We start from the raw sequence: 57,671 nt of genomic DNA, 5'->3' as shown, positions 1-57,671 counted from the left end.
TAACTTTAATGATCGTCGCGACTTGGTACTGGCCTTAATGGAAGATGCACTAAACCGCCTGGAAGCGAGAGCCAACAATTATGCCCAATTTGAAGATGGCTTTATTCGGCTGATACAAGACCATATTTATAATATCCCCTATCTCACAGCGCTCATGGAGTATTGGCGGGTCATCGACCGAGCAGATCCTGTGATGATCGAGATCTACCAGCGACGCGATGCGATATTGCAGCCACTGATTGATCAGTCGATTGCCAATGGTACCTGCCGCACTGACTTCAAAACTGCAGACTATTCCATGGTGACGTCCATCTTAAGATCCGCTTTACAAGGCCATACCGAAGCAGATCAAGAGAAACTGGCCAAACGTGCGGTTGAATTTTTACTCCATGGTATTTGTGGATAATACTTATGGCAGACCAACCACGTTTACTTGAACCTGCACCCGACTGGACAGCGGAGGAAAAACCAACGCTGCCCGGCTCCCCTGCAGCGATTGCTCATCCGACCTACAAGCGATATTTATATTTTTTTATTGGGTTGTTTGTTGCTATATCCGGTAGCTTAAGTAATGGTTTCATCACCGCAAATTTACCACTTTTACAAGGTGAATATGGCCTCACACCTGCCGAAGCCGCATGGATTCCTGCGGCTTATGTCATGGCCAATGTCAGTTCCAACCTGATTTTATTTAAAGCACGGCAGCAATACGGCCTCCGGCTTTTTTCAGAAATCGGCTTGGTGCTGTTTATTGGCGTGATGCTGCTACATCTGTTTGTACATACCTATGAAATGGCGATTTTTGCTCGTGTTATTAGTGGCTTATTGGCTGCTCCGCTAAGTTCGCTGGGTATGTATTACATAATGCAAGCATTTCGGCGGGCGCATTTTGGTCGTGCCATTTATATGGCACTGGGCTTTCAACAGCTCGGTATTCCGTTAGCATGGATCATGTCACCGTATCTGGTCGATGTGAACGACTGGCACACTTTCTATACTTTTGAACTCGGCTTAGCACTGTGCTGCCTCGCAATGGTGGTGTCACTCAAACTACCCCGCAGCCTCAGAATTGCAGTGTTCGAATATCAAGATTTATTTACTTTTGCGTTACTGGCTACCGGTTTCGCTTTGCTATGTATTGTGCTGACTCAAGGGCCTATTCAGTGGTGGTTTGAGGCTGACTGGCTAGCTTACTTGCTCATTGCTGCGTTTATTCTGATTGTCGTCGGTTTGACCTATGAACATTTTCGCGTTAACCCGCTGATTGTGACCCGTTGGCTTGGTACTTCCTCCACTGTGCGGTTTATTATCGGGGCATTTGCCATTCGCTTTTTAATGTCCGAACAAAGCTATGCTGCGGTGAATTTTCTGAAAACTATGGGTATGGGGCCAGATCAGTTTGTCTCATTTTATGTGGTGGTGTTAGTCGGGATTGTTTCAGGCACGGTATTCAGCGCCCTGACTTTTTCCAAAGAAAAAATGGTTTTTCATCTGCTCGGTGCCGTCATTCTTGTTCTATGTGCTTGTGCTTTGGACTATCACCTTACGAGTGATGTACGTCCACATGACTTTTATCGCAGTCAGTTTTTAGTCGGCTTTGCTAGTGGTATGTTTATTGGGCCATTGTTGCTAACCGGTATTATTAGTGCCTTACAAAAAGGGCCATCACATATGGTCACGTTTATTGTGTTGTTCTCCGCAACACAAACCTTTGGCGGATTGGTTGGTTCATCGTTCTTTTCTACCTATCAACAAATGCGTACCCAAACCTATCAAGCGCAAATTTACAATGATTTATCTCAAACTACGCCACAGGTGGATCAACGTATACAAGTGCTCACGCAAAGTGCACATCAGTATTCACTCGATCCTACTCTTGATCATCAGCAAGCCATGCGTACTTTAAATCAAAGCATAGGCCGTGAAGCACAAGTTCGCGCTTATAACGATGTGATCTTTTTAAATGGTATTTTTGCTGTCTTACTACTGTTTTGGGGATTATTTGTCATTGCGATCAATAAATATAAAACACGACGACAATTGAGCAATAGCAGTTAGCTAGAAATGAAATATTAACCATTACATAAATGAAGAAATTTGAAAATATTGAGAACAACATGAGCGAACAACAGCAAACACCCGATATGAATGAAGTCAAAAATGCTGCGGTAAATCCTGAAAATACTGTGCCGACACCAGCACCATCAAGTAAATTGATTTCAACAGGTAAACGTACCTTAATTTTAATGTTAATTGTGCTTTTGATTGGTATTGCGCTGATACTTTGGGCATGGAAGCTCGGGCCATTTCACAGCAACATTCAATCGACTGAAAATAGCTATGTGAAAGGTAAAACCACCGTGCTGTCGTCTCAGATTAATGGCTATGTTAAAGATGTATTAGTGACAGACTTCGATCATGTCAAAAAAGGTCAAGCCTTAATGCATATTGATGCCACCACATATGATCAAAAAGTAACGCAAGCAGAATCAGGCGTTGAACAAGCTGAAAACTCTTTGGCCAATCAAAGCCAAGCGATTGAACAACGTAAAGCAGATGTGAGTGCAGCAGAAGCCAAAGTAGATCAAGCTCAGGCAGCCTATGAGCTTGCTGTTGCACAGATGAACCGATACCAACAACTCGGTAACAGCGGTGCAGCTTCTAAAACAGAACAAGACAAAGCTGCTGCCGATGCAAAAAACAGCTTAGCCTTATTACATCAAGCTCAAGCCAATGTACTCGTTGCAAATCAAGCTCTAAAAACGGCACAAGTCGCAGCAACAGGACTTAAAGCGCAAGTAAATAGTGCTAAATCGCAGTTTGATCAAGCCGTCACCACGAAAGATTACAGCATTATTGTGGCGCCGATGGATGGACAACTGGGTGAAGTGAGTCCACGGATTGGCCAATATGTTGCTGCGGGTTCACAATTAATGTATTTAATTCCACAACAACGCTGGGTGACTGCCAATTTTAAAGAAACCCAAATTGCGGATATGCGTATTGGACAAAAAGCATGGTTCACCGTAGATGGTATGAAACATCAGAAATTTTACGGCAAAGTTGAGCAAATCTCCCCTGCTGCTGGCTCAGAATTTAGTGTATTAAAAGCGGATAATGCCACAGGCAACTTCACGAAAGTGGTGCAACGCATTGCAGTCAAAATTGCAATTGATCCCAACCAAGCCGGCCTAGAAAATTTAAGACCCGGCATGTCGGTCGTCACTTCGGTCGATGTCGCCAATTAAACAAAGAAATTTAAAAATGTTGGCTCAAATTGGAAGCGGATAAACAAGTAAATATGATTTCATTGTATTTAAAACTGATGTAAAACTTTGCGATTTTATTTATAGCCTGATTGTATGCAGTTTCTGACAAGCTCTATGTTTTGGTAACTTATATGAGGCTAGAGCACGCTATAATCGCTTTTCACACCACATTTGCTTTTATTAACAAGTTAAGGGATTGTCATTTCAATGTTTGAATCTATTGCCCAAGCCATTCCAACAGATACGATTGTTTATGGTGGCGTGGTCATTCAGATTAAACGCCTAGACTTAGTTCATCCACAGATCTCAGGCAACAAATTTTTCAAGCTGAAATATAATTTTATTGAAGCGCAAGAATTGGGCTTGAGCAAAATCTTAACCTTTGGTGGCGCTTATTCCAATCATATTGCTGCAACTGCCTTTGCAGCCCATCAGTGTGGTTTTGACAGCATGGGCATTATTCGTGGCGAAGAATTAGCTAACCAGCCTTTAAATCCCACCTTAGCAACGGCACAGCACTTTGGTATGCAATTGCAATTTGTCTCACGCCAGGCCTATCGAGAAAAAACCAATTCGGCATTTTTAACCCAATTACAACAAGATTACCCTGCGCATTATCTAATTCCTGAAGGCGGCACCAATGCACTTGCAATACAAGGTTGCCAAGAAATTTTAACGGCTTCAGATTTAACCGATTATGATTTGATTTGCTGCGCTGTCGGCACAGGTGGCACCATTACAGGCTTAATTGAATCCAGTGCTAAACATCAACATGTTTTAGGGTTTTCTGCATTGAAAGGCGATTTTCTACAGCGTGACGTAGCTCAGCTCACTTCAAAAACCAACTGGAACATTATTGATGACTATTGCTGTGGAGGTTATGCCAAAACCAATGCGGCACTTTTAGATTTTATTCAGCATTTTGAGCAGCAATACAATATTCCCTTAGAACAGATTTATACCGGAAAAATGCTCATGGGCATCTTCGACATGATTGATCAAGGTCGAATCCAACCACAACAAAAATTGTTGGTCATACATAGCGGTGGATTACAGGGAAAATTGAAAGGTTCAACCTAAACGTGGAAAAGAGTATAATCCTGCGTCCTTTCTCCCACGCAGGAATATGCCATGTCCCAAAATCAATATGATGTCCTCATCTTAGGTGCAGGTGCATCCGGTTTAATGACGGCATATAAAGCAGCGCAACGTGGCCGCAGAGTTTTAGTGGTAGAGAAAGCCAATAAAGTCGGTAAGAAAATTTTGATGTCGGGTGGTGGTAAATGTAACTTCACCAACCTCTATGTCGAACCTGAAAACTATATTTCGCATAATCCACATTTTGTGATTTCTGCTTTGTCGCGCTACACCAATTGGGACTTCATTGGCATGGTCTGCGAGTACGGGATTGAGTATGAAGAGCGCAAACACGGTCAGCTGTTTACCCAAAATGGTGCAAAAGAAATTTTAGCCATGCTATTGGCAGAATGTGACAAAACAGGCTTGGTCGACATTAAAACCAGTTGTGAAGTGAAAACTGTCAATGCCATTGAAGATCATGGCTTTCAGGTCGCAACCACACTGGGTTATTTTGAAGCTGAATCTGTGGTGATCGCAAGTGGTGGTTTATCTATTCCAACCCTAGGTGGTTCAGGCATTGGCTATGAAATTGCCAAACAATTTGGCCATTCGGTTTATCCAACACGTGCTGGTCTTGTACCGTTTACCTTCTCCGATGGTTTCAAAGAAGTGACCACACGCCTCAGTGGTAATGCGGTTGAAGCGACGCTATCAAATGAATTAAACAGTTTTACTGAGGCCTTGCTGTTTACCCATCGTGGTTTAAGTGGCCCAAGTTCATTGCAATTGTCAAATTATTGGGATGTCGGCCAGCGCTTCAATATTAACTTCCTCCCTGCCCTCGATGTATTGGCATTTTTGAAGGCTAAAAAAATCAGTCAACCCAAAGTGTTATTACGCACCTTATTCAATGAACATTTACCAAAAAGCGTGGTAGTTGAATTACAAAACCTGATTTGGGCAGAACAAGCTGAACTTGCGATTGGTAATATCAGTGACGAAAAGCTTGAATATATTGCTGGTCGTTTAGAAAACTTTGAAGTAAAACCTTCGGGCACTGAAGGGTATCGTACGGCGGAAGTGACATTAGGTGGTGTCGATACAACTGAAGTTTCATCAAAAACCATGGAAAGTAAAAAGCAAAAAGGCCTGTACTTTATTGGTGAGGTTTTAGATGTGACCGGACATTTAGGTGGTTTCAACTTCCAGTGGGCCTGGGCATCGGCACATGCCGCTTCGGAATATGTATAAATTTGAAATATAAAAAGGGCTGAATTATTCAGCCCTTTTGTTATGAAATCAACCGAAATGGTTTATTCCAAATAATCAGTTTTAAACAATGAAACTGAACTTGAAGATAGACGTTCAATCGTCTCATCCATTTTTTCCACTGCTTCTGAAATGTGTTGTGGTTGTGAATGTACACTGTTTTTAAAAGTTAAAATAATTTGATTAAACATCGAAAATACCCCCATTTTTTTCATTCCTTTGCGCTAAGCATAAAAGCTATATATGACAACCTTATGAATCCTAAGCTTTTATATTTTAAGTAATATTCCATATATCACTATTACTAAAAATACCAAATTATGAACAATTTTCAACCATTATTTTTCATCATCTTTCAAGTGATGACTAACACTTTTATCTGATGGTGCAGTCTTATTCTCTGTTTGCGCGGTATTGGTGCGTTTTGGCTTGGCAAAAATAAAGCGTCGAGCACTTGCCAAGAATCCAACTGTTATGCCTGCAATGATCACTGGGGCTAAGAATTTATTTGGAGCTTTCGCCATAATCATGTCCTTTCTTAAATCAAAATCGACCACAAAAGCGTGGCCGATTTTATATGAAATAAACAGGTTAATTTGGGTCATCCGGTTTTGGAGGAGTTGATGGCGCTTGCACATCGACATCCTTCTCGGCTTCACCAGTAGAACCAAATGGATTGTTTTGTGGTTTTTGCACAGGATTTACATCCAACTGATCAGGTGTTGCCGTTTCTTTTTCACTAACACCTGGTGCTGCATGTTGAATATTTGGATATCCATCATTTTGATTCACCTCCTGTGTGCCCACAGTTGCTGCTGAAGGTGCTGCTTGAGCAGTGGATGATGGGGCCACAGATGAATTAAATGTCGTTTTTGCCTTTGCTTGCGCTTGAACCGGATTTGGCTCATTGGCTTCACGTTTCGCTTTATCCATTAAGTCTGAAAGTAAGCGTTCTGCTGGGTTTCGACCACCTAAACCAAAGGCCAAGGCAAATGCTACTGCGACTGCCCCAAGGGTTAAACCGAAGGCTAAATTCACGATCGAATCGGCAATACCCATGGCACGTAAACCCATGGCAACCACTAAGCCCATGATAAGGACACGGACAAGATTACCTAACCAACGTGAACTGTTGTATTCGCCACGTTGCACCACGTTCGCCACAATATTTGCCAGCCAGAAACCGATCACCAATATGACTGCTCCTAACAAAATACTGGCACCAAACTGGATAAACATAGCAATCAAGCCACTAATTTGCTCAAAGCCTAAACGGTTTGCCGCTTCGGATACCGCAAACAACATGGTAAAAAATACAATCAGATAGCCAACAATATCGGATAACTTGGTTGTACCGAGAAAGCGCTGCACATCTAGTTTTGCAGGAACATTATCCACACCTGTACCTGCGATCACGTCTACCACCAAACGCGCAACAAAACGTGAAACCACATAAGCCAAAATTAAAATTAAGCCCGCTGCAATAATGTTTGGAATAGCGAACATGATTTCATGCAGCATCGCTGTTGCAGGCTGTGAAATTGCCTGTATACCAAGGGCTTCGAATGCAACGATTAATGCCGTAATAATAATGATGGCAAAAACAAAGTTACCTAACACTTGCGCAAGATTGGCGCTTTTAAACATGCCAATTTTTTCGGCCTGTTGTTGCAAACTCAAACTATTAATCAAACCTTCAACGATGCCACGTACAATCTTCGCCAAGATATAGCCAATGAAGACAATCACGCCCGCAATGAAGATATTCGGTAAGTATGAAACAACTTCTGTCACCATATTTTGAATTGGGAACAGTAAGCCATTCAGTCCGAGTATCGAAAGTACAATCGGGAGGAATAACAATAAGATGAGCCAGTAGATTATTTCGCTGATATTTTGACTGATTGGACTCACGCCGACATCCGCACTGAGCTTTTCATCCAATTGTGTTTTGTTCAGTAGTTTCTGTGAACCGACTTTGACCAAGTTGGCCACAATCCAGCCAATAAAACCTACGGCAACTGCTGCGAGTAATTGAGGAATGAACAGTAAGAATTGTTGAATCATATTACTAAATGGGCCGCTGACACTGGTCAGATTCAACACATTTAGTGCACCTATGACGGCGATGACCAAAATAATCCAGAACACCACTCTGGAGACGATATTTTCAATATTGGAGCGGTGACCCGTTGCACTCGAAAGCTTTTGATTGGTTCCCAGTTTTTGCAGGACTTTTTTCACCCCTGCTGCAACCAGTAACGCAATAATCCAACCAACCAGCAAAATTGCCACTGCACTGAGTATGGGATGAAACTGCTCCCAATAATACATGGCATTAAAACGACCATGACCGGTAAAATCATTCATTCTTTCGCCCTCATTGTTATTACGTCGTGTGTTGTTATATACGTGTTATTTGCGATTAATCATTGTTGTCTCAAATCGCAAGAATTTGATCTGTATGAAAAGATCAATCTACTTTTCCACCTTAGGTTTTGCTTGTTTTTTATTCAACACTTGTATGCACAACTCCAACAAATGCTCACAATTGAATGCAAAAAAGCCCTAGATAAAACTAGAGCTTTCTTTTGTTACAAATACCGTTGTTAATGATCAGTTGCAGTTGCGGTATTTGAGTCATTGGCAACCGCTTCATCCCCTGGTGCACCAGATGTCGTATCATTTGCAGTGGCTGTTTGTGCATTTGGCGCTGGATGATTCGGCGGTGCATCCGAAGCCGATGGCTTCATGTCTGCAAACATATAAAACAGTAATGCAATTAAAAAGATACCCACTAAAATCAGCATGTACACTGGAATACGTTTTTTTTGAGTGTTTTCTTCTGAACTGGTGGTATGGGGCGGTTTATTAAAGTCATGTGTCATGTTCGCCTCACTATTTTTGTCCTTTGTTGATTTTTTATACTATCAAGACTTTTTAACCGATTGTGTGAAGAACATTTGCATTAAGTGAAAACATGTAACTTGGACTGTAATTAAGCTCATAACTCATGATTAAAATATGCCCCAACATGGCATTCGACTAAATCGCTGCCTTTGCCGATTCAAATGAGCTATAATCATGCACCTTATTTTCACCTGTTATCAAATCTATGGCGTACCATCAACAAGGTGTAACGCTTGATCTTGACACTGACGTCACTCATCAATGTTCCCTTCATTACACTCGTGATCAGCATCTTATTGGCATTATTGAATTTAGTAAGCCAAGTTATGTACTGAAATGGGGAGATTTAGAGTATTTCCGTCGCCGTACGGAAGAGCTTTCTGTTATGCCATTTCCTGAATGCATCAATGCTATGGTCATTGATATTCGGAATATTGCCGCATTTTTAGATAATGAAGTTCCGATTATTCCATGGCGTTTACTTGAAGAAGAATGTCCTATTCGTTTGGTTGTACCCCAAGATCGTCTTGAACACTATGCTGGCTTATTTGAACCTACTTGGCTAACCTCAGATGTAGATACAGCTATACAAGAAATCCGTGAATTTATGGACATGTTTGTGCATTAATTTGGATATTCAACTAAAGTCGAATGCTAAAACCTCCACTTGGAGGTTTTTTTATTGCTAAATAATTAAACAATATTTTTTGATAAAGAAATATTTACTATAAATTTTCAACCGCTTATAAATTAAATATAGCCCACTCAGCCGCATAAGGGGTAAATTGAATTGGTAACAATTCAGTAATACATAATGCTTGAGCCATGCTCAATTTATCCCCTAAGATGTAGAAAATGATCTGTTTTTATTGTGGCAGCATTCTTAAAAACAACGCAATAAAATCAAAAGATTAATAAGATCATAAAAAGTGGATATTAAATCAGGGTACAAGGAGTTTTAACAATGACGTCAAAAAAACATTTAGCAACTTTATTCTGTGCAAGTGCGCTAACTTTAGGTATCACTGCCTGTAGCGATAACAAAGCACCTGCAACAGACAAAGCGGCTGGAAGCGAAGCTGCAGTTTCAGACTCTGGTACTTTAGATAAAATCAAAAAATCCGGCACAATTGTATTGGGATATCGCGACTCGTCTATTCCGTTTTCCTATATTTCAGATAACCCAAATCAACCTGTCGGTTATGCACATGACCTTCAACTTAAAGTGGTTGAAGCGGTCAAAAAGCAACTCAACTTGCCTGACTTAAAAGTACGCTATAACCTCGTAACCAGCCAAAATCGTATTCCTTTGGTGTCGAATGGTACAGTCGATCTTGAATGTGGATCGACAACCAACAATAAAGAACGCCAACAGCAAGTTGCATTTTCTACAGGTTTCTTTGAAGTCGGCTCTCGTCTCCTCACCGCAAAAGACTCTGGCATTAAAGATTTTGCCGACCTAAAAGGTAAAAAATTAGTAACTACGGCTGGCACGACATCTGAACGTTATATCCGCCAACATGAAAAAGAGCTGGGTATTGGTGAAGTTATCTCCGCTAAAGACCATGCCGAATCATTCTTAATGCTACAAAATGGTCGTGCAGCAGCATTTATGATGGATGATATTTTGCTTGCAGGTGAAAAATCTAAAGCCAAAGATCCAAACAAATGGGAAATTGTGGGCACAGCGCCAATTCATGAAATTTATGGCTGTATGATGCGTAAAGGTGATGCAGGCTTCAAACAAGTGGTAGACGATGCAATCAAAGCAACATATAGCTCTGGTGCAATCAACGAAATGTATAAAAAATGGTTCCAGTCACCAATTCCACCAAAAAATATTAACTTAAACTTTGAAATGTCAGACCAATTAAAAGCACTGATCAGCAATCCGCATGACCGTGACGAATAATTAACCCTTAACTTTCAAAATATAGCTTAAGCCAAAAGGAGTTTGGCTTAGGCTCAATTCAGGGGGGTCTATGAATTATAGTTGGAATTGGGGTGTGCTTTTCCAGTCAACTGGCGTCGGTGATTCCACCTACATTGGCTGGATTTTAATTGGTTTGGGATGGTTGTTTGTCATTGCCTTAGTGGCATGGACAATCGCAATGATACTCGGCAGTATCCTCGGCATTATGCGTACCTTACCTAGCCCTGTGGCGCGAGGCATTGGTACTGCTTATGTGACTATTTTCCGTAATGTACCATTATTAATTCAGTTATTTATTTGGTTCTACGTGGTTCCAAATTTTCTACCGACACCCATCAAAAACTGGTGGATGAATGATCTTGGTGCAAATACTACCGCACTAATCTCAGCCAGTGTCGGCTTAGGTTTATTTACTGCAGCACGAGTCTGTGAACAGGTGCGTACAGGGATTGAAGCAATTCCACGCGGTCAAACCAATGCGGGTTATGCCATGGGTTTTAGTACGACACAGCTTTACCGCTACGTTATTTTACCGCAATCTTTTCGCACGATTTTGCCACCGCTCAGCTCTGAGTTAACCAACTGCGTTAAAAATACCTCTGTTGCATCTTTAGTGGGTGTTGCAGAAATTATTTCGCAGATGAAAACAATTAGTGAATACACGCAAAACACCATCGAAATTTATACCTATGTCACCATTATTTTCATCGTAATCAATATCTGTTTGATTGGTTTCATGAACTTGCTGGAAAAACGCTTACGTGTTCCTGGCCTAATTGCAGGAGATAAATAATGGATTGGCTTACTTCTTTTATACAAGACTTGCAATTGTCTGGCCCTGCACTTTGGCATGGTTTAAGTATTACTCTGAAAGTGGTTATTTCTGCCACAATTGGTGGAGTTTTGATTGGCACACTGTTAGCTTTAATGCGCTTATCATCAATTAAAGTGTTCAACATCTTTGCCAAAGGCTACGTTAACTTATTTCGCTCAATCCCTTTACTGTTGGTATTGATGTGGTTCTATTTTGCCGTACCATTTATCTATACAGGGATTACCGGCAATTACCTAACGATTGATACCGCATTGGTTTCCAGTATTGTGGCATTTATGCTATTTGAGGCCGCATATTTCTCTGAAATTGTCCGTGCTGGGATTCAATCAATTCCAAAAGGTCAAACCTCTGCGGCCTATGCCCTTGGCATGAGCTATAGCCAGTCCATGCGCCTGATTATTTTGCCGCAAGCCTTTCGCAAAATGACTCCATTGCTGTTACAGCAAACCATCATCCTCTTTCAAGATTCAACCATGGTGTATGCCATTGGATTACTCGACTTTTTCCGCACCAACTATGTCCGCGGTGACTTAATGTCATTACTCACGCAATATATTATTTTTGCAGGACTGGTGTATTTCACCATCAGTATGATTGCGACTTATGCAGTTAAAAAATTACAACGGAGGTTAAGTGTATGACCGATGCAAAAACAATGATCGACCTCCAAAATGTCAGTAAATGGTATAAAGATTTTCAAGTATTGACCGATTGCACCACGCAAATTAAACAAGGCGAAGTGGTTGTGGTTTGTGGACCTTCCGGCTCAGGTAAATCAACGTTAATTAAAACCGTGAATGGACTAGAACCCTTCCAATCCGGTCAAATACTAGTGGATGGCATTTCCATAAATGATGCAAAGACCGATTTAAATAAATTACGTAGCCGCGTCGGCATGGTGTTTCAGCACTTTGAATTATTCCCCCATTTGAGTATTACTGAAAACTTAACCATTGCCCAAGTCAAAGTATTAGGACGCTCAGAAGCAGAAGCCAAACAAAAAGGTTTAGCGTATTTGGAACGTGTTGGACTCAGTGCACACGCCAACAAATACCCTGCTCAGCTTTCAGGTGGTCAGCAACAACGTGTCGCCATTGCTCGCGCACTAAGTATGGACCCGATTGCCATGCTCTTTGATGAACCAACCTCTGCGCTCGATCCTGAGATGATTAATGAGGTATTGGATGTAATGGTTGGTTTAGCCAAAGAAGGTATGACCATGATGTGTGTGACGCATGAAATGGGTTTTGCCCGTCAGGTAGCGGATCGTGTAATCTTTATGGATCAAGGAAAAATTGTAGAAGACTGTACCAAAGACGAGTTCTTTAATACACCTCGTGGTGAACGTGCACAGCAATTCCTGAATAAAATTTTGCATTAAGTTACAGCGATGTTCGCGTCATACTACGTAACAAAAAAGCTCATCTAAGGATGAGCTTTTTTATATAGAACAGTGATAAAAAATGCAGCAAATTTACCAGTAGTTTTCTACTGCAATATTCCCCTCACCGCGGCGGTTCATGGTTAGCCCACGTGCTTTGAGTGCGGCTTTGGTGTCATCCACCATTTGTGGATTACCACAGAGCATGACATGAGTCGTATCAATATTAAATTCTAGCCCAGCAGCTTTTTCTAATTCACCATTTTCAATGAGCACCGGCAAACGGTCATGCAAAGCGGCATTTGGATCACGTGTAATAATTGGAATAAATTTAAATCCCTTATGCCCTTCACCAAAAGTTTCGGCAATTTCTTGAATTCGCTCGACATAAGCCAATTCTGATTCAGTACGTACACTGTAAACCAAATTGATCTTTTCGTATTTTGACCAAGTTTCAAAGTCCTGCAACATCGATAAAAATGGAGCAAGTCCAGTTCCTGTACCTAATAACCACAAGTCCTTTGGCAATGGCAGCTGATAACGTGCCAATGTTAAGAAACCATAAGGAATCTTTTCCAAATACAATTCGTCGCCAACTTGTAAATGTTGTAAGTTCGAAGTAAATGCACCATCTGGCACCACAATCGAAAAGAATTCTAAAGTCTCATCAAACGGAGATGACACCACCGAATAAGCCCGAACCACCAATTCATCGCCAACTTTTAACCCAATTCGTGCAAACTGCCCAGCAGTAAATTTAAAATGTGCGGGACGCGTCATGGTAAAACTGAACAAAGTATTGGTCCAACGGTGTACAGATAAAACCTTTTCTAAGCTAAATTTTTCAATTGACATGATTTGAACGTGGCGTGACAGACTATGCTCATGTTAGCATGACAGTATAATTTATTAATATTTTTTAAATGTTAAGGTCCAATTCATGCGCATGACTTTACGCCAGTTGGCTGTTTTTGTAGCAGTCGCTCAAGAAGGTACCGTTACTAAAGCTAGTGATGCTGTCAAACTTACTCAAAGTGCAGCAAGTATGGCTTTGGCCGACCTCGAAGATGGTCTAGGTGCTCCGCTGTTTGACCGTCTGGGTAAACGCCTACAATTGAATGACTTGGGTCGATTCTTGCTCCCTCAAGCTTTAGAAATTCTTGGACGCTGTGAAGCATTCGAACAAGCAGCCAAAGGTGAATTGCAAAGTATTGATTTACGTCTAGGTGCGACCTTAACCATTAGTGACTACCTAATGCCAGACTTGATGGCGAATTTCTTACAAATTCAGCCGCAAGCACATTTACAGCTTCAAGTGGGTAATACACGCCAAATGATTGAAGCGGTGAATCAATTTCAATTGGATTTGGCATTAATTGAAGGTTCATGCCATCTGCCACAGCTTCAATGCATTCACTGGCGTGATGATGAACTTGCTGTCTGTTGTTCACCTGAACATCCATTAGCAAAACTGGATCGTGCTTTAACCTCAGATGACTTTAATCATGTTGAATGGATCTTACGTGAAGAAGGTTCAGGTACTCGTGAAGTCTTTGACAATGCAATCTTAAAAGATTTACCAGATGCCAATATTCGTCTGACCCTAGGTCATAACGAGGCGATTTTAAAAATTGTCGCAGGCGGTCTTGGTATGTCGTGCATTTCTAAACTTGCAATTGAACCTTTACGCGAAAAAGGTCAATTGGTTGTGCTAAACACGCCATTCTGGCAGCTGGCACGTCCCCTGTTTATGCTTGTGCATCGTCAAAAGTATCAAGGGCCTGGACTAAAAGCCTTTATGCAATTCTGTGAAAAATAAAAAAAGCGCCTTAAGGCGCTTTTTTTATCTATTTTTAAATTGGCGTTCACATGGTTCGCCATCATTATTGCCGTCCATTTTCGTATTTGGACAATTATTATTAAAGAACACTGCTTCTTCGTATGAACGCATCTGACTGCAATGTGTACGTCCGTCACAACTGAACTTGGCTGGCGCTGCTTGTTGTACTGCTTGAGTCGATTTAGGTGTGACATCTACCACATCACGACGTAATTCACTCTTGCCTGTTCCATGCAAATTATGCAGACCTTGCTCACTCAGTACTTGGTCGGGTAAATCGCCCTGCGCTTTACGCTGTTCTTCTACAATCTGCTGTTGTTGCTGCATCAATTGCTGTGCGTGTAATTGCTTTTGTTCTTTATAGCTTTGATATTTGCCATAAACCATTACAACGAGCACAACTATAACAATCACTCCCACTAATCTGATGATTTTACTCAGTGGACTTACTGAAGCAACTTCATAACGCGGTGAGGCTGAAATAGGCTCACGTGAATGATCTTCTACAATTGTTGATTGCAAATTTTGTTCTGTAGCTTGTTGTTGCTTTAAATCCAAACGAACTATATTGACTGCTTTAAAATTGCCTTGATCTTCAGAAATAAGGTATTTCACTTTTTCACCGAGCTTTAATTCAATATGGCGGCTTGGTATGTCCGTTACGTGGAAAAACAAATCTTTCACTTGTTCGTTTTGTTGAATAAAGCCAAAGCCACGATCAGCATTATAGCTTTTGATTTTCCCCTCTAAAAACATATGGCTATCCAATTTTTATAATGATTATATATTAATAAAAAAGAGGCGAAGCCGCCTCTTTTTTATCTATTTAAGCTGAACGCAAAGTTCACAAAAGCTTACTTGCGGAGATTACTCAGTAAAGCAGAAGTAATAGATGTGTTGTTCGCTACAATTTTTGATTTTTTAGCACGTGTAGATTTATCTTCAGCACGTTCAATATTAATCGCTTTGTAACGGTCACCATTTTCAATGACATTAAATTGAACACGTTCGTTACGCTTTGGTTCACCTTCCGCCCCAGGAAAATCGGAAATATGAAAGAACACTTCCCCTTCTGCTGAAGCAATAAAACCGTACCCTTTTTCAGAATTGTACTGTTTAATTTTTCCTTGATATAACTCTGACTTCATGCGCTTAGCCTAATATCTAAATATGATTGCTACATTATATAAAAAAGAGGCTATTAAAGCCTCTTTTTGATTTCAGTTTAAAATTAATCTTTCTGAACTGAACCGAAAATTTTATCACCAGCATCGCCTAAACCAGGAACGATGTAACCATTTTCATTTAAGCCGTGGTCAACGGATGCAGTAAAGATGGTAACGTCTGGATGCGCCTCTTCTACACGTTTAATACCTTCTGGTGCAGCAACAAGAACCATCACACGGATATCTTTACAACCACTTGCTTTTAGAACATCAATTGCAGCAACTAAAGAAGAACCCGTTGCTAGCATTGGATCGATAATCATGGCTAAACGGTTTTGAACGTCTGGTACTAATTTTTTATAGTAGGTACGTGCTTCCAAAGTTTCTTCATCACGCTCTAAACCTAATACTGATACTTTTGCACTAGGAATAAGGTTAAGAAAACCATCTAACATACCAATACCAGCACGTAGAATTGGCACAACTGTTATTTTTTTGCCCGCAATACGGTCTACAGTTACTTTACCATTCCAGCCATCAATTTCATGATCAACCATAGGTAAATCTTTAGTTGCTTCGTAAGTCAAAAGCATGGTGACTTCTTGAGCAAGCTCACGGAAGTTTTTAGTACTAATGTCTGCACGACGAAGTAAGCCGAGTTTATGTCGGATTAACGGATGACGGATTTCATGGATAGCCACGGGAGAACACCTAAAAGGTTAAGATAAAATTTCATCTATTATAAAGCTATTTAACAAATGTTAAAAATAAAAAAACCCCCATTGCTGGAGGCTTTTTTGTAATAACTGAATTAATTGCTTAATTCATTAGTTAAAACCGCTTTGAATCAAGCTCATGATGAACTGTTGAAGCTCAGGTGAGATTGCAAAATATGCCACTTGAGATACTGCAATAATTGGATCTGGATATACACCGATCAACAATACTAATGCAGCTGCACCAAGCACCATGATACCACCCACTTTTTGGCCCCAATGATCGACAGCATCGATACGTGGGTTTTCTGGTGGTGTCATGTACATTACAACCATTACACGTAGGTAGTAGTACAAACCAATACCAGAACCAAGGATTACCATTGCCGCTAAGAACCATGAACCACCAGCTACCGCTGTTTTGATGACAAGGAACTTACCAATGAAGCCAGCAGTTAAAGGAATACCTGCAAGAGACAACATCATTACAGTCAGTGTTGCAGTCAATACTGGACGACGCCAGAACAAACCACGATACTCAGCAAGGCTACCTGCTTCATCTTTGTTGTTGTAAGGGCTAGACATTAATGTCACGACACCGAACGCACCGATTGTGGTTAATACATAAGTAATAACATATACGTTTACGCTGCTGAATGTCGCAAAGCCTTGTACTTGAACAAAGTCAGTATTACGAGCACTGATAATCGCCACAAGTAAGTAACCGAAGTGAGCAATTGAAGAGTATGCAAGGATACGTTTCAAGTTCACTTGACGCACTGCAAGTAAGTTACCCGCAAGGATAGACAATACTGCAATGATCGTTACGATTGTGATGAAGCTGTCTGAAAGGATTAAGCCAGAAGCCAAGAAGTAACGAACGAATAGACCGATCATTGCCACTTTAGCAACAGTTGCAAGGAATGTTGCGACTGGCGCTGGCGCACCTGCATACACGTCTGGAGTCCATTTATGGAATGGCGCAAGAGACAATTTGAATGCAACAGCAAATACGATTAATGCAAGACCTAATACCACGCCAGGTTGGCTGAAGTTGGTAAACATTTTACCTGGTTCAGCAACGAATGACATTGTACCTGTGTAGGCATAAACATATGCCATACCCATTAACAGCATTGCAGATGCAGTTGCTGAAAGTACTAGGTATTTAACGCCCGCTTCAAGTGATTGAGAACGTTGATGTGTATATGCCAATAGGCCGTATACAGGAATCGACATTAACTCAAGGCTGATGAAGAATGATGCATAGTGTGAACTTGCCACCATCAACATCGCACCAGTCACTGAACATAACATCAAGATGTATAGTTCTTCACGGTTGTCTTCATACTTTTCAATATAAGCATGTGACAAAGTACAGCAAGCAAGTGCTGCAACTAAAATCACAAACTGATACAACATCGTAAACGGATCTACAATGAATAAGTTCATTACGTTTGCAGGTGCATACTGCCCTGCAACCAGAACAAAAATAATGTAAAAGGCTGCAAGGTTCAGACCGATAACGGAAGTCGTTGCAACTAAATTGTGGTTACGCTTGATTGCAATTAGCAACATCACGACGATCGCAGTTAAAGCCACGATCATCACAGGAGCTAATGGCATAAGCTCAGAAAATGACATTGTGAAGTCCATGGCTTATTGCATCTCCACATTTTCAGGTTGTACAGCAATTTGCTGCACAACATCAACGACTTCTTGAACTGGAATATAACTGTTCGCAATCCACGCCATGCTTGAATTTGAAATATCAAGGAAGCTTTGTGGGAATAGACCAAGCCATACAAGACCAAGAGCACAGATTAAAAGAATCACAACTTCACGCGCATTTAAGTCTTTCAACGGATTTGCGTAATGCTGTTTTTGTTCTTCATTTGGCGTACCAAACAATGCTTTGTGAATCAGGATTAAACCGTAAAGACCAGCAAATACTAAGCTTACTGCAGCAAGAATTGTGTACACAGGGAACTTCGCGTATGAACCCATCAAGATCAGGAATTCACCGATAAAGTTACCAAGACCTGGAATACCTACAAGTGCAGCAACAAAGAACATTAAGAAGAATGATAAGTATTGGAACTGACCACGGATACCGCCCATTAAACGCATGTCACGTGTATGCAGACGTTCGTAAACTTGACCACACATAATGAACAATGCAGCAGAAGATAGACCGTGTGCAAGCATCATAATCATCAAGCCTTGGAATGTCAGGATGTTACCTGCATACAAAGCAAGAAGTACGAAGCCCATGTGCGAAATAGATGTGTACGCAAGCAGACGTTTCATGTCTGTTTGTTGGAATGCACACCAAGCACCGTAGAAAATACCAATTAGACCAAGAATGATCGCGATGTCAGCAAACTGAGCAGATGCTACTGGGAAGAATGGGATTACGAAACGTAAAAGACCATAAGCCGCAGTTTTAATCAAGATACCTGCAAGGTCAACAGAACCCGCTGTCGGTGCTTGAGCATGTGCATCTGGTAACCAGCCGTGTAATGGGAAAACTGGAAGTTTTACCGCAAAACCAATGAACATACAGATCATGAATGCATAAGCAATTGCTGGAGCTTGAGCTTCAATCGTATGCGCAACACTCATTAAGAAGTCATAGTTAAAGCTGATTTGACCATGAATTTGGTAGCCGACTACAACTAGACCCAAGATACCGATCAACATGATGAGACCAGCAACTTGTGTATAGATGAAAAATTTAGTCGCAGCGTAAACACGTGATTTACCGTCTGCCCCTTTATGACCCCATAACGCAATCAAGAAGTAGATTGGTACAAGCATCATCTCCCAGAAGAAGAAGAACAGGAACATGTCAATCGCAAGGAATACACCGATTACACCACCCAAAGACCATAAAAGGTTTAAGTGGAAGAAACCAACGTTCTTTTGAATCTCACCCCATGAACAACCTACTGCAAGTACACCTAGTAATGCAGTTAAGCCAACCATAAGCAGTGAAAGACCATCCACAGCTAAGTGAATGTTAATACCTAAAGTGGTAATCCACGGTAGGTTAAATTGAGCAGCCCACTGTGGAGCTTGTGTACCCAACTCGTAGTTATAAGTACCGTTTTGCCATAAAACAATGGTTAACACCAAAGTTAAAAGCATACCGATTAACGCGATATAACGTGGCAAGTGCTTGTCGAGTTTATCGACAAGCCAGCATACAAAACCTGCAATGAACGGAATAAGGATCAGAGCGGGTAGAATTAAATTGTTTGGAGTTTCCATTTTATTTCCCCACGACCTGAATCACGACCAGGATCAATAGTAATGCAAACGTACCGAATGCCATACTAGATGCGTATTCACGCAATGAACCTGTTTGACGTGAACTTGTAAAGCTATTACCGCCTTTAACAAGTGCAGGCAATACAAGCCATAAGCCGTCAATTGGATCACGACCAAAGATTTTAGCCAGTAGCAAATAAGGCTTAACGAAAACAATGTTGTACAAAGCATCGAAACCAAGTGCATTACGGCAGATATTTGCAAGCCCTGCACCCAGTGAAGTTTTAGCAAATGCTTTCACTGCGCTATAAGCAAAGGCAAACAACACCACACCAACAACCAAGCCTGCAAGTGCAATACCTACAGCTGTATATTCAGCGCTGTGCATACCATGCTCAAGTGCTTCTGGAACATTAAACGCTGGAATTTGCGCAGCATTTAGAATGTTTGTTACTGGTGCTTTTAATACATAAGCTAAACCAGTTGAAAGCACTGCAAGAATTGCCAATGGGCCCCAGTACGTGATGCCTTTAATTTCATGGTAAGGCGTGTTTTCTTTACCAAAGAATACAACCCAGATTAAACGGAATGTATAGATTGAAGTTAAGAATGCACCAGCTACACCAGTCCAGTACAAGCAATCATAAACTGCAACAGCTTGACCTTTCACCCATACTGCACCAAGAATCGCATCTTTTGAGAAGAAGCCGATTGTGATGAATGGGATCGCTGCCAATGCACCGCCACCAATTGCGAAACAAGCAAACAAGAATTTGTTTTTGTGGAAAAGACCACCCATCTTGAAGATGTTTTGTTCGTGATGGAATGCAAGAATCACCGCACCAGAAGACAAGAATAATAATGCCTTGAAGAATGCGTGAGTGAGCATGTGGAATAAACCAGCTTGGTAAGCTTCAGCACCTACAGCCATGAACATATAACCCAACTGACTCATTGTAGAGTAAGCAAGAATACGTTTGATGTCTGTTTGAACCAATGCTGCAAAACCAGCAACCAATAATGTCACCGCACCAGTAATCGAGATGAACATCATTACTTCAGGTGCTTGTTCAAACACAGAGAACATACGGCAGCATAGATAAACACCAGCTGTTACCATTGTCGCTGCGTGGATCAATGCAGATACTGGTGTAGGACCAGCCATCGCATCTGCCAACCATGTCTGTAATGGGATTTGTGCAGATTTACCTGCAGCGCCCAAGAACAACATTAAAGCAGTCCAAATCGTTAACGATGAACTTTCAACCATCACTGTTGGTGCAGCAGCAACTACTTCAGCAATGTTTAAAGTACCGAACTGTTGGTAGATTAAGAACAAAGCGATTAGTAAGAATACGTCACCCACACGTGTAACAGTGAATGCCTTAATTGCAGCAAAACCGTTCGCAGGTGTTTGGTAGTAGTAACCAATCAATAGGTAAGAACATAGACCTACGCCTTCCCAACCCAAGAATAACAACGCTAAGTTGTCACCCAATACAAGCAATAACATGCTTGCAACGAATAGGTTGAAGTAAGAGAAGAAACGTGCAAAGTCCTCTTCACCACGCATATACCACGTTGCAAAGATGTGAATTAGGAAACCAACACCAGTGATCATACCCATCATTAACAATGATAAGCCATCAAGGTGAAGCGTAAAGCCTGGTGCTAAATCACCTGCACTGAACCATGTCCAAAGGTGTTGAGTTGTCGCAACTGAACCATTGTTGACAAAGTCGATACCTGCAATCAATGCAAATAAAGCTGAAAGACCAACCGAACCTGCACCAATAATCGCTGCAACAGATTCAGGAAGGTTTTTACGCCCTGCCGCTAAAAGGATGAAACCGATTAGCGGAAATAATACTGTTAAATATAAATAGCTCATCCGCGCATCTCACTAGCAGCATCCACATCCAAGTGATGGAAGCGATGATAGAACTGAAGGACGATCGCAAGACCAATACACGCTTCGGCTGCAGCAAGCGTTAAGATCAAGATAAACATCACCTGACCGTCTGGCTGTGCCCAAGCACTACCTGCCAAAACGAACGCCAATGCAGCAGCGTTCATCATGATCTCGAGGCTCATTAAAATAAATAATAGGTTGCGTCGAACCATCACACCGTAAAAACCAAGTGCGAAAAGGATGGTTGCAACGATCAAACCATGTTCTAAAGGGATGTTGCCCATTATTGTTTGTCCTCTTCTGCACCTGGCTCACGTTTGCCAAGATGGAATGCAGCGACAAGCGCGCCAAGCAATAACATCGCAGCAACTTCAACCAGTAATAAGTACTGAGTAAAGAGTGTTGTACCAACTTGTTTTGGACCTACAACTTCAGCACCCATTAGAGCGCCAGCAGTTGTGTAGTCTGACTTCAGCATCCAAACAAGGATTAAACCCATAAGGAAGCTCATCAACGCAGGATAAGCCCACGCAGATGAAGTCAGCCATTTGCTTTCCTGTTCAACAGTATCCTGCCCAAGGTTTAGCATCATCACTACGAATACGAACAGCACCATAATTGCGCCGGCGTAAACAATAATTTCAAGTGCACCAGCGAATGGCGCACCTACGATCATGAAGATACCCGCTACCGCAAGTAAAGAGATGATCAAGCTTAATAAAGCATGTACAGGGTTCGTGTTGGTTACAACACGAACGGTAGAGACGATGGCCACAAGTGCCATCAAATAAAATGGCCACATCATGGTAATAGACTCCGTACATCAACTGGCGTGCTTTCGCGCTGCGCCTGACCTTTATCTTTACCAGCAACAGCCATACCTGTTACACGGTAAAAGTTGTATTCTGGGTATTTACCAGGACCAGAAATGAGTAAGTTTTCTTTCTCATATACCAAGTCTTGACGAACATATTCACCTAACTCAAAGTCAGGTGTCATTTGAATCGCAGTTGTTGGACATGCTTCTTCACACATACCGCAGAAAATACAACGAGAGAAGTTAATACGGAAAAACTCCGGATACCAACGACCATCTTCTTTTTCAGCTTTTTGTAGTGAAATACAGCCTACTGGACATGCAACCGCACAAAGGTTACATGCAACACAGCGTTCTTCGCCATCAGGGTCACGCGTTAATACAATACGACCACGGAAACGCGGTGGTACGATATCTTCGCCTTTAACCTCTGGATATAAAATGGTGTCACGTTTACGCGTCACGTGTGAGAAAACCATCCACAGTGAACGTACAATTGACCCAAATCCAGCTAGAAATTTAAACATTTTATTCTCCCTGCTGTCTTAGGCCTGATTCATCAGAATCACAGCACCAGTTACCAGAAGGTTAACCAACGCCAATGGCAAGCAAATTTTCCAACCAAAGTTCATCACTTGGTCATAACGTGGACGCATTAAAGAACCACGAGCCAAGACAAACATCATTACAAAGAATGCTGTTTTAATAATGAACCAGAACGCTGCTGGAACGAATGGAATTTCTAAGTTGAATGGCGCTAACCAACCACCGAAGAATAAGGTTACGATAAGCGCAGAGATCAGTACTACGTTGACGTATTCCGCAACGAAGAACATACCCCATTTCATACCACCGTATTCGACATGGTAACCTTCCGCCAATTCTTGTTCTGCTTCAGGTTGGTCAAATGGGTGACGATGCGTTACCGCAACACCCGCAACCACAAAGATTAAGAAACCTAAGAACTGAGGAATAACAAACCAAACATCACGTTGCGCTTCTACAATTTCACGCATATTGAATGAGCCAGCAATTGCAACCACACCCATCAATGAAATACCCAAGAACACTTCATACGAAATGGTTTGAGCTGCAGAACGTAGACCACCCAATAATGCATATTTGTTGTTTGATGACCAACCACCGAACAATACTGCGTATACCGCAATACCTGCCATTGCCATAAAGAACAATAGGCCGATGCTCATGTCTGAGACACCTAAGTAAGGTGAAACAGGAATAACCATGAACGACAGCACCGCAGTTGCCATCGCAACTGCTGGAGCCATACGGAAAGTAAGTTTGTCAGCAAACTTTGGTGTCCAGTCTTCCTTGAACATGATTTTCAACATGTCGGCAACGATCTGGAACATACCACCCGGACCTACGCGGTTCGGACCGTAACGGTCTTGCCACAAGCCGAGTAAACGACGCTCGATGAAAGACATCAACGCTGCGATCAATACTACAACCAGTAAGATCACAATAGCTTGCAGCACTGAATAGGCGATTGGCCAGTTTTCAGCCCACAGCGGCGTTTGACGGATTAATTCTTGTTCCATGAATTACACTCCTACCGCGACTGAAACAGGTTCTGCAAGCGATACTGTAGGTGCAATACCCACTGGATAACCGATATAACCTGTTGGTAAGTATTCAATCACTTGAACTGGAAGAACGATTTCAGCTTCACCAGTTTTCACTGTGATCTTCTGACCATCTTGAACATTCAAACGAGCAGCATCTTGTTCACCCACAGCAAACATTGCTTCTGGAATACGTGATTCCATCGCAGGCGTTTTCACTGTAAATTCACCTGAAGCGAAAATATGGTGCATTGGTACAAGACGGAAGCTTTCAGGGTTTGCAACCACTGGCGCTGGCGCTACAAATGTACGTGCAGGACGTTTTACTAGGCGATCGAATAAACGAATACCAGCATCACCACCTTTTAAGTGCCCCCCCACGTTGTCTTGGAATTTATTCCAAGCTTGTGGTGAGTTCCAACCTGCAGACCAAGCAAATGGTACAAGTGCAGCTGGAGTTTGGTTACCTACATAACCTTCCATTGAGAACGTCAACGCAGAGTCTTTATCGACTGGTTGCTTAGGTTCGTGAATAGAAAGTGGTGCACGCATTGCAGTACGACCAGAGTAACGACGTGGTTCACGAGCTACTTTAAGACCATGTACACGGAAGCCCGCATTTGGTGCTACATCTTGAATCGCTTCAAGTGCAGGTACGTTTTTCGCAACTGACTCGATGACGTCATCAAGTAATGTCCAAGAAATTGCCTTACCTTTAAGACCTGTTTCTAGGGCATGTAACCAACGCCAAGATTCTTTAATCGCAAGTTCTGGTTTGTAGTAGCTTGGGTCATACACTTGGTAGAAACGTTGTGCACGGCCTTCTTGCGATACCACAGTACCATCACCTTCAGCGAAACTTGCAGCAGAAAGAACGATATCTGCTTTTTTCACAGTTTCAGTTTCAGAGTGATCTAATACAATCACATCTTTACCCGAAAGCGCTGCATTCACTTGCGCTGCTGGTAAACGACGATAAAGATCGTTTTCAACCACAATCACTGCATCAAAATCTTGTGCAAATGCTTGCTCAAGGCTTTGACCACCCAAGATTGCCAAGCCCATTGAGTTCACTTCAGGAACAGTCAATGTCAAACCTGCATTTGAACCAAGGTTTTGTGCAACTTGCGCTGCTGCTTCCATGATTGATGCGTCTTGTAAGCTTGTACCAGAGATGATCAATGGTTTTTTCGCAGCTTTTAAGGTGTCAGCAATGGTTTGTGCAAATGCTTTCGCATCATCAGCAAGACCAGTAATGCTCTCGCCTGCTACTGCTGCAGCAACCGCAAAACCTAAACGCGCGATGTCGTTAGGAGAAGCAACCACTTCACCTGTTGCAACGTCAGCTAAACGTGTTTGAGTCGCAGCAAGAATGTAGATTGGAGATTTTTCATCTTGACCAATACGTTGTACAGGTTCAGCCAACCATTCTTGAGTACGACGCTCTGCTGCCATTTCTTTGGCTTTGTTTTTCGCCGCTTGACGAACAGACAATGCCATACGTGGCGCAGTTTGGGTTAAATCTTCACCCAAAATTAGCACTGCATCATAGCTTTCAATTTCACGCATTGTTGGGTTGTAAACACCCTCTGTTTGCATGATTGATGCCGCTAACTCAACCAAGTTTTGCTCTTTTTGAGACATACCTGTTGAGTAGTTTTCCTGACCTACTAATTCACGAAGCGCGAAGTTAGATTCAAGTGATGCACGTGGTGAACCGATACCCAATACTTTTTTAGCTTGGATATTTTCAATCACGGTATCAAGTGCTTGATCTACAGAAACTGTAGTCACGTTGCCGGCAGTACGGAACTGCGGTTGACGTGGACGATCTGCACGGTTCACATAACCTGTACCGAAACGACCTTTATCGCATAGGAAGTATTGGTTCACGTCACCGTTAAAGCGGTTTTCTACACGACGTAGTTCGCCATAACGCTCACCCGGAGAAATGTTACAACCTGAAGAACAGCCTTGGCATACGCTTGGCGCATACTGCATGTCCCACTTACGGTTATAGCGTTCTGAGTGAGTTTTATCCGTGAATACACCTGTTGGACATACTTCAGTCAAGTTACCAGAGAATTCAGATTCTAAAGTTCCTGATTCTGGGCGGCCAAAGTAAACACGTGATGCACTTGCATAAACACCGAAGTCTGTACCACCAGCATAATCTTTGTAGTAACGAACACAACGGTAGCACGCGATACAACGGTTCATTTCGTGAGAAATGAATGAGCCTAACTCTTGGTTGTAATGCGTACGTTTTGTGAAACGGTAGCGACGACGATCATGTTGTGTCATCACAGTCATATCTTGTAAATGACAGTGACCACCTTCTTCACACACTGGACAGTCGTGTGGGTGATTCGTCATTAAGAATTCTACAATTGAAGCACGGAAGTTTTTCGCTTCGTTATCTTCAATAGAGATATAGGTATTGTCAGCTGCTGGTGTCATACATGACATGACCAAACGACCACGGGTATCTTCCGGATTCGCATATTGAGTCACAGCACATTGACGGCAAGAACCGACAGAACCTAAGGATGGATGCCAACAAAAGTACGGGATATCAATACCCAAAGACAAACATGCTTGTAGCAAGTTCTCTGAGCCATTGACTTCGTACGATTTGCCATCGACATGAATTGTAGCCATAGTCGAATTCCTTAAACTTGTTCGGCGTTGCTAACTTGAGCAGCAGCATTCACTACTTTTGCTTCAAATTCGCCACGGAAATGTTTGAGCGCGCCCATAAGCGGTTCCATTGCACCCGGTGCATGGGCACAGAAAGTTTTACCAATCCAAAGCTTACGAGTAAGTTCTTGTAAGTGATCGATATCTTCTTTCTTACCTTCGCCATTTTCTAAAGCTTTTAATGCTTTAACAGCCCAAGGTAGACCATCACGGCAAGGCGTACAGAAACCACATGATTCACGCGCGAAGAATTCTTCTAAGTTACGTGTCGCAGAAACCATACACTGAGTTTCATCAACAACCATCAGCAAACACGTACCTAAACGTGAACCTGCTTTCATGATGCTCTCAGCATCCATAGGAAGATCGATGTGTTCAGCAGCAAGGAAGTCGGTAGACGCACCACCTGGCAACCAAGCTTTTAGTTTAAGACCATCACGCATACCACCAGCATGATCTTCAATCACTTCACGCGCAGTCGTACCAAATGGCAGCTCCCAAAGACCTGGGAATTTTACTTTGCCTGAAGCGCCGTAAATTTTTGTGCCTGGATCTTTCGACTTACCTTCAGATAAACCGATGTACCATTCAGGACCACGAAGCATAATTGCTGGTAAGTTGTTGTAAGTCTCTACGTTATTGACAATCGTAGGACGACCCCAAGCACCTGCAACTTGCGGGAATGGCGGTTTAGTACGTGGGTTTGCACGACGACCTTCAAGCGAGTTAATCAATGCAGTTTCTTCACCACAGATATAACGACCCGCACCGGTATGTACGTGTAAATCAAAGCTCCAACCTGTTCCTTGAATATTTTCACCCAAGTAACCTTTGGCACGAATTTGATCAAGCGCTTCATTTAAGTAGCCAGCAGCTTCGATGTATTCGCCACGGATGAAGATATAACCTTGTGTTGCTTCTAATGTATAAGCAGCAATCAACATACCTTCAATCAGTTGGTGAGGAAGTTTTTCCATCAACAAACGGTCTTTGAACGTACCTGGTTCCATTTCATCGGCATTACAGATCAGGTAACGTGGGCCTGAGTTATCGTTTGGTGCCATAAGCGACCATTTGATCCCTGCAGGGAAACCAGCACCACCACGACCTTTTACAGTCGCTGCTTTAATAACATCAAGCACTTCTTTTGGTTGCATGCCAATTGCTTTTTTAAAGCCAGCATAACCCTCAAGTGCTTCATAATCGTCTGCACTGCGTACGTGTTCCTGTTTACTCAAACGCCAAGTTAATGGGTGAGTTTCTGGGTTACCGTCGCCATAAATTGGTTTTGGTTCAGTATTCATACATACTTCTCCAATAACTGTTTAATTGAAGTCACTTCAACTAGACCGTGAGTGTCTTCGTCAATCATTAACGTCGGACCTTTATCACAGTTCCCCAAACAGCAAATTGGCAGTAGCGTAAAACGACCATCAGCAGTCGTTTGGCCAAATGAAATACCCAATTCACGTTGGAATGCTTCAGCAAGCGTTTCCGCACCCATCAAGAAGCAAGCGATCGAATCACATAATAAAATTACGTGACGGCCTACTGGCTGACGGTAAATACGGTTATAGAACGTTGCAACACCTTCTAAGTCTGCAAGAGTCATGCTAAGCATTTGTGCAATAGCATTCATCTGAGCATCATCTACCCAGCCATTACGGCGTTGTACACATTTCAATGCATCAAGACATGCTGCACGAGGGTACGGGTAGTGACCGATGTGATGTTCGATATCGTGGATTTCTTCCGCAGTTAAAATCCCTTCAACGTTCACACGCGGTTTTTTGTCAGTCAAAATCATCATAATGCGATTACCCCTTAGCGATCCACGTCAGCCATTACGACGTCAATTGTCGCTAAATAAATGATTAAGTCAGACATTAAGCTGCCGTTAATCACAGAAGGCATTTGCTGTAAATGCGTGAAAGTTGGTGTACGGATACGGGTACGGTAACTCATGGTTGACTTGTCTGAAGTCAAGTAGTAGTTCGACGCGCCTTTTACCACTTCCGCCATTACAGAGCTTTCGCCTGCTGGCATTACAGGACCCCATGACACGCTCAAGAAGTGCGTAATCAAAGTTTCGATGTCTTGTAAAGTCTTGTCTTTTGGTGGTGGAACAGCCAGTGGATGGTCTGCTTTATGTGCACCAGAAGGCATGTTATCTAAACATTGCTTGATGATTTTTAGTGATTCTTCAATTTCACGGAAGTGAACAATCACACGCGCATAAGCATCGCCTTCGTACTCAAGTGGTACATCGAAGTCGTAGTTTTCATAACCGCTATAAGGACGGTATTTACGTACGTCGAAATCAATACCTGTTGCACGTAGACCAGTACCTGTTACACCCCAAGCCAATGCAGATTTTGCATCGTACTGAGCAACGTTACGGGTACGACCAATAAACACAGAGTTTTTAAGTGCTGCTGTGTAATATTCGTTCATACGTTTAGGCATCCATTCGAGAATTTCACGAATGAGTTTTTGCCAGTTGTTTGGAAGGTCATGCGCAGTACCACCAATACGGAACCATGCTGGGTGCATACGGTAGCCTGTGATCGCCTCAATAGCGTCATAGATTTTTTGACGATCGGCGAACATATAGAACACTGGCGTCATACCGCCGGCATCCTGAATTGCTGTACCAATGAACAATAAGTGGTTATTGATACGGAACAATTCAGACATCATGACACGGATACATTGTGCACGGTCAGGAACGGTGATGCCTGCCATTTGTTCCACGCCCATCACATAAGGCATGTTTTGCGCACAACCACCTAGGTAGTCGACACGGTCAGTATAAGGAATGAATGAATGCCAGGTTTGACGTTCAGCCATCTTTTCCACACCACGGTGGTGATAACCGATGTCAGGCACACAGTCTTTCACTTCTTCGCCATCTAACTGCAAGATCACACGGAATGCACCGTGCGCAGATGGATGGTTCGGACCCAAGTTCAGGAACATGAAGTCTTCGTCGGCATTACCGCGTTTTAGACCCCAGTCTTCAGGAACAAAGCGCAAGTGTTCTTGCTCGAAATCCTGTTTCGCCTGGTTCTGCATATATGGGGTATATTCAGTGGCACGTGCAGAATATTCTTTACGAAGCGGGTGACCTTCCCAATACGTTGGCAACAAGATACGACGGAGCATTGGATGCCCTTCGAAGTTAATGCCAAACATATCGTATGCTTCACGTTCGTACCAGTTGGCATTTGGCCAAATGTTGGTTGCTGTTGGAAGATTTACATCATTCTCATTCAACGCAACTTTAATACGAATATCACTGTTACGCTCTAGCGATAACAAATGATAGAACACGGTGAAGTCAGACGCAGGTAAACCGTCGCGGTGCGTACGTAAACGCTCATCTACCGCCGACAAGTCAAATAGCATCACGTATGGACGTGACACTGTGCGCAAGAACATTAAAACTTCTTGTACACGTGCGCGCTCAACCCAGACTGTTGGAAAGTCTTCAAAAGTCGTTTGCACGTAGAAGTTCTCACCAAACTTGGTTTTGAGCTCTTCTACAATTGCAAATGCAGGGCGTGAATCAACAGGCGTTGATTCTGGCATAGCAATGTCAGTTTCAGCCATTAGCTTGGCTTCCTATTTAATACAAATTCAGTCAATCAAAACGACAATTACACCCAGACCGGGTGTATCAATATTTCATCGTAAAGATTATTTAATTTCATCCATTGAGCGCAGGTTTTTCACCGCAATACGCTCTGCATTTTTACGGTCACGTTCTGGCATCATCTTTGGCTTATACACTGGCTTAAGATCATCACCAATAACCGCAGAAAGTGGTCGGCGCTCAAGTTGAATCTGGTCTTGCAATAACATCAATGCCTGAATTAAAGCTTCAGGACGTGGTGGGCAACCTGGGATATATACATCGACAGGGATGATTTTATCCACACCTTGTACAACTGAATAAATGTCGTACATACCACCAGAGTTTGCACATGCGCCCATTGAGATTACCCATTTAGGCTCAAGCATTTGCTCGTACAAACGTTGAATTACAGGCGCCATTTTCATGAAGCAAGTACCTGCAACAATCATCAAGTCAGCCTGACGTGGTGAAGCACGAATAACCTCGGCACCAAAACGTGACAAGTCATGCACGCCTGTTAAAGTCGTTGCATACTCTACGTAGCAGCAAGATGTACCAAAGTTAAACGGCCAAACTGAGTTCTTACGACCCCAGTTTACTGCTGTATGTGCCACGTCCTCTAAACGAGTCATGAACACATTTTTATTCACTTCTTCTTCAAGCGGATCTGTAACGATTTGACGCTCTTGAAGTGGATATTGGTCAGCATCCGGATTCGCACGGGTTAAGGTATATTTCATCCCGTATTACTCCTTGTCAGATGATGCAGTCGGTGATTTAGGTTTCACACGACCAGATGATTGCGCTGGAATTTGACCCGTAGGGTCCATAACCAACTCTTCAATAGAGTTAAAGCGTGTGATTTCTGCGATGTCCATATTTGGCGAACCAACTTTAGGTTTAATTCCTGCCGCTTTACGTTTGTCAGAAGGTGACCAATTTAAACCACCAGTAGACAACTCATAAACCAAACCAGCAAGTAAAACTAAAATAAAGACTGCTGCAGCTGCAAAACCAACCCAACCTGTCTCACGAACAGATGATGCCCATGCATAAAGGTAAAGTGCTTCGATATCAAACACGACGAAGAAAATTGCAACTAAATAGAATTTCGCAGACAAGCGAATACGTGCACCACCAGCACCTACTACACCTGACTCAAACTGCTCTTGCTTAGCACGACCCCATGATTTACCCCCAAGGAGTAAAGGGACGGTCAGCATAAAGACGCAAAGGAATGTAACGCCGATCACGAAGGCAATAATTGCCCAATCGTATGGAGTAATGGCACTCATGCGGGGATAACTCCTGGCAGGCCTATTTATTAACAAAGAATGTATGTATTGGCCTTCAAATACACCAAACACAAAATTAATCCCGCCAATTGTACCTGATTGACACGGCTTGTTGCTAGCTTATCGGTATTCGTCTTTAGGATGATTTTTTAATCATTTCAGCATTAAAGTCAGCTTTACTCCCTTAAAATTAGGATTGATCGTTTATATGAATTAAATTTAATTTTTTTATTATTTTTTCTACTTAGTGGATTTTTTACAAAAATTATGACTGGCTAGTTTTATTAAAAAAGGCGCATGAATTAAGTGGGATTACTTCTTTTTGCAAGAATTGATGAAATAGACTATTTATTTTCTAAATACAAGTTACACCTATTTTAGATGAATTACTGAACAAATTAAGTTATTCATCGGCACAAAATAACCTCCCTCCCGTTTAACTTTGGAAATGTCCTATTTACTCAAATTTGGCTTTGTTGTGGATTTTTTGCAACACTTTGACATCCAATTTAAAGAATGTGATATTGGTAGATAAAACACAATAAGCAATCACAACGGAGAGACAATAATGACTTTAGAATTCACGCATAAACCGGATTATTTTCTATCTGCGCAGCTTGTGATCCATCATATTAAAAACTATTTAGAAAAGCACCCAGATGCTCAGAATGCGATTTTTGATTTACGCGATGTTTATGAATTACTTCGCCAAGACTTAGCTTCTGCAACCACTAATTTAAACGGTATCATGAACATTGCAGATGAATATAAGCTCGAAACTTTAAATGGCGATCAAAAGCTCATTAGCAATTATTCAATTGATGCCAAAAATAATTCACTATTAATTGATTTCAATGCCGATGCTCTCGCTGCTTTAAAAGACGGCAAGCCCATTATTGAGCCAGATGCAACAATTACCGAATAAGTTTATTTAATTCAACAAAGCCTATATAAAAAGCCATTCAAAATTGAATGGCTTTTTATATAGGCTTAAATAAAATGATAAGCAATAACGTCTTTAATTTGCATCAGGCTCGTTTAAATCCTTCGACTCTGCTTTACGCTTGGATTGCTTTTTAAAACGTGTGGCAGGCCAACGCATTGTGAAACGTGCCCCCCCCAACTCAGGACTTGCATCAATCACCACCGTACCACCAAACCAATAGGCAATACGACTCACAATGGAAAGTCCGAGACCATAACCACCCGATGCACGAGTACGACTATCATCTAGACGCGCAAAAGCATCAAAAATACGCTGACGATCTTCTTCTGGAATACCAGGCCCATCATCCTCTACACAGATATAGGCCATTCCATCATCATCAACACCACCACTCATCAATACGCGATCATCACAATAACGCACCGCATTACCGACCAAGTTTTGAATCACACGGTGCAAATAACGACGTTCGGTTTCAACAATCACACCTATAGGTGGAGCTTGCAGCTCAAGCTGTTTGCCGGTTTTGAGTGCCTCAGTTTCAATCAATACTTGATCCAACACTTCAAACAGACTGACATCTTCAAATTCTAAAGATGGCATGCCCTGCTCAAGTTTGGCATAAGTCATGATTTCATCAATTAAAGTATTCAGCGCTTCAATATCTTTATCAATCTGTTCGACTTGCTGCTGACGATAGTCATAATCATCTTCATCCGCCATCATTTCTACGCCAAAGCGAATACGCGCAACAGGTGTCCGCAACTCATGCGATACCGCACGCATTAATTCACGTTGCGCCTCAATTAAACGCTCAATATGGTCAGACATCGAGTTATAGCTAGACGCCAAAGTACCAAACTCATCTGTACCATCTACAGGTAGACGTACAGTTAAATCACCACCCTTCATTTTATTCAATGCATAATTTACTGCACGCAGTTTGCGCTGCATTGGAATTAACAAACCATACACACCCAAGCTCAAGACAAACAAGCTAAGCAAGGTGATCCCTGCTGCCAATTGGAATGGCATCCAATTAAATAGCGGCACAGGCCCCATAACCAAAACTTCAGAGGTTGAGCTTGGAATAGGTGAAACGATTGAAATCGTTGTACCACGCTCAGTTGCACTATCACGATATAAAATAATGCTGTGATCGAGTCTGAGACGGCCTATTTGTTCCGAATCTAGTGGTAAATTTTGAACACTCTGAATGGAAATAGGATAAGAAAAATGATGCTGAATTTTTTCTAAATACTGCTTTTCTTGACCAGGGTAATAAACCAAATAATCAAGAATGAAGACAGGCAATGCTTTCATCTGGCGTTCGGTAATATTATCAGCCTTGATATAAAGCAAATGCTCAGGGTCGTCTTTTAAACCCAAAATAATATATGCAGCCGTGGTTTGTGCATCCCAACGAACAACAGCTTTACGCTCTTCAATTCGTTTGGATTCCGCACGGGTTAAATCGACTTGATTCGACTTAACATAATAGATGGGCAACTCAAGCAAATCCGATGCATCAGACACCCAATCTGACTTTTGCTGCTCATTTGGCTGACGCGCTATGCCTTCACTAATAATAAAGGCAAGCCCATCGGTAAGAGACTCACGATACTCTTGCGCGCGCTGGTAGTTAATAATTTGTACCAGCAAATAGCCGAATGTTGCGACGAGAAAGACTAATATCAGTAGTCCTGCATAGACGCGCAAGAATATGCTGTGTTTAAACACGTATGAAGTGTCCTACATGGCCAAAGTGTGGTTCGGCATTTTACATTAAATGCCGTTGGTTTCTTTCACAAATAAGTAACCTTTACTACGTACGGTTTTAATACGTTTCGGGTTTTCTGGATCATCACCAATTTTTGGACGAATACGTGAAATACGTACATCGATTGAACGGTCTTGACCATCGTACTCAATACCACGTAGACGCTCAAAAATATCTTCACGAGATAAAATGCGACCCGCATTTGAAGCCAACAACCACAACAAATCGTATTCTGCACTTGTGAAATCAACCAATTCATTATTCAGCGTTACTGAACGACCACCATTATCAATAACCAGGTCATCAAATTCGATACGCTGTGCAACTTCATCTTCAGGTGCTTTGTCTGTACGGCGTAATAATGCACGGATACGCGCAAGCAATACACGTGGTTGAACAGGTTTAGCGACATAGTCATCTGCACCCATTTCTAGACCCAATACTTGATCCATATCTTCAGTACGTGCAGTCAACATTAAAATTGGTTGATGGTAGTGTGGACGAACTTCACGGCAAATGGTTAAACCATCTGCACCAGGAAGCATCACATCAAGCAATACCATATCTGGTTGTTCAGCGATAATACGGCGGATTGCACGGTTACCGTCTGGTTCTACCCCAACTTCAAGTCCATTACGGATTAAGTATTCCTGAGTTAAACGAGCGAGACGCTCATCATCTTCAACAATTAAAATTTTAGGTAACTTTTCTTCTTGGCTCATTGACTGCCCCTTATTTGGTGGGCGTATCCTATTTGAAATCCGATAGATACGCTTAAATATAATTTGCAATATACACACGTTTACATTGTAAACAAGATGACATTCACGAAACTGATACATCAATATCGTATTTTGTAATAATTTTTAACCAGCCAATTTATGTGAATTGATTCACTATTCATTTATTTGATGCATTGCTCACATAATCAACAAATTAAAAATTAGTAAGATTTTGATCGCATAAAAACTGACTAGTTAATTCACAAGTTTTTCTGGGTTTATTTAGTTATCCACAATGTTATCTATAAGCACAATTTTCTGACTTTGCTATGCTATGCCCTTGTCCAATAAGGCATATACAACAAAGATAAAAAACAGGGATTTTGACGCAACGGAAAGCTGTTCAAACTGACCAAACTTTTTAGATGAATGTCAATATTGATCTACCCTAAATTTTCCCGTATCTTGTGTTCAATTAATTTTAAACCACTAGGTCTTGTGTTTAAACCTCAAACACTGTGGCATAGTTTTTGCCCAGTTCAAACGGTCCATAACATAAAAATAGATGACAAATGGAGCTATGCTAGCATGAGCGTAACGAATTCAACCCCTGGTCAAATTCAGGTGATTAAACGCACCGGTGACGTTGCACCTTTTGACGCAGAAAAAATATCTGTCGCAATTGGTAAAGCATTTTTGGCCGTTGAAGGCCAGCAAAGCGCTGACTCCAGCCGTATTCACGACCGTATTTCTCAATTGACTGAAATGGTATTGAATACTTTTAACCGCCGTTTACCTTCTGGCGGTACAATCCATATTGAAGAAATTCAGGATCAGGTTGAACTTGCGCTTATGCGTACAGGTGAGCAAAAAGTTGCTCGCTCTTACGTGATTTACCGTGAGCAACGTGCTGAAGCGCGTAAACAAACAGGTGCAAATCACCACCCTACACTTCAAGTGACTGGTTCAAATGGTCAACTTAAACCACTTGATCTTGGTGCTTTAGAAGCAAGCATTGCGAAAGCTGCTGAAGGCTTAGAAGGTATCGATGTTCAAGCGATTATCGATGAAACTGTAAAAAACCTTTACAACGGCGTAAAAGAGTCTGACATCTCTACAACCATGATGATGGCAACTCGTACCCGTATCGAACAAGAACCTAACTACACGTATGTGACTGCACGCTTACTTCGTAACGACCTTGTTGCAACCGGTTTAGAATTCTTAGGCTTAGCTGCTGACACCAATGAAGCAGATGCACTTGAAACTTTCTTGAAGAAAGGTATCGAGTTAGATCTTCTTTCTCCAGACTTATTAAACTTTGACCTTGCAAAATTGGCTGCGGCGATTCAACCAGAACGCTCTAACCAATTTACTTACTTAGGTCTACAAACATTATTTGACCGTTACTTCATCCACTCGGATGGCGTACGTTTCGAATTACCGCAATTGTTCTTCATGCGTGTTTCGATGGGTCTTTCGCTAAATGAACAAGATAAAGAAGCTCGTGCAATCGAGTTCTACAATTTGTTATCTAGCTTCGACTACATGGCATCTACACCAACACTATTTAACTCAGGTACTTTACGTCCACAGTTATCTAGCTGCTACTTAACTACAATTGCCGATGACCTTTACAATATTTATGGCGCTATGCGTGATAACGCAATGTTGTCTAAATGGGCAGGCGGTTTAGGTAATGACTGGACACCTGTTCGTGCATTGAACTCTTATATCAAAGGCACAAACGGTAAGTCTCAAGGTGTTGTACCTTTCCTTAAAGTTGCCAACGATACTGCCGTTGCAGTAAACCAAGGTGGTAAACGTAAAGGTGCAGTATGTGCATACCTAGAAACTTGGCACTTGGACATTGAAGAATTCCTAGAGCTTCGTAAAAACACGGGTGATGACCGTCGTCGTACGCATGACATGAACACAGCAAACTGGGTTCCTGACTTATTTATGCAACGTGTGTTTGAAGATGCTGAATGGACACTATTCACACCATCTGAAACACCTGACCTGCATGACTTAACAGGTAGCGAGTTTGCAGAACGCTATGCTTACTACGAAGGCATTGCGAAAGAAACCAACATGCTTCATAAGAAAATCCGTGCGAAAGACTTATGGCGCAAAATGCTTTCTATGTTGTTCGAAACTGGTCACCCTTGGATCACATTTAAAGACGTATGTAACTTACGTTCTCCACAGCAACACGTGGGCGTTGTTCACTCATCGAACTTGTGTACTGAGATCACACTCAATACAAACCAAGACGAAATCGCGGTATGTAACTTAGGTTCGATCAACCTTGTACAACACGTTCAAGGCGGCGTACTAGATCGTGAAAAACTTGCGCGTACAGTAAAAACTGCTGTTCGTATGCTCGATAACGTGATTGACATTAACTACTACGCTGTTCCTCAAGCGCGTAATTCGAACTTGAAACACCGCCCAGTTGGTATGGGCATCATGGGCTTCCAAGATGCACTATATGAAATGAAGATGGCTTACGGTTCTGATGCTGCTGTAGAGTTTGCAGACGAATCTATGGAAGTGATTTCTTACTACGCAATTCAAACGTCTAGCGACCTTGCAATTGAACGTGGTACTTACGAAACATTTAAAGGTTCATTGTGGGATCAAGGTATCTTACCAATCGACTCTTTAGACATCGTTGCGAAGTCTCGTCCAGACCGTATGTTCGAAGTTGACCGTACACAACGTTTAGACTGGGACACTTTACGTGCCAAAGTTCAAAAAGACGGTATGCGTAACTCAAACGTAATGGCGATTGCTCCGACTGCAACCATTTCGAACATTTGTGGTGTGTCTCAATCAATCGAGCCAACATTCCAAAATTTGTATGTGAAATCTAACCTTTCTGGTGAATTCACAGTGATTAACCCTTACCTAGTTCGCGCATTGAAAGACCGTGGTCTTTGGGACTCTGTAATGGTAAATGACCTGAAACACTTCGAAGGTTCGGTACAAAAAATTGCACGTATTCCTGAAGAGCTGAAAGCAATCTTCGCGACTGCGTTCGAAGTTGAGCCACGTTGGATTGTTGATGCTGCATCGCGTCGTCAAAAATGGATCGACCAAGCTCAGTCTCTTAACCTTTACATCTCTGGTGCAAACGGTAAGAAACTAGATATGACTTACAAAATGGCGTGGTTACGTGGTCTTAAGACGACTTATTACCTACGCGCATTGGGTGCTACATCTGCTGAAAAATCAACCATTAACACTGGCGCATTAAACGCAGTGAAACCAACAACAGTTGCCGCACCTGTCGCTGCAGTTGCGAAAGAAGAACCTAAAGCTGAAGCTCCTGCTGAAGAAGAAGGTTTTGGTCAAGCAGCACCAGTGCCAATGGCATGTTCAATTGACAACCCTGATTGTGAAGCTTGTCAGTAATCTGACAGGTTTTAATCCCCCTAAATCCCCCTTTGTAAAGGGGGACTTCCTAAAACCCTTTTGGATTCAAGGAAGCCCCTCTTTTTTAAAGAGGGGTTTGGGGAGATTTAAAAATTAAAAATAAATAAAGGACTTCCACCATGCCACATATGACGCATAACTATCAGTTAGGGTTAATTGCCTTGGTGGTTTCCTTTATTTTGACTTTTTATGTTCCGATCGCCTATTTCTGGTTTAAGGCATATAAAACGCGTAATCAAAATAAGTAGTGGGGATATTTGCTCTACCGAATAAAATTAGAGCATCCATCGACAAAACTTGATTTTGCTTACTCAAATTGAGCGTATAGTAGGACATCTCAGCGCGACTGGATGTCTATAAAAGATATAAAGCAACGTAGAGAGAATTGATATGTCTATCCTAAGTTGGGACGATTTCGAAGATGATGAACCGAAACAAGCTGCACAAGCTAACCAGCCTGCGCCCGTCGAACCGAAGAAAACGACTGATTCGCAAGTGGTATCTCATGCACAGCACTCATCGCCGAATTTGGCAGCTGCACAACCCACTCGAACCAATTCAAGTCGAACAACAGATCCAACCGATCCGTTGGCAAGAGCATCTAACGCCTTAGAAAATCTAGATGTTGCACCTGGCTTAGAAGAGCTTGAAATGGGTGCTCAGCGTGTTCAAGTTGATGATAAAGCGATGATCAACTGCCGCGCCGACTTAAACCAACTTGTACCATTCAAATACGAATGGGCTTGGCAAAAGTACCTAGACGGATGTGCAAACCACTGGATGCCTCAAGAAGTCAACATGACTCAAGACATCGCATTGTGGAAGTCTGAAAATGGTTTAACTGAAGATGAGCGTACGATTGTAATGCGTTCTCTTGGTTTCTTCTCGACTGCTGACTCATTGGTTGCAAATAACTTGGTTCTTGCAATCTACCGTCACATTACTAACCCAGAATGCCGTCAGTACATTTTGCGTCAGTCTTTTGAAGAAGCGATTCACACACACGCTTACCAATACTGTATCGAATCTTTAGGTATGGATGAAGGCGAAGTCTTCAACATGTATCGTGAAATTCCATCAGTTGCACGTAAAGCTGCTTGGGGTCTGAAATATACTCAGTCTTTAAGTGATCCTACTTTCAAAACAGGTACACCTGAAACTGACCAAATCTTGCTTCGCAACTTGATCGCTTTCTACTGCGTGCTTGAAGGTATCTTCTTCTACTGTGGTTTCAGCCAAATCTTGTCTATGGGTCGCCGTAATAAGATGAATGGTGTTGCTGAGCAATTCCAATACATCCTACGTGATGAGTCTATGCACTTGAACTTTGGTATCGACATGATTAACCAAATCAAGATTGAGAACCCTCACCTATGGACTGCTGAGTTCCAAGAAGAAATCGTTCAGATGATTCTTGAAGGTACAATGCTTGAAATTGAATACGCACGTGACACTATGCCACGCGGTGTATTGGGTATGAATGCAGCGATGATGGAAGAATACTTGAAGTTCATCTGTAACCGTCGTTTAAGCCAATTAGGCTTACCTGAACAATTTGCTGGTGTGAATAACCCATTCCAGTGGATGTCAGAAATGATGGACTTACGTAAAGAGAAGAACTTCTTCGAAACTCGCGTAACTGACTACCAAACTGGTGGCGCGTTAAGCTGGTAATAATTTACTCAGTAAAATGTAAAAAAAGCGGAACCAATGTGTTCCGCTTTTTTATATAAAAAGAATCTCAATACAACAGCTTAAAAAGATATTTTGTTTGAATTTTAAACAAATCTGCTATGATAAATCAGTAAAAAATACATCATTTTCAAAATAACGCACATAATAATAGAGGTAAAAATGAAAGGTCAAATTCTAGATTATTCAATTCAAACCAATTTAGGCATTATCACCGCCGATGACCAAAAGCGTTATGAATTTACAGGGGCAGAATGGCGAGGACAAAATACGCCAAAACGTGGTGATCATGTTGACTTCGACATTAATCCTGAAGGAAAAGCGGTACAGGTATTTACTGCCTTAAGCAGTTCAAATCCAATCTACAACTTAACCGAACAGCTTGATAAAATATCAAACCAAGACCAAGCAGAATCACAATTTAATATGATTGATTGGTTTGTAAAATGCCTTAAAAACTATGCCAATTTCAAAGGCCGTGCACGTCGTAAAGAGTTTTGGTTTTTTACGCTAGTGCAATTCATCATACTCATCATCGCTCAAATCATTGATTCTGTCATCGGAACCGAGTTTGTACTTTATGCCCTCATCGTATTGGCATTATTAATTCCGAGTTTAGCTGTTTCTGTACGTCGTCTACATGACTTAAGCAAATCAGGCTGGTGGTATCTCATTGCGTTAATTCCCCTAATTGGTGCAATCATCCTTATTATCTGGTTTGCGACCGAAACAAAAGCTGAAGTCAATCAATGGGGACAACCTGCAAAATAGCTAAAAAATATAGAGAGGTGTTCACACTCACCTCTTCATTAAAATGTAAATTTAATTTTTAACACCATAACTTGAGAATAATATGAAGGGTCAAATATTAGATTTTTCAATTCAAACTAATACAGGCATTATTAGTGCTGAAGACCAAAAACACTACTCGTTCACTGGTGCTGATTGGCATGCTCAAAGGCCTCCTATGCGAGGCGACACTGTTGACTTTGCAATAGATGAAACTGGCCAAGCTGTGCAAGTTTATATTGCGTTACAGCAAAATTCGTTTCAGCACAATGCTCAACCCAATTTTAGCGAAGAAGAGGAAAATTACGATTTCTTTGCGTGGTCTTTTAAACCACTCAAGCAATTTGCTGTTTTTGAAGGTCGATCTCGTCGCAAAGAGTTTTGGTACTTTTGGTTATTTTGTATGTTAGTCACTGTCCTTGCTTCCGTTTGTGATTATATTATTGGTAGTGAGCCTTGGCTAGAAAATATCTCAAGCTTAATTTTATTGGTTCCAAGTTTAGCAATTGGCGCACGACGCTTACATGACACTGGACGTTCTGGTTGGTGGCAACTTTTAATGTTAACCATTATTGGTTTTATTCCTCTTATTATCTGGTGGGCAACCGATACCAAAGCGGAAAATAATCAATGGGGACAACCCGCTCGTGATCTTCAAATATAAAAAGGCGCTTCAAGCGCCTTTTACATTTTCAAGATTCAATTTAGCCATATTTGCGTGCAAAGTCTTCATCAGATGTACATAGATAAATAATGAACTCAATAAAAGCGACAATTGAAGGAATAAATGTCCAACAAAATAACAGGTAAACAATACCCCAACCTATTCGCCCTAAATAAAACTTGTGAATCCCGAAACCGCCGAGAAAAAAAGCCAAAATTGCTGCCACAATGCGACTCTTTTGACCATATTGTGTTCCCAACGCAGAAGGTACAGCAACTAAATAAATATTTGTAGCTTGCCCAATTCCATTCGTCTCAAAATCAACAAATTGCCCGCGTGCTGGAGCATTTTGGCCTTTCCAATCACTCCCCGTAAAGTGGTAACGATTTTGATCATCACCACTAATTACCCCCGTATTGCTTTGGACGGAAAAATCCAATATTTGCCCTTTCATACAACCATCCTCTCGTTATTCTCTTTTTCTATTGTCTTTATCGTAAGTATTTAAAATAACACAAAGACATATTAATTAAATTATATCATTAGCTTATCGTGCTAAATAACATTTAGAAAACATCAATCGCAGTGCATAGACCACAGCCATCGCAAAAATGGCATAGCCTGCTGGCTTAAGCAATAATGGGATACACAGCACTATCACGACAGTTAAAGGATAGAGAATTTTTTTCCATCCATGCTGGTGATGTAACTCATGCAATAAATACAAACTGGTGGTATAGAGTATTAAACTAATCGCCACAAAGTAGCTTTCTTTTTCCGAACTAATCATCGCTTCATGAGAAACCACATCGACTGCCGCGGCCAAACCTGCACCAATCGCAGCAATACTAATAAAGACAAAGAAATGCCCATAACCCCATGTGAAAGCCATTTTTCTGCTGTTCAGTCGCTCTGCGATACTAGTATCGAAGTACGACCACCACATAGTGAACATCATCATCAAACCACCCACCATCAGAAAAATGAGTTCAGTACTAAAGCGTTGATTATTTAGCGCATCAGCCATTGCCAATGAGCAACCGACAATAGACTCACCTAACACGATAATCGTCAGCAATGAATAGCGTTCTGAAATATGATGCGCATGCCATGGCGTCATATTGTGGGATTCAGCAAAAATCGGTACACACAGTTCAGCAATAGCAAGTAAAACAAATAAATAAACACTAAAATGAATGGGCGAAAAATGGAAAAATAGCCATCCAATTTGAACAAGGATGATGCCAAAGGCATAACGTAGTGCTGTTTTACGACGTGCTGTATCACTTCTCGCAACACGAAACCACTGTGTCACCAAGCCTAGACGCATGATGGCGTAACCAATAATAATTACATCAAAATCTTGCTGCTGAAATGCACTCGGTATGCCCGCTGCAATGACCAATGAACCAATGATCTGCACAAAGGTGAGAATTCGATAAAGTGCATCATCATTATCATAAGCCGATGCAAACCAACTAAAATTCATCCATGCCCACTACAAAGCAAAAAAGACCATGCCATATAGTGTTAGACCCTGTGCCAAATGATTTTCAATAATGGCGTGATGTAATTGTTGCCCTGCTGTCGCAATGGCAACCACAAAGATTAAATCGAACAGTAATTCTAATGAAGTCGCAACACGGTGTTTTTCATGCGGGTCGCGTGGAAAAAGTGGTTTTAGCCATTCTTGGGGTAATTGCAGAGACTTAGACATGCATTATCAGCTTTGTTGTTTTATGTCTGAATTTTTTCAAAAGCATGATATAGATACAAGGCTGTTTACAAAACTTTATGCTGCTCTTTTCTTACATCTAATGAAATATAAATTTCGAGTGAAGTTATAAATAGTTTTATGTAAATAGCGACCTAAGCCGCTATCCATAAGAATGTTCAAGATACCTTGGCTTGATTTAAGACTGCGACCATATCTGGTAAATCACTAAATATATGAATAATTTTTGCAGGCTCGGCATGTTGAATCTCTTCACTACCACCATAACCATAGCTCACAGCAATACCCTGAATTTGATTGCGGCGCGCGCCTAAAATGTCATATTCACGGTCACCAACCATCACACATTCAGCAGCATGAAGCTGTTCTTGCTGCAAAATATATTCAATCAAATCACCTTTATTGGTACGTTCACCATTCAGCTCACTACCATAAATTACCTTAAAATATTGGGCTAAATCAAAATGTTCCAATATTTGGCGGGCATAAACCGTTGGCTTTGCTGTTGCAACATACAAATGGAAACCTTGCTGCGTTAATTGCGCTAAAGTTTCAGCGACACCGACATAGACTTTATTTTCATACAAACCGGTCACAGCAAACCGTTCACGGTAACCTTGCAAAGCTTGATCAGCCAACACATCAGACACGTCCACGTTCAAAAGTTTAGCTAAAGATGCTTTAAGAGGCGGGCCAATAATCCAGTCAATATTCAGATCTTCAGCTATAGGATGCCCAATTTTTTCCAGGCCATAACGCGCCGAAGTAGTAATCCCAACTTTAGGATCGGTTAATGTTCCATCTAGATCGATCAATATATTCTTAATCACAGACTACACCCTATTCACTTCAGCAAAAAGACTATCGAGTGTTGACCCGATTTTGCCTATACTATCGCAAATTTAATATTTTAAGGACATCATTGTGCGCCCTACAGTACTTTGCTTTTCTGGTCTTGATCCATCAGGTGGTGCTGGCCTCCAAGCCGATATTGAAGCAATCGGTCAAAGTGGTGCACATGCCGCAATTGCCTGTACCGCATTAACCGTTCAAAATTCACAGCAGGTCTTTTCTTTTGAAGCGACACCTCGTGAATTATTGCTCGCTCAAGCCAATGCTGTGGTCGGTGATCTGCCTATTCGCACTGTAAAATCAGGCATGTTAGGAACCACTGATAATATTGCTGCACTTGCTGATTTTCTTCGTGAACATACCGAGTATAGTTATGTGCTCGACCCTGTATTAGTCGCAAATAGTGGTGGTTCATTGGGAGACCAAGCAACCCTTGTGAAAGCTTTCATTGAGTTGATTCCACTGGCAACAATTATTACTCCAAATACAGTTGAACTGAGAGCTTTAACTGGAGAACAAGATATTCAAGTAGCAACTGCTAAGCTATTTGAAATGGGAGCGAAAGCAATATTGGTCAAAGGCGGTCATGAAGATACCCCTGACTACATTCAAAATAGTTTATATATGAATGGCGAGCTTGTTTCTGAAACGCGTTGTCCGCGTTTAGCCGGTGAATATCATGGATCAGGCTGCTCCTTAGCCAGCTTTATTGCAGGTCGTTTGGCTCAAGGGGATGCGTTAAAAACTGCAGTTCATCATGCTGAAACATGGTTATTTGGTGTGTTGAAAAATGCCGAATCCCCTGTCGAAGGTGGACAAAAAATCCCGAAACGATTTGGCTGATCTATTCATGTAAAGTCATATTTAAAGTCAAAGCCCTAAATTCGTTTAGGGCTTTTTTATTCTCATTGCAGTGGATTACTCAGCTAAGAGCTAAGCTGAACACGATAAATGAGCGTCGGTATATCCCACGCACCGCCAGCAAATCCACGGCACATTTCGGTACGTGCTTGATAGGTTTTAATAAAGCGCTTGCCCGTCCAAGACCATTCTTCCACACTGTTACAATCACCAATACCACGACCACGTTGATTTGAAAAAATTTGACCTTCACTAAAACTACTGCCAGTCACTGTGACTATTTGCTTAACTTGCTTCAACTGGCGATCCATCACCCAATAGCCATTGCCAACATTATAAGCACCCCGCCAACATGGAACTTCAACCACGGCATATTGACTGTTTAAAGGAAAGATCACGACACGATCATCCGCTGAAAAGTTCGTATCAAAGACCAAAGGACAATCTTCTGCTGTTGTTGTATGCTTAATTTGCTTGAATATTTGTTTTGAGGTTGCGGAATGAATTAAGTGCCGCGCTTGCAAACCCTTTACATAGCTATTTATATTCACTTTGGGAATATTTTTTGGCTTTAAAACTTGATCAGAAGAAGCTGTGCTTTTACGTAATAAGGCAGAATTTGTCCCTATACGCTTTTGAAAGTCATCCATTCTCAGCAGCACTGCACTTGCACCATCGACAGATAAAGCCCAAGTAAACTTATTCCATTTCCACAGAATTGGCACTTTACCCTGCAAGGCTTGTATTAATTTCTGAGTTTGAGCAATGCTTAACTGACCTTCATCTGTTTTGCTGTCTATTTTGACAAAACCAAACGATTGTCCTGCTATAAAAAGTTGTAATTGTTTTAGCTCTCGACCATAAGCTTCACGATCAATTTTAACACGCGCACTGACCTGCGCTTGTGCCCCAGCCGCACGTTGCAGTAACACTGAAATACTATGGCTTTGATTATCTGCTTGATAACCTGCTACACGACAAGTTCCAGTATTATCACAGGCAATCTCCCAATCCTTATGGGAAAAATAATTACCCTGTATCTGAGCATGGCTCAAAACACTGCCGAATGCCGCTGCTAGGCCAAACAGGCATTGCCATATGAAATTATTATTTTTCACGCCCTTGGCTCAAATTTTATAACCTCTTCCATGGTAAAACTGTTTGTCTATAAACACCAGCAGAAAAATTATTTTTGCGATGTCGGGCTTAGCTATCTCTAGACTGCTGTAAAGCCTCTAGCTTTTCACGGCGCAATTTTTCATTGCTCAATGTCTGCATTAAATCGGCAGCCAAACCTTTGAGTAAGTTCATATCATCTTCAGTCATGCTTTGTGGTTCACGATCTAGCACGCAAAAACTTCCCAAGGCAATTCCATCACTATTGCGTAAAGCAACCCCCGCATAAAATCGAATACGATTATGTAATAACTCAGGTAAGTGAGCGAAACGAGGATCTCGTTGTAAATCGTGAATGATTAAGCTTTCATTTTGATACACCAAATGGCTGCAAATCGCATCATGCTTCGATTGGCGTACCTGCATTGGTTGATCACTCGCTTTAGCCAACAAACTATCCGGTGTATAGACCCAGTCTTCTTTAACCCATGAGATTTGTGCATATTTCACATCAAAAGCTTGTCGTGCCTCTTCAATATATTGCTCGAACAATGGCAAATTACGTTCATCCAATACATTTAAATCCTGCAAAGCTTTCAAGCGTATAGCTTCTTCCTTAGGATCAGGCTCATCTAACCACAATTCACCTTGTCGCATTTGTAAGGCATCTATACTGAGCAATAAGTCATTCAGATTATTCACTACTGCATCCACATCAAACTTGGCTTTGATTTCATCTAATTGCTGAATATCGGCACAACTCCATAACGCGATAATCAGTTTTTTATCGGGATATTGACGGCGAATGATATGGCTTAATAACCGAATTTGCGCCTCAGGTGCCGTGTGGAAAATTGAGATGCATACGATCTGAATGCTGTCACTCATTTTGACAAAATTAGCCTGTTGACTTTGAATTAACACTTCATCAAATGCTTGTGCAGCAACTCCGCGCACATTTAAACCATGCGCCAACATTGAAGAAACTTGCACGTCTATTTCCCAACGCGCGCCGGCACAATAGACTTCAGCTTCAGCACTACTCGGCTTAAATGGATAAGCGTGCTGGAATTGTTGATTAAACAGTTTTAGACCTTGATGTAGGCTCAATCGATGCTCTGCACTGGCCTCGGTATTATGACCTTTTGAAAAAATGCGTATCGCTGGGATCGCCACTTGATCGTAAAAGGCATTAATACGGCGCACCTTTAGCTCTTCTGTGGCATTTTTCGGCAATTTCTCATTGATAAATCCCTGCGCGACATCCATTGCATCTTGTACGTCATCGGCAACTAAACGCTGATAAAAACGCTCATAAGGAGTTAATGCCGGTGCATTACCAATTAATATTCTAAAGAAGCCTAAAGATGGCACATAATTCGAAAGCACCAATAAACATGCGGTGAGTGGCGTTGATAGAATCAGACCAATTGGTCCCCACAATGTAGTCCAAAAAGTTGCTGCCAAAATAATTGCTAAGGTAGAAAGTCCCGTACTTTCACCATATAACCAAGGTTCAATAATATTATTACTAATAAGTTCGAGTAATAAAATTAAACCAACTGTCCACAGCACCATATTCCATGTCGGATCAACTGCAAATGCTAGGGTAATTGGAAAAATTGCTGAAATCATCGGGCCGACATAAGGCACAAAACGCATCACAATCGCAACCATTCCCCACATGATTGCAGCAGGCACACCAATAAGCCACAACCCCAATGCCATCGGAATGCCATAGGTGACATTCACCATCAATTGCATCCGTAAATAGGTTCCGATGCGATTAGCTGCCTCATCTAGAGCGTCTGTGCCGATATTTAAGTTACCACCGAGCAATTTTAGAAAACGGTCATGCAGGTCTTTTCGATTGACCAAAATTAGAATCACAAACAGAAAAACAATACCGGCTGTAGCTAAAGGACTGAGTACTTTATCACTCCACGCCATTGCTGCTTCTGCGTTAGTTTGCTCTTGCCCGACCACTTTGACTTTTTGCACACCAGGTTCTTTTTCCTCTGGAACTGCTTTATCAATCGAAGTTTCTACTGTATCAAGCGTGGTTTTGCCCCATCCCAAACACTTGGCCCTTGGGTAAATTGACGAACTGAATTTAATTTCTTTTGAATAGTACCGTGATATTGCGGCAATTGCTGACTGAGCTGCCCCAACTGATAACCCAAATAGGTTGCAGCTCCTGAGAGTATTGCCAAAACCATCGCCACGACCAATATGATGGACGGCATTTGCGGTAGTCCCAATTTGCGTAAACGCATAACTAATGGATCTACCAAAAATGCCAAAAGCACGGCCAAGGCCAAAGGAATTAAAATATCTTTGCCTAGGTACAGTGCCGCAATTACGATTGTGGAAATAATAAAGCCCGCAGTAATGCGAATGAGCTTTTGTAAATCGGCTTGAGGGGCAAGCTCTTGTTGTTGCAAGTATTGCAAACTCTGTTGTACTGAATCCGTTTCAGTGGTGTTTTGTGGTCGAATTTTATTATTTTTATGATCCATTTTTATTGTCCTGAATCATGGGTTATTGTTTTTCAATTTAGGCTGATAAAGCACAATTAAGTACAATATTCCTGTAATAATTTGCAAATAAAAAAACATGCAGCTCAGGTTCAGGTTCAGGTTCAGACTATAACTTGTGCTCGAACTTTTAAAAATGAATGGGTTTGCTTTGATGTGTTACTAAATCAACTGGGACAGATACATGTTGATGGACAATTCTCCACTTTCCTTTGGCTTTGCGCAGTCCCATACTGGAGCGACACCATGAATTCCCCGGCGTTGGAACGCCACTCATTTGATCAACCATAGAATAACAATGCACAAAAGCTAAGTGTTCATCCGTATGAATGACCACTTCACGACGAAAAACTTTAAGCCCTTCTCGGAAATAGTCACTATAGAATTCCCACATTTTTTGATAAGACATCAGTCCCTGCATTTGACAACTCGCATCAAAAAAACTCACATCAGCAGCACAGTATTCTGCAATTTTTTCAATATTTAATTGGCAAAGCACCTCATCCCAACTGTTTAAAAATGCTTTAATTTCTTCACCAGCAACAAGGTTGCCTACAACTTTCATTTGTTCTGACATATATTCAGCCTTGAATAATTTTTGCCTTTGATGACTTACATTGAATGCGGCAGTTGTATTGCCACTATTTTCCAACTTACACCGCTACGCTGCATACTAAAAATCGTAAATTGGGCGTTTTTTGCAGCTGTGCGAACAGGGACCTCTATATCAAAGCGATTCCATGCTCGATATTTTGTCGTTGGTCGTATTGCTTGTGGCTTCTGCCCAACTTGCAGATTTTCGACGGTCTTGTTGGGCTGAAAAGTGAATGAAGGTGATAGCTGATTTTTTTCTTGTGCAATTACCTCCTTGTTGAATGAATTAGACCAGTCCTGTAATTGCTCTAAATGTCGAAGTTCAGCGATGTTTACACTGTCTTTTATTGCTTGTCCTTGCATTAAAAGCATTAAGCTCGTCGGGTTAACGATCACCTCCACAGCAGCATCACTCAAATTCGCACTAAATGGCATCCCCCACTTTTGCACAAACTTAGGCATCTGATTCAACGCGAACTGCTGAACTACCCATTGTTGAATTTGCGGTTTAAGACTACTTTTTACTGCAGCATAATCGATATACTTTGAGATTTTTTCAGGTTGATTTTGCTCATAAGCTTGGTGTATTTGAAACAAAACCCAATAAGGGGATGCAAGCCAAATAAGCAACGTGAGTGCAAAAGCACTCACGAGACTATATACCCCTATTCGATGCTGTTTTATCATGATTCACCACACTTCAAGATGTAGTTCAGGTACATCCATATACCTTTGAATGCTGTATATTTTTCACTTTCATTCAGTCTAATTACAAAGCCTTCACAGACATCTCATATCCATCTATTACAGACAGAACTATTACACAAAGAACGACTCAGATATTCAGTGAAAACTCTCTAATCAAAATACCAAATCTAATGCTCTCTATGCGACCGTTTGATCCTTAATCGTCGTGGTAGAACCATTGGTTTTTACCGACTCAATGCCTTTATCACGAGATTGCTCACTCGCATAAAACTGACTGCTACCAATAATCTGATGGTTCGCGGCTTTCAAATTAAAATATGGCTTACCATTTTTTGCGGTCAAACGCTCAAAACGGCTATCATCCGCGCTATTTTTTTGAACTGATTCAATTCCATTTACAGCAGAAGCTTTTGCCTTATACAACTCACTGTTTAAAATCACTTCGCCATTACCTGCTTTCAGTACAAAACGATATTGCTGATCACTTGATTGACTAATTTCATACCAACCTGACATGATTTTCCCCTATTCTTAAATCAATTTTAGTTTTATTCCATCAGGATTTATTGTTTAAAAGTTAGCCTGATTCTTCGAATATAAATGAACTTGATCACACTTTTCAATGGCTTTTTTTATCAGTGGATTAACATAAAGTTGAAACGATAAAGAAGTGATTTTTAATGCAAAAAACTCCTTCATTTGACCTGTAAAAAACCGGCCAATGCCGGTTTTTTTCATGATTCAGTCATCAACATTTGCTAGGACAAAACATTCAACTGAGCTTAATTAACTCAATTAAGCCTGAATAATGGTTTTACTATAAGTCTCTTTATTCATCTCTAAAATCTCGACACATAATTGGACATCACACTGCGTTACAGGCACATGTTGCTGTAAAACGTGCAGCAATTGATTCGAAATCTGTTGTTGTACTTCAATTGAGCGCCCTGTCAACAATGATACTTTGGCATGAATATAAGCTTGGTTGGCATTTTCATCTAAACCCACAATGAATTCTGGCTGAACCATTGCACGACTTTTAATATCCTTAGCATCGCTTACATGACCCGATTCAAATAAAGACAAATTTAAAGCTTTAAGTAATGGACGTGCTTCGACTGCAAGATTGTCTGAATATTCCACATGAATGTGCGTCATAAGAAAAGTTCTTTGTAACAGAGATTAGCTCTATTATGAGGGCAGAACAATGCAAGAAATATGCTTCAAACGAAAAAGATATATCTATTGTTTTAGTTTTATCCAAGCCTTGTTTAAAACAAGGCTTGGATCTATCGGTTTACACAGATCACTTGATGATCGATTACAAATTTCGTTTTAGACTTTTTTCACATACTCTGACTTAAGCTTCATCGCACCAATCCCATCAATTTTACAATCGATATCATGTCCATCACTCGCATCAGTCAGCAAACGAATATTTTTGACTTTGGTGCCCACTTTAACAACAGAAGATGAACCTTTAATCTTCAAATCTTTTACAACAGTCACAGTGTCACCATCAGCCAAAAGATTACCATTAGCATCTTTAATAAGCACTTGCTCTTCTACAGTAGATTCACCCTCTTTCCACTCGTGTGCGCACTCTGGGCAAATCAATAAATCGCCATCGTTATATGTGTATTCTGAATTACATTGGGGACAATTAGGTAAAGACATAAAAAACCTCAAAAAACATGAGCAACAATTGTGCTCAAAACATCAATATAACATTTTTATATTTGTCAGAATATTAAAAACCTTATTTAAGATAGGGTTTTATTATCGTGGCGATGCAGCTAGATCATTTGTATAAGCATTTCGGAACTATCTTCAGTGAATAGAACTCTATCGGAAGTCATTCATCTAGTTCATCAAGTAGTAGCTCACATAAGAATGTCGCATGATTGTACTGCATATTTTTTGCAGCTGTTAATAAGGTCAGCGATTGCTTCTTGAGTAATTCCCGTAGTGTAATAATCGCTTGAGATTGCGTCTCGAGCTCAACTCGATAACGCGCTCTAAATTCATCCCAACGACTTTCCATGGCATCATCTTGATGAAACCAACGGCGTAACGCTGTCGATGGGGTCAGCTCTTTAGGCCATAAATCAATTTGAGCACTTTCTTTACTCATACCACGCGGCCATAAACGATCGACCAATATGCGCTTACCATCGGCAGGACTTGCAGGCTCATAAATCCGTTTAATTTGTATCGGCACCATGAACTCCTCTATCCACTTTACCTTTCCAACTTCAAATTATTCATCTGGAATTGCAGGATTAACTAAAAAAGACAACAGTTGCAAAGACTCCTGCCATCCTAAATAGCATGCATCTGGTGGAATGACATTCGGTACACCTACTTGAGTGATCAGTAACTCTGTACCAACTGAAACTTCCTCTAAACGTACTGTTACTTCAATTTCACCAGCCAATTCAGGTGTGTCAAAACGGTCGGTATAACGTAGCAGTTTATTAGGAATCACTTAATGATAAACACCATGGAATGAGTGACGCGTACCTGTGGTAAAGTTTTGAAATGACATGCGATAGGAACCACCCGTACGTACATCAGAATGCTCTATATGTGCCGTAAAACCATGTGGTGCCATCCATTTTACCAGCGCATCTGGCTCAACTAATGCACGATATACGCGTTCTGGCGGTGCGCTAAACACACGATGTAAGCGTATAGTGTTGCTCATATTGTTCTCCATTCTTATTCTTCTATGTTCTACGATATCTCATTATATATTTTGCGACATACTGTCACTACACGGTTTTAAAAGGCTTCACCCAGAAGTTCATCGATTAACTGAATAAAAGTGCAAATGCTGTTACAGCTCATTCATATTACAAAGCATCCAGTGCTTAATATGTTCTAAGAAATTTACTCTATTGAATTGAGATACTTATTAATCAAAACCCAGTGGCGAACACTGGGCTTGATGCTTTTATCTATATTCTATTCAATAATTTTTTTGCGAAAACGCTTTGATCACTGCGCCCGTTATGGCTTAGTTAATGGATTCTTCTTCAAAGTCATCATCTTCATAAATATACGCCATACAGCCCCAACCGTCATATTCACCAGAGTTTTGTTCAGCAATCTTCATAAACCACTGTTCAAGATCGACGATATCTTCATAGTCAGGCTCCATGTACACATAAATGGTAATAATCCATTCTACGCGATCAGATTCTTCATCTTGGAACAAAGAAATTTTTTGCTCTTCTTTGAGTAAGAACAGCGCACACTGTTCTGCTAAGGCTTGACTTGAAAATGCAATCGAATATTCAATCTCATGCGGTACGCTTAAATCATCCCCATCTTGCTGCATTTGCCACAGCACATTACCGTTATCATCATCAGGAAATTGTTTAAAATCACGCGACATGATGCTGTTCCTTATTTTGGATAAATTTTATTCTACGGCTATAGATTAACGGATAATTGTTGCAATTTGCAGCACTGAAACATATTTTCAGCATAAAAAAAGGCTTTCATAGAGAAAGCCTTATTATTAGATCATTGAATTATACAGCCTACCTTACCGCTGCATTGGCTTGTTTAAGCTGCATCACAATTGCAGCCAGTTTTAACTCTTCCAAACGTAAATTTAAATATGACTCCAACACCTGCGCCTGACTAAAGTTTGCACCGTGTGCATTCAGTAAGGTGTAATCGTCTTTTAAGGCTTGTAGTGATTCACCCAAGTTATCTACGGTTAACTGAGCCAAATATAAATCTGCACGACTATTTAACACCAAAGTGAACAAGTGGATGGCTGCAAGGCGACGGTCTTCATCGACATAATTGCATGTTGCCGTTTGCTGTTGTTCAGCTGCATCCAACATTTTACAGCGTACCGCCAATAAACTTTGTACCGCATCAGACTCATCAAAACCGGCAATGAGTTCATCAAGGACCTGTTGAACAGGTAAAAAGAACTTGCCTTTATAGCCTTGTACTTTATGTTCAAGCGCATTAATGACATTTTGTAGTTGCTGTTGCTCAACAACTTGGTGATACAAACTTTTTAATTCTTCACGGGCTTTTTCCTGTGTCCGTGTTTTTGCCTTTTCTTGATATTGCGCTAAGAAATGTCGAACTTCATCGATATGTGATTTGATGTCTTGCAGCATTCTGCCCTGCATTAATTTTAGTGACTTCCACCAAGCCATCTGCCTGTAAAGCACGATGTTCAACATACTGTTCAACCTCAGCAATATGCTGATATTTACTGACTTTATCGACTTGAACCTTAAGTCCACTGTTTTGAATACGCAGTTGGCTAATTTCAAATTTCAAATCATCTTGCTGTGCTTCTGTTTCAGCAAGTTTTAAACGCGCACGGTCTAGGTTCTCTTGCAAAGACGCAAGATTTTTATCATTGCTCGCCTTACGGCTAAATACTAACAATAATAGTATAAGCAATATAATAACAAGGATGATCAAAGCAATGTTTAACATTCTCTAATCCTCAAAATCAGCAAAAAAAGTAATATTGAATTTTTTAAACTAAAAATTACAATAAAATAAAAATAAATCACAATTCATACTAACAGAAATAATATGCATTCGTATATTTTTACGATTAAAAACATTCCAACTCTTCAATTATTAAGCTATTGTATTTGTTTGTATTTATAACCTTGTTAAGTTGAAAGAATTCAATTGAAATGTTTCATAACACTCTAATTAAGTGATGATTAATATTTTTTATTATTTACTAATAGTTACATAGAATGTTTTCAAATTACCGCAATAATTCACATTTTATATAAATGCTTTTTGCATATTTATATATCCCTAGAATTGGGGATATTTAAAAAATTATCCCAAACTTAAAACTCAAATTTTGACAGTTAAGTCATATAAGATATGACAAAGAAAAAGACAAAATAATGCTCTCAGTCGGTACCTTGAATTGCCTACTGATGCATTTTCGAGTGATTTTTCATCAAAAATCAGGTGCGCAATGAATATGAATTGGTAGCTTTGATAGTGGCTGAGTAAAACTCAAATCGCTGGCATGCAAAGCCATTCGCCCTAGCTGACTCAATTTAGCATTTGGATGATAAAGCTGATCGCCTGTAATTGGATGTCCAATATGCATCATATGCACACGAAGTTGATGAGAACGCCCTGTCACTGGTGTCAATAACACGCGACTAATATCATTCACTTCATCATAATCTACAGCTTGATAGAGTGTTTTCGATGGCTTACCCAATTCAAAATGCACCATTTGGCGCGGACGATTTTCCCAGTCGGTAATGAGAGGAACTTCTACACTACCCGTCCCCTCTAATTGCCCTTGTACCAAAGCTACATATTGCTTTTGTACGGTACGCGCTTGAAACATTTTGCTGACCGCAACTTCCGCATCACGATGTTTTGCAAACATTAAAATACCCGATGTTGCCATATCTAGACGATGGGTAATTTTCGCTGCCGGATAGCGTTCAAGCACACGTAAATAAGCACTGTCATGATGTTCTGGTAAACGCCCTGGCACAGAAAGCAATTCCGCAGGTTTTTCAATAATCACCAAATCCTCATCTTCGTACAAAATTCGAAGTGGGCTTTGAGGTGGTGCATAAACAAAGTGCGGATCTAATGGCATGAACAATACAGCAAAATGGGAGAATGGCGGCAAAATAACAATTGAGCCAAACCCTGTCAATCTTTGCTATTACATGTTTCTACACTCATATGCGTGCTATTTATTGTTGGCACCTGATTTACCAAATGCCGGCTGTAATTGATCAGCAAGATCGTCTTCAATCAATTGCAGCACTTCAGCGGGAAGTGTATCGGCATATTGATGAATCGTTATTTCATATTGGCCTTGAAACCATTGATTTAAATGTAATGCGTAGGTACTTTTATGCCCGAAGCCCAAATGCTGTGCCAATCTATTCCGAATACTGTGGCGTGAAGACCCTACATATAGAAACTGACTTGGGCGATTTAATTTTGCGCAGGCATGCGTTTTAAGTAATCGAAAATTTTGAAATTGCTGAAAAGTTGTATTGATGTCTCCTTCAATCTGTTGGATAACATAAATAAAGCGTCCATGACTGGGCAATTGTTCCAACGTTGTAAATTCAAAGGTACGGTCAGGTACAAGCTTTTTTGCTTGTATACAATGTTCAATCAATCGGTCAAGATAACGCATAATGAAGGATTAAAAAGCGAAAAGAAAATCATCATAGTGTGTTTGTAGTTTAATAAAACCAATGTTTTTATTATTTTTTATTATCTCAAAGGAATTTTTTAGGGTGTAAGAGAAAACAGTGTTGTTTACTTCAACTATCATCACTTTGTAAGTTATGATCTTATAGCCTATAAACTTTTGATTTATAGCGTCCTAAGCTGAATCGAGACCTTTTGGGTGAGTACTGTACGCGTGTTTTGCACCGCTGACAGCATGCTACTCTTTTCAATCTCTGTAACACCCTTGAGATATATAGTAGTGACTTGATAGAGGGATTGTTTCCCCGAAATCTGGCTAATTTCACTATTTTTGAAAATATTTTTCATAATTTTTATAAATTTATAAAATTTGTATCACAACTATCATTTTCATGCCATTTTTGATGCAAAAATTCAGTTTTATCGCGACTTTTTTATTATGCGCTATTGAATTTTAAATCATGATTTTTGGAAGTTAAAAGTCCGTAATAAGCCACTTTAGATAACCGTAGACGGTTTAAAAGTTCTTATCATTTTTTAAATTTGAAGAAATCAAATGCTGAGTACATCTAAGCATCGTTACTCATACATATCTAAGCTTAGCTTTACATCAATAAATTGAGGGCATTTTTAGCTTAAGCCACTGATAGCTAAAAGACATATTCAAGATTGATATAAAAATAATAAGGTATTTTGGATAGGCGGCGAATTAAAGAAGAAAAATTAAAAATTAAGCAAAAATCACAGAAAGATTTTTTGTAAAAGATGAAATGCAGAATAATTATTGTTGTATTTTTAGGGTGGTGTAAGAGAAAACAGTATGTTTACTTCAACTATCATCACTTTGTAAGTTATGATCTTATAGCCTATAAACTTTTGATTTATAGCGTCCTAAGCTGAATCGAGACCTTTTGGGTGAGTACTGTACGCGTGTTTTGCACCACTGACAGCATGCTACTCTTTTCAATCTCTTTCACACCCTTGAGAGATACTTTAACTAAGATGCATCGGGATTAATTTCCTAAGATTTTAGAATTTTTTTAAAATTCAGAAATATTTTTCGCAGCATTCCGCTCTTGTAGTATTTTTTCCCTTTAGCCTGATTTTTTAATCTTTTTATTGCACTAAAAACACATTTATAAGGAATATTTTCTTCAATACGCCTTATATTCATCTCGATTTTCCATCTTTAAAAATTGAACTATTGTTTCTTTTTACTCATTTCTGACAGCAGGTCTAATTGTATTTCCTGAATTTTAGCCAAGCGATCCCATTGGTGCATTATTGACATACTCCCACCACTTTCGACTAGCTCAAGTGGAGGATTCTAAAAGCAAAAGCTCTTAGGCGACTTCCTCACGGATTTCACTTGCTTTCTGCTTCACAAGGCGACCTTTACCGCATCCACCCT

At 40.9% G+C, this 57,671-nt stretch carries 56 protein-coding genes and 2 pseudogenes (1 of these 58 running past the window's edge); 17 read left to right on the top strand and 41 right to left on the bottom strand.

Annotation, left to right across the window (positions count from 1 at the left end; translation table 11 throughout):
- The 5 genes from FTT84_RS05350 to FTT84_RS05330 form a co-directional block, all read left to right on the top strand.
- Positions 1 to 406, top strand: the 3' portion of a protein-coding gene (locus tag FTT84_RS05350; RefSeq protein WP_067764613.1) for a TetR/AcrR family transcriptional regulator. 143 nt of this gene lie to the left of the window's left edge; 406 of the gene's 549 nt are visible here — the last part of the coding sequence; its start codon lies off the left edge, out of view; it ends in the stop codon at positions 404 to 406.
- A 5-nt stretch (positions 407 to 411) separates the two neighbouring features.
- Positions 412 to 2,058: an MFS transporter gene (locus tag FTT84_RS05345; RefSeq protein ID WP_180080238.1), complete on the top strand. Its 1,647-nt coding sequence runs from the start codon at positions 412 to 414 to the stop codon at positions 2,056 to 2,058.
- Positions 2,059 to 2,117: 59 nt separating this feature from the next.
- Positions 2,118 to 3,248: an HlyD family secretion protein gene (locus FTT84_RS05340; protein ID WP_067765030.1), complete on the top strand. Its 1,131-nt coding sequence runs from the start codon at positions 2,118 to 2,120 to the stop codon at positions 3,246 to 3,248.
- Between the two features lie 228 nt (positions 3,249 to 3,476).
- Entirely contained in the window at positions 3,477 to 4,349 is an 873-nt protein-coding gene (locus FTT84_RS05335) for a 1-aminocyclopropane-1-carboxylate deaminase/D-cysteine desulfhydrase (protein ID WP_180080236.1), read from the top strand.
- Positions 4,350 to 4,400: 51 nt separating this feature from the next.
- The gene (locus FTT84_RS05330) at positions 4,401 to 5,600 is read left to right on the top strand and encodes an NAD(P)/FAD-dependent oxidoreductase (RefSeq protein WP_180080233.1); all 1,200 of its coding nucleotides are present in this window, start codon (positions 4,401 to 4,403) and stop codon (positions 5,598 to 5,600) included.
- 62 nt (positions 5,601 to 5,662) lie between these two features.
- On the opposite strand, the gene FTT84_RS05325 is transcribed toward FTT84_RS05330, so the two are convergent.
- The 4 genes from FTT84_RS05325 to FTT84_RS05310 all read right to left on the bottom strand — a co-directional run bounded on the left by FTT84_RS05325 (position 5,663) and on the right by FTT84_RS05310 (position 8,506).
- Positions 5,663 to 5,824, bottom strand: a complete 162-nt coding sequence (locus tag FTT84_RS05325) for a hypothetical protein (protein ID WP_155857605.1) — start codon at positions 5,822 to 5,824, stop codon at positions 5,663 to 5,665.
- Positions 5,825 to 5,956: 132 nt separating this feature from the next.
- Complete coding sequence (locus FTT84_RS05320; protein ID WP_218949649.1) at positions 5,957 to 6,142, bottom strand: hypothetical protein; 186 nt, start codon at positions 6,140 to 6,142, stop codon at positions 5,957 to 5,959.
- A 67-nt stretch (positions 6,143 to 6,209) separates the two neighbouring features.
- Entirely contained in the window at positions 6,210 to 7,988 is a 1,779-nt protein-coding gene (locus FTT84_RS05315; protein WP_180080230.1) for a mechanosensitive ion channel, read from the bottom strand.
- A 239-nt stretch (positions 7,989 to 8,227) separates the two neighbouring features.
- Positions 8,228 to 8,506, bottom strand: a complete 279-nt coding sequence (locus FTT84_RS05310; RefSeq protein WP_067764631.1) for a hypothetical protein — start codon at positions 8,504 to 8,506, stop codon at positions 8,228 to 8,230.
- Between the two features lie 227 nt (positions 8,507 to 8,733).
- Between FTT84_RS05310 and FTT84_RS05305 the strand changes: the two genes are divergently transcribed.
- From FTT84_RS05305 to FTT84_RS05285, 5 genes are all read left to right on the top strand, one after another.
- Complete coding sequence (locus FTT84_RS05305; protein WP_067764633.1) at positions 8,734 to 9,156, top strand: hypothetical protein; 423 nt, start codon at positions 8,734 to 8,736, stop codon at positions 9,154 to 9,156.
- Between the two features lie 336 nt (positions 9,157 to 9,492).
- Positions 9,493 to 10,440, top strand: a complete 948-nt coding sequence (locus FTT84_RS05300) for a transporter substrate-binding domain-containing protein (RefSeq protein WP_180056660.1) — start codon at positions 9,493 to 9,495, stop codon at positions 10,438 to 10,440.
- Positions 10,441 to 10,510: 70 nt separating this feature from the next.
- Positions 10,511 to 11,254, top strand: coding sequence for an amino acid ABC transporter permease (locus FTT84_RS05295; protein WP_067764637.1), 744 nt, complete (start codon positions 10,511 to 10,513; stop codon positions 11,252 to 11,254).
- Positions 11,254 to 11,937 (top strand): ABC transporter permease subunit, encoded by a 684-nt coding sequence (locus tag FTT84_RS05290; protein ID WP_067764640.1) that lies wholly within the window; start codon positions 11,254 to 11,256, stop codon positions 11,935 to 11,937. Before FTT84_RS05295 ends, FTT84_RS05290 begins: the two co-directional genes overlap by 1 nt.
- 14 nt (positions 11,938 to 11,951) lie before the next feature.
- Positions 11,952 to 12,677 (top strand): amino acid ABC transporter ATP-binding protein, encoded by a 726-nt coding sequence (locus FTT84_RS05285; protein WP_171256689.1) that lies wholly within the window; start codon positions 11,952 to 11,954, stop codon positions 12,675 to 12,677.
- A 93-nt stretch (positions 12,678 to 12,770) separates the two neighbouring features.
- Here the strand turns inward: FTT84_RS05285 and FTT84_RS05280 are convergent, their stop codons facing one another.
- Complete coding sequence (locus FTT84_RS05280; RefSeq protein ID WP_180080227.1) at positions 12,771 to 13,532, bottom strand: ferredoxin--NADP reductase; 762 nt, start codon at positions 13,530 to 13,532, stop codon at positions 12,771 to 12,773.
- Positions 13,533 to 13,617: 85 nt separating this feature from the next.
- Here FTT84_RS05280 and gigC point away from each other — a divergent pair, with 85 nt between their 5' ends.
- A complete protein-coding gene (gigC, locus tag FTT84_RS05275) occupies positions 13,618 to 14,496 on the top strand; it encodes a LysR family transcriptional regulator GigC (RefSeq protein ID WP_180080224.1) in 879 nt (292 codons plus the stop codon).
- Positions 14,497 to 14,520: 24 nt separating this feature from the next.
- On the opposite strand, the gene FTT84_RS05270 is transcribed toward gigC, so the two are convergent.
- The 16 genes from FTT84_RS05270 to ndhC all read right to left on the bottom strand — a co-directional run bounded on the left by FTT84_RS05270 (position 14,521) and on the right by ndhC (position 31,619).
- Complete coding sequence (locus tag FTT84_RS05270; RefSeq protein WP_180080221.1) at positions 14,521 to 15,273, bottom strand: cold shock domain-containing protein; 753 nt, start codon at positions 15,271 to 15,273, stop codon at positions 14,521 to 14,523.
- A gap of 98 nt (positions 15,274 to 15,371) precedes the next feature.
- Positions 15,372 to 15,665 (bottom strand): cold-shock protein, encoded by a 294-nt coding sequence (locus tag FTT84_RS05265; RefSeq protein WP_180080218.1) that lies wholly within the window; start codon positions 15,663 to 15,665, stop codon positions 15,372 to 15,374.
- Positions 15,666 to 15,748: 83 nt separating this feature from the next.
- The gene (upp, locus tag FTT84_RS05260; RefSeq protein ID WP_067764665.1) at positions 15,749 to 16,384 is read right to left on the bottom strand and encodes a uracil phosphoribosyltransferase; all 636 of its coding nucleotides are present in this window, start codon (positions 16,382 to 16,384) and stop codon (positions 15,749 to 15,751) included.
- Between the two features lie 126 nt (positions 16,385 to 16,510).
- Positions 16,511 to 18,055 carry an NADH-quinone oxidoreductase subunit NuoN gene (nuoN, locus tag FTT84_RS05255; RefSeq protein ID WP_067764668.1) on the bottom strand — a complete coding sequence of 515 codons (1,545 nt, stop codon included), beginning with the start codon at positions 18,053 to 18,055 and terminating at the stop codon, positions 16,511 to 16,513.
- Positions 18,056 to 18,058: 3 nt separating this feature from the next.
- A complete protein-coding gene (nuoM, locus tag FTT84_RS05250; protein WP_067764671.1) occupies positions 18,059 to 19,672 on the bottom strand; it encodes an NADH-quinone oxidoreductase subunit M in 1,614 nt (537 codons plus the stop codon).
- 1 nt (position 19,673) lies between these two features.
- The gene (nuoL, locus tag FTT84_RS05245) at positions 19,674 to 21,563 is read right to left on the bottom strand and encodes an NADH-quinone oxidoreductase subunit L (RefSeq protein WP_067764674.1); all 1,890 of its coding nucleotides are present in this window, start codon (positions 21,561 to 21,563) and stop codon (positions 19,674 to 19,676) included.
- On the bottom strand, positions 21,560 to 21,868 hold the full coding sequence (nuoK, locus tag FTT84_RS05240) for an NADH-quinone oxidoreductase subunit NuoK (RefSeq protein WP_067665227.1): 309 nt from the start codon (positions 21,866 to 21,868) through the stop codon (positions 21,560 to 21,562). The genes nuoL and nuoK overlap by 4 nt, the downstream gene beginning before the upstream one ends.
- Positions 21,868 to 22,386 carry an NADH-quinone oxidoreductase subunit J gene (gene nuoJ / locus FTT84_RS05235; RefSeq protein WP_171256690.1) on the bottom strand — a complete coding sequence of 173 codons (519 nt, stop codon included), beginning with the start codon at positions 22,384 to 22,386 and terminating at the stop codon, positions 21,868 to 21,870. The genes nuoK and nuoJ overlap by 1 nt, the downstream gene beginning before the upstream one ends.
- The gene (gene nuoI, locus FTT84_RS05230) at positions 22,386 to 22,928 is read right to left on the bottom strand and encodes an NADH-quinone oxidoreductase subunit NuoI (protein WP_067764680.1); all 543 of its coding nucleotides are present in this window, start codon (positions 22,926 to 22,928) and stop codon (positions 22,386 to 22,388) included. The genes nuoJ and nuoI overlap by 1 nt, the downstream gene beginning before the upstream one ends.
- Positions 22,929 to 22,946: 18 nt before the next feature.
- Positions 22,947 to 23,963 (bottom strand): NADH-quinone oxidoreductase subunit NuoH, encoded by a 1,017-nt coding sequence (nuoH, locus tag FTT84_RS05225; protein WP_067764683.1) that lies wholly within the window; start codon positions 23,961 to 23,963, stop codon positions 22,947 to 22,949.
- 3 nt (positions 23,964 to 23,966) lie between these two features.
- Entirely contained in the window at positions 23,967 to 26,648 is a 2,682-nt protein-coding gene (gene nuoG, locus FTT84_RS05220) for an NADH-quinone oxidoreductase subunit NuoG (protein WP_067764686.1), read from the bottom strand.
- Positions 26,649 to 26,659: 11 nt separating this feature from the next.
- Positions 26,660 to 27,991, bottom strand: coding sequence for an NADH-quinone oxidoreductase subunit NuoF (gene nuoF, locus FTT84_RS05215; RefSeq protein WP_067764689.1), 1,332 nt, complete (start codon positions 27,989 to 27,991; stop codon positions 26,660 to 26,662).
- On the bottom strand, positions 27,988 to 28,497 hold the full coding sequence (gene nuoE, locus FTT84_RS05210) for an NADH-quinone oxidoreductase subunit NuoE (RefSeq protein WP_067764692.1): 510 nt from the start codon (positions 28,495 to 28,497) through the stop codon (positions 27,988 to 27,990). Before nuoE ends, nuoF begins: the two co-directional genes overlap by 4 nt.
- 14 nt (positions 28,498 to 28,511) lie before the next feature.
- Positions 28,512 to 30,299 carry an NADH-quinone oxidoreductase subunit C/D gene (gene nuoC, locus FTT84_RS05205; RefSeq protein WP_180080215.1) on the bottom strand — a complete coding sequence of 596 codons (1,788 nt, stop codon included), beginning with the start codon at positions 30,297 to 30,299 and terminating at the stop codon, positions 28,512 to 28,514.
- 87 nt (positions 30,300 to 30,386) lie between these two features.
- A complete protein-coding gene (locus FTT84_RS05200; protein ID WP_067764700.1) occupies positions 30,387 to 31,064 on the bottom strand; it encodes an NADH-quinone oxidoreductase subunit B family protein in 678 nt (225 codons plus the stop codon).
- A 6-nt stretch (positions 31,065 to 31,070) separates the two neighbouring features.
- The gene (ndhC, locus tag FTT84_RS05195; protein ID WP_067764703.1) at positions 31,071 to 31,619 is read right to left on the bottom strand and encodes an NADH-quinone oxidoreductase subunit A; all 549 of its coding nucleotides are present in this window, start codon (positions 31,617 to 31,619) and stop codon (positions 31,071 to 31,073) included.
- A 568-nt stretch (positions 31,620 to 32,187) separates the two neighbouring features.
- Here ndhC and FTT84_RS05190 point away from each other — a divergent pair.
- The gene (locus FTT84_RS05190; RefSeq protein WP_180080212.1) at positions 32,188 to 32,544 is read left to right on the top strand and encodes a hypothetical protein; all 357 of its coding nucleotides are present in this window, start codon (positions 32,188 to 32,190) and stop codon (positions 32,542 to 32,544) included.
- Positions 32,545 to 32,637: 93 nt separating this feature from the next.
- On the opposite strand, the gene bfmS is transcribed toward FTT84_RS05190, so the two are convergent.
- Positions 32,638 to 34,305: a sensor histidine kinase BfmS gene (gene bfmS, locus FTT84_RS05185; RefSeq protein ID WP_180080209.1), complete on the bottom strand. Its 1,668-nt coding sequence runs from the start codon at positions 34,303 to 34,305 to the stop codon at positions 32,638 to 32,640.
- Between the two features lie 45 nt (positions 34,306 to 34,350).
- Positions 34,351 to 35,067 (bottom strand): response regulator transcription factor BfmR, encoded by a 717-nt coding sequence (gene bfmR / locus FTT84_RS05180; protein ID WP_067764711.1) that lies wholly within the window; start codon positions 35,065 to 35,067, stop codon positions 34,351 to 34,353.
- A gap of 588 nt (positions 35,068 to 35,655) precedes the next feature.
- Between bfmR and FTT84_RS05175 the strand changes: the two genes are divergently transcribed.
- The 4 genes from FTT84_RS05175 (at position 35,656) to FTT84_RS05160 (ending at position 41,653) form a co-directional block, all read left to right on the top strand.
- A complete protein-coding gene (locus FTT84_RS05175; protein WP_180080206.1) occupies positions 35,656 to 38,487 on the top strand; it encodes a ribonucleoside-diphosphate reductase subunit alpha in 2,832 nt (943 codons plus the stop codon).
- 411 nt (positions 38,488 to 38,898) lie between these two features.
- Positions 38,899 to 40,182, top strand: coding sequence for a ribonucleotide-diphosphate reductase subunit beta (locus FTT84_RS05170; RefSeq protein ID WP_180080203.1), 1,284 nt, complete (start codon positions 38,899 to 38,901; stop codon positions 40,180 to 40,182).
- 180 nt (positions 40,183 to 40,362) lie between these two features.
- On the top strand, positions 40,363 to 40,971 hold the full coding sequence (locus FTT84_RS05165) for a DUF805 domain-containing protein (protein ID WP_180080200.1): 609 nt from the start codon (positions 40,363 to 40,365) through the stop codon (positions 40,969 to 40,971).
- 82 nt (positions 40,972 to 41,053) lie between these two features.
- Positions 41,054 to 41,653 (top strand): DUF805 domain-containing protein, encoded by a 600-nt coding sequence (locus FTT84_RS05160; RefSeq protein ID WP_180080198.1) that lies wholly within the window; start codon positions 41,054 to 41,056, stop codon positions 41,651 to 41,653.
- 40 nt (positions 41,654 to 41,693) lie between these two features.
- Here FTT84_RS05160 and FTT84_RS17920 read toward each other — a convergent pair whose 3' ends face one another.
- The 3 genes and pseudogenes from FTT84_RS17920 to FTT84_RS05145 all read right to left on the bottom strand — a co-directional run bounded on the left by FTT84_RS17920 (position 41,694) and on the right by FTT84_RS05145 (position 44,218).
- Positions 41,694 to 42,107, bottom strand: a complete 414-nt coding sequence (locus FTT84_RS17920; protein WP_213029713.1) for a TM2 domain-containing protein — start codon at positions 42,105 to 42,107, stop codon at positions 41,694 to 41,696.
- Between the two features lie 93 nt (positions 42,108 to 42,200).
- Positions 42,201 to 43,370, bottom strand: a pseudogene (locus FTT84_RS05150) (low temperature requirement protein A).
- A gap of 176 nt (positions 43,371 to 43,546) precedes the next feature.
- Positions 43,547 to 44,218, bottom strand: coding sequence for an HAD-IA family hydrolase (locus FTT84_RS05145; protein WP_180080195.1), 672 nt, complete (start codon positions 44,216 to 44,218; stop codon positions 43,547 to 43,549).
- A 94-nt stretch (positions 44,219 to 44,312) separates the two neighbouring features.
- Here FTT84_RS05145 and FTT84_RS05140 point away from each other — a divergent pair, with 94 nt between their 5' ends.
- Positions 44,313 to 45,083, top strand: a complete 771-nt coding sequence (locus FTT84_RS05140) for a hydroxymethylpyrimidine/phosphomethylpyrimidine kinase (RefSeq protein WP_180080192.1) — start codon at positions 44,313 to 44,315, stop codon at positions 45,081 to 45,083.
- An 83-nt stretch (positions 45,084 to 45,166) separates the two neighbouring features.
- Here FTT84_RS05140 and FTT84_RS05135 read toward each other — a convergent pair whose 3' ends face one another.
- The 15 genes and pseudogenes from FTT84_RS05135 to FTT84_RS18030 all read right to left on the bottom strand — a co-directional run bounded on the left by FTT84_RS05135 (position 45,167) and on the right by FTT84_RS18030 (position 56,243).
- The gene (locus FTT84_RS05135; RefSeq protein ID WP_180080189.1) at positions 45,167 to 46,219 is read right to left on the bottom strand and encodes a DUF1176 domain-containing protein; all 1,053 of its coding nucleotides are present in this window, start codon (positions 46,217 to 46,219) and stop codon (positions 45,167 to 45,169) included.
- An 88-nt stretch (positions 46,220 to 46,307) separates the two neighbouring features.
- Complete coding sequence (locus FTT84_RS05130) at positions 46,308 to 48,296, bottom strand: AI-2E family transporter (RefSeq protein WP_257223359.1); 1,989 nt, start codon at positions 48,294 to 48,296, stop codon at positions 46,308 to 46,310.
- Positions 48,263 to 48,736 carry an AI-2E family transporter gene (locus FTT84_RS05125; protein ID WP_180080185.1) on the bottom strand — a complete coding sequence of 158 codons (474 nt, stop codon included), beginning with the start codon at positions 48,734 to 48,736 and terminating at the stop codon, positions 48,263 to 48,265. Before FTT84_RS05125 ends, FTT84_RS05130 begins: the two co-directional genes overlap by 34 nt.
- 148 nt (positions 48,737 to 48,884) lie before the next feature.
- On the bottom strand, positions 48,885 to 49,331 hold the full coding sequence (locus FTT84_RS05120; RefSeq protein ID WP_245668223.1) for a nuclear transport factor 2 family protein: 447 nt from the start codon (positions 49,329 to 49,331) through the stop codon (positions 48,885 to 48,887).
- 35 nt (positions 49,332 to 49,366) lie between these two features.
- Entirely contained in the window at positions 49,367 to 49,999 is a 633-nt protein-coding gene (locus FTT84_RS05115) for a DUF2939 domain-containing protein (protein ID WP_162270488.1), read from the bottom strand.
- Between the two features lie 234 nt (positions 50,000 to 50,233).
- A complete protein-coding gene (locus FTT84_RS05110; protein ID WP_067764823.1) occupies positions 50,234 to 50,572 on the bottom strand; it encodes a YegP family protein in 339 nt (112 codons plus the stop codon).
- A gap of 279 nt (positions 50,573 to 50,851) precedes the next feature.
- The gene (locus tag FTT84_RS05105) at positions 50,852 to 51,214 is read right to left on the bottom strand and encodes a 5-carboxymethyl-2-hydroxymuconate Delta-isomerase (protein ID WP_180080182.1); all 363 of its coding nucleotides are present in this window, start codon (positions 51,212 to 51,214) and stop codon (positions 50,852 to 50,854) included.
- Between the two features lie 177 nt (positions 51,215 to 51,391).
- Complete coding sequence (locus FTT84_RS05100; RefSeq protein ID WP_067764829.1) at positions 51,392 to 51,733, bottom strand: zinc ribbon domain-containing protein YjdM; 342 nt, start codon at positions 51,731 to 51,733, stop codon at positions 51,392 to 51,394.
- A gap of 178 nt (positions 51,734 to 51,911) precedes the next feature.
- On the bottom strand, positions 51,912 to 52,277 hold the full coding sequence (locus tag FTT84_RS05095; protein ID WP_180080251.1) for a DUF488 family protein: 366 nt from the start codon (positions 52,275 to 52,277) through the stop codon (positions 51,912 to 51,914).
- Positions 52,278 to 52,316: 39 nt separating this feature from the next.
- Positions 52,317 to 52,763, bottom strand: a pseudogene (locus FTT84_RS05090) (SRPBCC family protein).
- Between the two features lie 312 nt (positions 52,764 to 53,075).
- A complete protein-coding gene (locus FTT84_RS05085) occupies positions 53,076 to 53,456 on the bottom strand; it encodes a ribonuclease E inhibitor RraB (RefSeq protein ID WP_067764835.1) in 381 nt (126 codons plus the stop codon).
- A 148-nt stretch (positions 53,457 to 53,604) separates the two neighbouring features.
- Positions 53,605 to 54,204, bottom strand: coding sequence for a hypothetical protein (locus FTT84_RS05080; protein ID WP_180080180.1), 600 nt, complete (start codon positions 54,202 to 54,204; stop codon positions 53,605 to 53,607).
- Positions 54,173 to 54,532 carry a hypothetical protein gene (locus FTT84_RS05075; protein WP_180080177.1) on the bottom strand — a complete coding sequence of 120 codons (360 nt, stop codon included), beginning with the start codon at positions 54,530 to 54,532 and terminating at the stop codon, positions 54,173 to 54,175. The genes FTT84_RS05080 and FTT84_RS05075 overlap by 32 nt, the downstream gene beginning before the upstream one ends.
- Before the next feature lie 490 nt (positions 54,533 to 55,022).
- Positions 55,023 to 55,688, bottom strand: a complete 666-nt coding sequence (locus FTT84_RS05070) for a pseudouridine synthase (protein WP_180056692.1) — start codon at positions 55,686 to 55,688, stop codon at positions 55,023 to 55,025.
- A gap of 96 nt (positions 55,689 to 55,784) precedes the next feature.
- Complete coding sequence (locus FTT84_RS18030) at positions 55,785 to 56,243, bottom strand: GIY-YIG nuclease family protein (protein ID WP_180056694.1); 459 nt, start codon at positions 56,241 to 56,243, stop codon at positions 55,785 to 55,787.
- Between the last annotated feature and the right edge of the window lie 1,428 nt (positions 56,244 to 57,671).

The organism is Acinetobacter sp. YH01019, assembly GCF_013420285.1.
Classification (GTDB): domain Bacteria; phylum Pseudomonadota; class Gammaproteobacteria; order Pseudomonadales; family Moraxellaceae; genus Acinetobacter; species Acinetobacter gandensis.
The sequence above is the reverse complement of the archived record's forward strand: the minus strand, read 5'-3'. Positions and strand labels throughout refer to the sequence as shown.

Excerpts from the sequence above, each read along its gene's own strand:
- FTT84_RS05265 (WP_180080218.1), bottom strand. The coding sequence starts at position 15,665 with ATGAAGTCAGAGTTATATCAAGGAAAAATTAAACAGTACAATTCTGAA.
- FTT84_RS05170 (WP_180080203.1), top strand. The coding sequence starts at position 38,899 with ATGTCTATCCTAAGTTGGGACGATTTCGAAGATGATGAACCGAAACAA.
- FTT84_RS05200 (WP_067764700.1), bottom strand. The coding sequence starts at position 31,064 with ATGAAATATACCTTAACCCGTGCGAATCCGGATGCTGACCAATATCCA.
- FTT84_RS05315 (WP_180080230.1), bottom strand. The coding sequence starts at position 7,988 with ATGAATGATTTTACCGGTCATGGTCGTTTTAATGCCATGTATTATTGG.
- FTT84_RS05340 (WP_067765030.1), top strand. The coding sequence starts at position 2,118 with ATGAGCGAACAACAGCAAACACCCGATATGAATGAAGTCAAAAATGCT.
- nuoL (WP_067764674.1), bottom strand. The coding sequence starts at position 21,563 with ATGAGCTATTTATATTTAACAGTATTATTTCCGCTAATCGGTTTCATC.
- FTT84_RS05070 (WP_180056692.1), bottom strand. The coding sequence starts at position 55,688 with ATGCCATTAGATCCGCACTTTGTTTATGCACCACCTCAAAGCCCACTT.
- FTT84_RS05330 (WP_180080233.1), top strand. The coding sequence starts at position 4,401 with ATGTCCCAAAATCAATATGATGTCCTCATCTTAGGTGCAGGTGCATCC.
- gigC (WP_180080224.1), top strand. The coding sequence starts at position 13,618 with ATGCGCATGACTTTACGCCAGTTGGCTGTTTTTGTAGCAGTCGCTCAA.
- FTT84_RS05100 (WP_067764829.1), bottom strand. The coding sequence starts at position 51,733 with ATGTCTTTACCTAATTGTCCCCAATGTAATTCAGAATACACATATAAC.
- nuoE (WP_067764692.1), bottom strand. The coding sequence starts at position 28,497 with ATGATGATTTTGACTGACAAAAAACCGCGTGTGAACGTTGAAGGGATT.
- FTT84_RS05175 (WP_180080206.1), top strand. The coding sequence starts at position 35,656 with ATGAGCGTAACGAATTCAACCCCTGGTCAAATTCAGGTGATTAAACGC.
- FTT84_RS05165 (WP_180080200.1), top strand. The coding sequence starts at position 40,363 with ATGAAAGGTCAAATTCTAGATTATTCAATTCAAACCAATTTAGGCATT.
- nuoC (WP_180080215.1), bottom strand. The coding sequence starts at position 30,299 with ATGGCTGAAACTGACATTGCTATGCCAGAATCAACGCCTGTTGATTCA.
- nuoH (WP_067764683.1), bottom strand. The coding sequence starts at position 23,963 with ATGGAACAAGAATTAATCCGTCAAACGCCGCTGTGGGCTGAAAACTGG.
- FTT84_RS05105 (WP_180080182.1), bottom strand. The coding sequence starts at position 51,214 with ATGACGCACATTCATGTGGAATATTCAGACAATCTTGCAGTCGAAGCA.
- FTT84_RS05335 (WP_180080236.1), top strand. The coding sequence starts at position 3,477 with ATGTTTGAATCTATTGCCCAAGCCATTCCAACAGATACGATTGTTTAT.
- bfmR (WP_067764711.1), bottom strand. The coding sequence starts at position 35,067 with ATGAGCCAAGAAGAAAAGTTACCTAAAATTTTAATTGTTGAAGATGAT.
- FTT84_RS05120 (WP_245668223.1), bottom strand. The coding sequence starts at position 49,331 with ATGTCAGAACAAATGAAAGTTGTAGGCAACCTTGTTGCTGGTGAAGAA.
- nuoJ (WP_171256690.1), bottom strand. The coding sequence starts at position 22,386 with ATGTGGCCATTTTATTTGATGGCACTTGTGGCCATCGTCTCTACCGTT.
- FTT84_RS05110 (WP_067764823.1), bottom strand. The coding sequence starts at position 50,572 with ATGTCAGGTTGGTATGAAATTAGTCAATCAAGTGATCAGCAATATCGT.
- FTT84_RS05075 (WP_180080177.1), bottom strand. The coding sequence starts at position 54,532 with ATGTTAAACATTGCTTTGATCATCCTTGTTATTATATTGCTTATACTA.
- nuoI (WP_067764680.1), bottom strand. The coding sequence starts at position 22,928 with ATGTTTAAATTTCTAGCTGGATTTGGGTCAATTGTACGTTCACTGTGG.
- nuoG (WP_067764686.1), bottom strand. The coding sequence starts at position 26,648 with ATGGCTACAATTCATGTCGATGGCAAATCGTACGAAGTCAATGGCTCA.
- FTT84_RS17920 (WP_213029713.1), bottom strand. The coding sequence starts at position 42,107 with ATGAAAGGGCAAATATTGGATTTTTCCGTCCAAAGCAATACGGGGGTA.
- FTT84_RS18030 (WP_180056694.1), bottom strand. The coding sequence starts at position 56,243 with ATGCGTTATCTTGACCGATTGATTGAACATTGTATACAAGCAAAAAAG.
- FTT84_RS05270 (WP_180080221.1), bottom strand. The coding sequence starts at position 15,273 with ATGTTTTTAGAGGGGAAAATCAAAAGCTATAATGCTGATCGTGGCTTT.
- FTT84_RS05190 (WP_180080212.1), top strand. The coding sequence starts at position 32,188 with ATGACTTTAGAATTCACGCATAAACCGGATTATTTTCTATCTGCGCAG.
- nuoN (WP_067764668.1), bottom strand. The coding sequence starts at position 18,055 with ATGGACTTCACAATGTCATTTTCTGAGCTTATGCCATTAGCTCCTGTG.
- nuoM (WP_067764671.1), bottom strand. The coding sequence starts at position 19,672 with ATGGAAACTCCAAACAATTTAATTCTACCCGCTCTGATCCTTATTCCG.
- FTT84_RS05085 (WP_067764835.1), bottom strand. The coding sequence starts at position 53,456 with ATGTCGCGTGATTTTAAACAATTTCCTGATGATGATAACGGTAATGTG.
- FTT84_RS05080 (WP_180080180.1), bottom strand. The coding sequence starts at position 54,204 with ATGCTGCAAGACATCAAATCACATATCGATGAAGTTCGACATTTCTTA.
- FTT84_RS05345 (WP_180080238.1), top strand. The coding sequence starts at position 412 with ATGGCAGACCAACCACGTTTACTTGAACCTGCACCCGACTGGACAGCG.
- nuoF (WP_067764689.1), bottom strand. The coding sequence starts at position 27,991 with ATGAATACTGAACCAAAACCAATTTATGGCGACGGTAACCCAGAAACT.
- FTT84_RS05320 (WP_218949649.1), bottom strand. The coding sequence starts at position 6,142 with ATGGCGAAAGCTCCAAATAAATTCTTAGCCCCAGTGATCATTGCAGGC.
- FTT84_RS05125 (WP_180080185.1), bottom strand. The coding sequence starts at position 48,736 with ATGGATCATAAAAATAATAAAATTCGACCACAAAACACCACTGAAACG.
- FTT84_RS05160 (WP_180080198.1), top strand. The coding sequence starts at position 41,054 with ATGAAGGGTCAAATATTAGATTTTTCAATTCAAACTAATACAGGCATT.
- FTT84_RS05290 (WP_067764640.1), top strand. The coding sequence starts at position 11,254 with ATGGATTGGCTTACTTCTTTTATACAAGACTTGCAATTGTCTGGCCCT.
- FTT84_RS05325 (WP_155857605.1), bottom strand. The coding sequence starts at position 5,824 with ATGGGGGTATTTTCGATGTTTAATCAAATTATTTTAACTTTTAAAAAC.
- FTT84_RS05310 (WP_067764631.1), bottom strand. The coding sequence starts at position 8,506 with ATGACACATGACTTTAATAAACCGCCCCATACCACCAGTTCAGAAGAA.
- FTT84_RS05295 (WP_067764637.1), top strand. The coding sequence starts at position 10,511 with ATGAATTATAGTTGGAATTGGGGTGTGCTTTTCCAGTCAACTGGCGTC.
- nuoK (WP_067665227.1), bottom strand. The coding sequence starts at position 21,868 with ATGGGCAACATCCCTTTAGAACATGGTTTGATCGTTGCAACCATCCTT.
- ndhC (WP_067764703.1), bottom strand. The coding sequence starts at position 31,619 with ATGAGTGCCATTACTCCATACGATTGGGCAATTATTGCCTTCGTGATC.
- FTT84_RS05280 (WP_180080227.1), bottom strand. The coding sequence starts at position 13,532 with ATGTCAATTGAAAAATTTAGCTTAGAAAAGGTTTTATCTGTACACCGT.
- FTT84_RS05285 (WP_171256689.1), top strand. The coding sequence starts at position 11,952 with ATGATCGACCTCCAAAATGTCAGTAAATGGTATAAAGATTTTCAAGTA.
- FTT84_RS05300 (WP_180056660.1), top strand. The coding sequence starts at position 9,493 with ATGACGTCAAAAAAACATTTAGCAACTTTATTCTGTGCAAGTGCGCTA.
- FTT84_RS05305 (WP_067764633.1), top strand. The coding sequence starts at position 8,734 with ATGGCGTACCATCAACAAGGTGTAACGCTTGATCTTGACACTGACGTC.